Source organism: Glutamicibacter sp. 363 (assembly GCF_052379505.1).
In the GTDB taxonomy this organism is placed as follows: domain Bacteria; phylum Actinomycetota; class Actinomycetes; order Actinomycetales; family Micrococcaceae; genus Glutamicibacter.
The window spans coordinates 1-57,671 of sequence record NZ_JBQSYR010000022.1; the positions used below are offsets into that span (position 1 = coordinate 1).

Genomic DNA, 57,671 nt, shown 5'->3' on the forward strand with positions numbered 1-57,671 from the left:
CGATGGGTTATCTGTCGATAAGTTAGCATTCATCTGACGTATACGGTGCGGTTCCCCAAAGCGGGAACCGCACCGAAATACTTTAACCCGTAATTAAGTCAGAATCCTGCGATCGTGTCATCGGCGTTCACGGCCACGAGGTGGAAGCCTTCCGCCAGCTCATCGGAAGGCATATTCGCGCGTACGCCATTCGCTCGGCACTGCTCGAGCACAAATTTCTCCATCGCCCCGACGTCGGGGTGCTGGGTGAAATGGGCTCGCAAAGCATCCATCTTCTGCGCAAAGAACTCGGTGATGTTCACAAAGCCGTTTTCGCGTTCCTTGGGGGCTCCATATAACCAAAGCCAAGGTAGTTTGTAGGCTTCCAGTCCTTCTTCCGCGAGCAGCTCCGGGTAGGCGAACGGGTTTTCGACTGCCGGGTAGATAGCCCGGGTTACCGCTTCGCCGCAGGCAAGGTGGTCCGGGTGTGAGCGCTGAATGCGGTCCCAGTTTCGTTCGGTGTGCATGGCCATAACTATTTGCGGGCGCACCTGGCGGATCAGTCGAACCACCTGACGCATGACGTCGTGGCTTGGCTCTAGATAGCCGTCACGCTCTCCCATGAAATGCACGGTGCTGACACCAACTCGGGCTGCCGCAACGCGTTGCTCTTCGTGGCGCAAGCGAACCGTCTCGGCAGGATCACGGTCGTCAAAACCTCCAGCGTCGCCATCGGTCATGATGCAGTATTGCACCTCTATCCCCGCGGCGGTCATTGCGGCTACGGTTCCGGCTGCGCCGAAATCCAAATCGTCGGGGTGCGCTGCAAAAGCCAGCACCCGCTGGGTAGCTGAGTTAATGAATTTGTTCGGATCAATCATGCTTAGCATCGTCAAATCTCTGTGGCTGCCGAGGGCAGGGTATTGGCAAGGCGTTTCGTGGCCCTATAGTTTTCGGTTGGAAAAAAGGTCTTAGACCGCGGGCTGAAGTGTTGTTCTCTATCGTATCGAGATCCTCGGCGTACCTCGATTTTTGGGCCAAAACCAATAGTGACGTGCCGCAGGTTCCTGCGGCACGTCACTTTTCTTGGATCTATTTGGCCTATTCCAGAGACCCAACCGTCACTGAGACTTTGTTTTCGGCACCGTTCCGCGTGTAGGTGATGTCGGCTTTGCCGCCAGCTGGCACCTCTCGAATTGCGGCAGTCAAGGTCTGGGAATCCTGGATTGCGCGTCCGTTGACGCCCGTGATGATGTCTCCGGATTTCAAGCCGGCTTCCTCGGCCGCCGAATTCGGTGAGATCTCCCGGATCGCTGCACCGACACTGAACTGCGAAGCGTTCGATCCAGTCGAAGCGCCCTGCGCTTGTACCGTTGCGCCCAGCAGACCGTGGGTGGCTTTACCATTGGCGATCAGTTCCTGAGCGATACGCTGAGCGTAATCCACAGGAATCGCGAACCCGACGCCAATCGAACCCGAATCTTCACCGCCGGCTCCGCCAGAAGCAATGGCGACGTTCACGCCGATAATTTCGCCCTTGTTGTTTACCAGCGCACCACCGGAGTTTCCATGGTTAATCGCTGCGTCGGTCTGCATCACGTTGATGTAGATCGAGCCTTGCCCGGACTGGTCCTGCCCTTCGGGCATGCCTGGGAATTGGAAGTTGAACTGGCTTCCGCCGTCCTCACCCTCATCCTGCGCGTTTTGTTCCGGCACTGCGGAGGATGCCACCGAAATAGTGCGGTTGAGCGTGGAGACAATTCCATCGGTCACGGTTCCGCTCAGGCCCAATGGCGCGCCAATTGCTACCGCGGTGTCACCAACGTTTAGCTCGGAGGATTTCCCCAAGGTCGCGGGCACGAGGTTCGGCACATCAACCTTAATGACCGCAAGATCTGAGAGCGGATCGGTGCCAACGAGCGTTGCCTGATGCACCTTGCCATCGCTCAAGCGAACGGTAAGCGTTGGGTCGCCGGTTTCTCCTCCCAAAGTGACCACGTGCGTGTTGGTCAATATATGACCTTCGGTATCCAGAATGATTCCAGAGCCCGAACCGCTAGACCCGCTACCGGAAGCTTCGATGGTGACCACGCTAGGCGATGCTTTCGCTGCCGCAGCGGTAACCTCTGTGACGGACTTTGGATTGTTGATCACCACACCGTTTTGTGGGGTCTGCACCGAGGAACCGCCCAAATCATTCCCGCCGGCCATGAAGTATGTGGTGCCGGCAGCGGTCACACCACCGATAAGTGCCGCAGCGACCATGCCCGCGATCAGCGTGCTGCCGGCGAACTTCTTTTTCGGTGCACGTTCTGGCGGAACTGGGTAGTTTGAATGTTGCTGTTCAGCATGGCCATATGCTCCGGCGGCATAGGACGGTCCGGACTGCGAAGCGTGCTCGGTGGATCCTTGACCGTAGACCCCGGTGGCCGGCTGTTGCTCGGTGGGGTAGTGGGCACGTGAATAAACGTCGGTCTGCTGCTCTTCCGGGCTGGACGCGGGGCTTACCTGGTTATAGCTACGTGTCTCGCCGGCATCCGACGACGACTGCGGCTCCGGGAGATTCACGCGAGGTTCCTCCGCATGCTCCGGAGTCTGGGCGATATCCTTCGGCTGTTCGGGTTCGCCCATATTTTTATTTCGTGGTTCATCCGGTGTCTGGCTCATCTTCATGCCTCTTTCGAATATCGGATCTCTTGAGTCTTATTATTCAGGGTCGAACTGTGGCAGTTGCGAGGGATGACTTTGCGCAAGCTGTGAGTTAACTATTCTGGCAGCGGAATAGCATGGACGCTGTGTTGCCGTGCAAATAGAATCAAATTGAGCTGTGAAAGTAGTCGCAGGTAAACGTGGTCGGACGAGTGGTCAAATTACTAGTTCGATTCGGTAATTCAGGTGAGGACGACAATGATTTCCAAAGCGCGGCGAGTCACTGCTGCAGCATTAACGGTGGCGGCATTATCGCTGGGAGCGTCGGCACCAGCATTTGCAGAGCCCCCTGTCACCATTCCACCTGGCGACTTCGTTGTCGACAACGCGCAGGTGCTCGGTGGCGATGAAAGCAATCTCGAAAACGATATTAAAGAACTTCGGGACGAGACTGGAATCAGTCTCTTTGTTGTCTACGTCGATGAATTCACCAATCCCTCGGATCCTAGCCAATGGATGCAAGAAGTTGCGAGTACGAAAAATATGGGCAGCTCGGATGCGATTTTGGTCGTAGCCACAGATCAGCAGCAAGCGCGGTTTGCCGGCGATCAAAATGGGCCGCTGAATGCCTCGGCTCAAGAGATCTACTCAGAACATATCTCTCCGGCTCTCGGCCAACTAGATTGGGCAGGAGCCGCTGAAGGCGCTATTGAGGGCATCGCAAATGTATCCGAGGGGGGCAGCGCTAGCGGCTCGTCCGGCTCCGGTGGCGGCATCTTCTGGGTTCTGTTGCTTGTTGGCGGCGTGGCAGTGGGCGCCTACGTGATGCTATCGCGGCGCAGCAAGACGAAGACCAACCAGCTACCGCAGAACCACGGCAATCTCAACGGTCATCAGCCCCAGCAGCTTGAGTCGCTGGATAAGCTACGTTTGCAGGCTGACCAGTTGCTGGTCGCGGCAGACGATTCCATACGATCTTCTGAGCAAGAACTCGGTTTCGCTGAAGCTCAGTACGGCCCAGATGCCATCAAGGTCTTTTCTACGGACCTCATCGAGGCCAAGACCCATCTGGTTGAGTCCTTCCGACTGCAGCAACAGCTCGATGATCACATCCCCGACACCGAAGAAGAGCAACGTTCATGGCTCGGTGAAATTATCAATCGGTGCGGACAAGTCAATGACACGTTGCAAGAGCACGCCGCCGAATTCAAAAATCTTCGCCAGTTGGAACAGAACGCAGAGTCCCGAATCAATGAGGTTGCTGCGGAAAAGGAACCGCTAGCCCAGCGGCTTTCCCAACGGGTGTCCGAGCTTGAGGGACTGACTTCGAAATACGATGACAGCGCCGTCTCGCAGATTACCGATAACGCCGAGCAAGCTTCGGAACGACTAACGTTCGCAGCCTCAGTGCTGAAGCAAGCGCGCGAGAAGCTCGATACGGATCGCTCCGGCGCGGCACTTCTCATCCAGAATGCTGAAGAAGCTCATGACCAAGCCGAAGTACTGCTCGAAGCTATCACCAAATCGGCGGCCTCGCTGCGCCAAGCAGATGCCGATTTGGAGTCAGCTGTCGCCATGGCCGCCAGGGATCTGGCGCAGGCTAAGGCGCTAGTTGCCAACGGCACTCAGCCGAACCTTGCAGGTCCCATCGCCGGGGTAGAAAGCACCCTAGGCAACATCCAGCAGGCATTGCGCGGTGGCAAGCACAACCCATTGGCCTTGATCTCGGCCCTCGACGAATCGACTAAACCGCTAGCCACCGCCTTGGGCACGCTACGCGACCGAGCCGAGCAGGACCGGGTGGCGCGCGATCAGCTTCAGTCACTGTTGAATACGGCGGCATCGCGCATTCAGGGAACGGAAGACTACATTCGTGCCCGCCGTGGCGGCGTACGTTCTTCGGCCCGTACTCGTCTGGCCGAAGCGCAGCGCTCCCATGATCAGGCACTAAGCCAAGCGGCACAGCGCCCCACCGAAGCGGTGGCTGCCGCGCAGCGGGCAGTGCAGCTGGCAGACCAGGCAGCACGCATGGCTGAGCAGGATGTCAACGGCTTCGGCGGCGATGGTGGTTTGGGCGGCTTCGGCGGCGGAAACCGTGGTCGTGGCGGTATGTTTGACGGGATCGGCGGAGCCGTTCTCGGCGGCATCTTGATTGACTCGCTACTCGGCGGCGGTAACCGCGGCGGAGGCAATCACGGCGGTGACGACGGATTCTTCGGCGGCGGAGGCTTCGGCGGTTTTGGCGGCGGTGGCGGAGGCTTCGGCGGCGGGTTCGGCGGCGGCGGAGGTGGTGGAGGCTTCGGAGGCGGAGCCGGCGGTAGTTTCTAGAGATACGCGGTTTATCCCAAGTAGTACGCAAATTTCAGCAGCACTATTTCGTATAGAAAGGTCCAACCATGACCAAGCAATCACTTTTCGGACGCGTTGCCCAGCTGGCAAAAGCCAACATCAACGCCATCCTAGATTCAGCCGAAGATCCTGAGAAGATGATGGACCAGATGGTCCGCGACTACACCGACAACATTGCCGAAGCCGAGCAGGCTGTGGCGCAGACCATTGGCAACCTGCGAATGTTGGAAGATGACTACCGCGAGGACGAACAGGCGGTCACTGAGTGGGGCACCAAAGCACTCGCCGCTTCCAATAAGGCTGATGAATTCCGCGCAGCTGCTGACTCAGCCAACGCCGCCAAATTTGATAATTTGGCCAAGGTAGCGATCCAGCGTCAGATGCAGTCCGAAAGCGAGATGAAATCCGCCAACCCGACCATCAACTCGCAGCGTGAAATCGTTGAGAAGCTGAAGACCGGCTTGAACCAGATGAAGGAAAAGCGCATTGAACTTGTCAGCAAGCGCGACGAGTTGATCGCTCGTTCCAAAGCTGCCCATGCACAGAACCAGGTCAACGAAGCCGTCAAGTCCGTGAACCTCATGGATCCGACCAGCGAGATCAGCCGGTTCGAGGAAAAGATTCGCCGTGAAGAGGCAAAGGTGATCGGTGCTTCCGAACTCGCCTCGTCGAGTCTGGACGCTCAGTTTGAGTCCTTGGAGGATCTTGGTGAACAGACTGAGGTTGAGGCTCGCCTGGCGGCTCTGAAGGCCAACCAGACCGGAGCCTTGGAGAGCTAAGCTCATCGAAATGAATAGTGGCGCCGGGTCAGAATGATATTTCCGTTCCGGCGCCTTTCTTTTCGTTCAGTTCCATGAGTTAAAACAAAAGTGGAGATCCATTCGGATCTCCACTTTTTCTCTGTGGCGGGGATAGGATTTGAACCTATGACCTCCGGGTTATGAGCCCGGCGAGCTACCGAACTGCTCCACCCCGCGTCGGTAAATACAACATTACCAACTAGTAAACCGTATGGCGAATCGAGGGGCCATGTCGTACATCACAGTGGTGCTATGTCGGCCTAAGCGGCGAAAATCAACGGTTCTCAATGCATGGATCGGAGATCGATTATGGTGCCTAAAAATTGATCTGAACGCGGACTTCCTGGGGCGGATCACCTGCTAAATGGAATTCATTGAATGAGAGCTAATCCGAGTAGCCAAGCCCAACACTTTTCTTGACGTTAAATTCAGGCTTCAAGAAATAGCGCTAGACCGGCGCAGCCCAACGTCCTATGATTCCAGAACGCAGGACAGATCAATTGACCCTGCAGCCACTACCCCCAACTGAGATTGTTTTCCTCAGTTCATCGCATCGCGCCGGCAGGTGAGCCCTTAGCCGGCAAATAGCGTGTAGTTTTCTCCGAATCCTAAGCTAGTCGAATAAGACTTGAGGCTCGCCGGCGAAGCCGAGGGCCCCGGCCACCACATGCGCCCTCGGGCAAAAGCATGTCGGCATAGAACTATCCGTAGGAGCGAAGAATCTACCCACAGTCAGGCGAGTTCGGGGTTTCTGGACCTCACGCAGCTTGCTTTCGAAGTCCGGCTCATGCCCGTTTCGAAGTCGTGAACGCTGGTCGGCGCGTTATGGCCCCCTGGCTTGGAGGAATTACTCCCCGGTAACGATGCCGGATCACCAGCTCATGGCTTAAAGCAAAAGTGGAGATCCATTCGGATCTCCACTTTTTCTCTGTGGCGGGGATAGGATTTGAACCTATGACCTCCGGGTTATGAGCCCGGCGAGCTACCGAACTGCTCCACCCCGCGTCGGTAAATACAACATTACCAACTCATAAACCTCATGCCTAATTGAGCTGACATGTCCTTAGTCACAAGGCGAATCTACGTCCGGGAGGTTGCACTAAAAGCTTCTGCTTCTTGCTCGTAGTTACCGCTGATCGTCCGAACCGCATTTGGTCGTGCAATAGGCACATTACGGAAAACGTTGTTGCCGACTGGTCGCTTCGGAGAGTCAATCCGTTGAAGTCGAAGGCCTATAGCGTGGCACAGCTAGCATCTGGATTCCTACCTGCCCTAGGGCTCAACTTCAACCAATGAACCGAATCGATGTGGCCACGAACCGCCAAGGGCCAGTGCGGCCTATCAGAGGTGCTACCTTAGTCGCGTGCATACTGCGTCACCGCACCGCTGTGCGGCAGTGAGCATGGCGCCGAACCCCGCTTAGCCTCGCTGGGCGCCCGGCTACTCAAATTCATCATTCGGGCGCGTACGAAGCGTTTACAAGACGATCCTTATTTAAGCCGCTGAAAAGCAAAATCCCCCAGTCCGCAGACTGGGGGATTTCGCTTGGTCATCGCCGAATCATTCTCGACTTGTCCCATAAGTGGCGGGGATAGGATTTGAACCTATGACCTCCGGGTTATGAGCCCGGCGAGCTACCGAACTGCTCCACCCCGCGATGACTAGACTATTCTTCATCATCGCGGAGCGAAATGCAAATCGGGGCTCAGCCTACGGAGATAGCTATCCGTTATTGGCGTCGTTAGGCTCAGCGGACTCGCTCGGAGCTTCCGGGGCTTCGGAGCTAGTCTGGACTTCACCTTCCGGGGCAGCTTCGCCGTTGATGGCAGCGTCAGCTTCCAATGCACGGCTCAGCGCATCCTGAAGTTCCTTCTGCGCTTCGCCGTAGGCTGCGAAGTCGCCAGCCTTCAAAGCGTCATCAGACTTCTGGATCGCTGCATTGGCAGCATCCAGAGCATCCGTTAGCTTCTGGGTTTCAGACTGCGAAGGCTGTTCGCTCTCCCCCGGCTGTTCTTCCGGTGTCGCACCATCGCCGTTCTCACCGGTGACGGCACCCGAATCGCCGCCAAAGACCTCGTCGAGAGCTTCTGAGAGCGTATCCGCGAAGCCAACCTGGTCGCCGAAGGCAACTAGCACCTTACGCAAGGTTGGATAACTGGTCTGGCCCGAGGACTGAACATATACCGGCTGAACGTAGAGGATGCCGCCACCCACTGGCAGCGAGAGCAGGTTACCGCTCTTCACCTCGGACGCGCCCTGGCGCAACAGGTTCAGCTCTGTGGTCACACGCGGATTGGTATCGAAGTTCTGCTGCGCCTGGCCTGGGCCAGGTACTGCCGTATCGCGAGGCAGCTCCAACAAGCGAAGCTTGCCGTACTCGTCAGCCTTCACGCCATCTTCACTGCCCGCGTCTGCGTTCGCAGATAGGAAGCCGAACAACACGTTACGCTGCTGCCCGTTGGCTGCTGCCTGTGGAATGAAGGTGGAAGTCAGCGAGAATGATGCCGCATCTTGAGTTGGCATCTTCAACGACAGGAAGTACGGAGGCTGCTTCACACCCTGAGTTGAAGAGGTCGGATCATCTGGCACCGCCCACGCGTCATTGGACTCGTAGAACGCGTCGGGATCATCAACGTGGTAAGTCGTGAGGACTTCGCGCTGAACCTTGAACATATCTTCCGGGTAACGCACGTGCTCCATCAGATCCCCGGAAATGTTATCCAACGGCTGGACGGCAGTAGGGAAGACCTTTTGCCAAGCCTGCAAGATTGGATCTTCGGTATCCCACGCGTACAGATCAACCTTGCCGTCATAGGCGTCAACGGTAGCCTTGACCGAGTTACGCATATAGTTCACGCGACCCGATAACCGATCGAAATCTGAAGCGTTAGTCAGCGAGTCGGAAACAGCCGATTCGATCTGCTGTTGCTGTGCATAGGGGAAATCATTTGAGGTGGTGTAACCATCGACGATCCATTTGACTCGTCCATCGATAATTGCCGGGTAGGCACTCGAATCGAGCGTCAGGTACGGGGCAACCTTGCTCACGCGATCGCGCGGGTTACGGTCGTACAGAATCTGTGATTCATCGTTGACCGCGTTGGAGAGCAACAGGTCCGTAGAAGCGAACTTCAACGCGAACACAACACGGTTGAACAGGTTGCCTACGTTAGGGCCGCCCTCTCCCTGGAAAGTGTAGCGGGTGTCTTCACCCTCGCCACCAGCGCTTGGACGGTCAAGCTCCTGATCGGTCCAGCCTTCCGGGCCGCCAACTACCGAATACTCAGGTGAGCTCTCACCGAAGTAAATGCGCGGCTCGTAATCCTCTTCGGTGATCAAATCACCGGTGGACGGAATGCCTCCGAGCATAAAGTCGGGGCGGCCACCGGCAGCTACGCGGTTACCGTAAGCAGCAACCAGCCCGTAACCGTGGGTGTAGGTAATGTGCTGGTTCACCCAGGTGTCATTGGGGTTGACGTTGACTTCACGTGCGGCGATAACCGTATCTTCGACTTTTCCGTCAATTTCGTAGCGGTCAACATTCAAAGTTTCAGGGAAGGTGTAGTACCCACGGAACTGTTGCAGCTGCGCAAATGCGGCAGAAACCAAGTTAGGGTCCAACAAGCGAATATTCGCCGTTGTTTCCGTTTCCTTAGCCAACGCGTTCTTCTCGGTGCTGACCTTGGCGTCGTACGGAGTGACTTCGACATCGTCCAAGCCAAAGGCCTCACGCGTCATCTGGATATTTCGATCAATATATTCGCGTTCCAACGTACGCTGCGAAGGAACCACTTGGTACTGCTGTATCAGGAATGGGTAAACGCCGCCGGCGACAATCATCGTCACCACGAGCATTGCGGTACCAATCAGTGGCAAGCGCCAGCGACCGTTGAACGCCGCAATCACGAAGGTAACTGCGATCAGAATTGCGACAATTGCCAGAATCATCCGTGCAGGGATAACCGCGTGAACGTCTTTGTACAGTGCACCGGCTACGCGCCCGGACTGATTGTTAAGCGTCTCGTACTGAGAGATCCAGAAATTGACAGCCTGGAGTAGCAAGAACACTGCCACGACCACTGCGGTATGCACGCGGGCAGCCTTGCCCACCGTGATGCCGCCACGTTCTTCAACGCGAATGCCACCGTAGAGATAATGCGTTAGCAATCCTGCAACTCCGCCGAGCAGAACTACAGAAATCAAGAATCCGGTGATCAATCCGATGAATGGCAGGGTGAAGATAAAGAATCCCAGGTCCATATTGAACTGCGGATCGGTGGATCCGAATGGAACCCGGTTGAGGAACAACATAATGGTCTGCCATTGTCCGGCTACCGCGATGGCTGAGAACAAACCCACCACTGCAGGAATGCCGATCATGAGGAAACGGCGAACCGGTTCGAGCTGCGCTTGGTAGCGGGACATGGAGTCTGGACGACTCGTCTCCGGTGCGTAGACAGGGCGATGCTTGTACGCGCTGCGCATAGAGAACCACATCGGCACGGCCATCAAGACCAACGCGATGAAGAAGATGATGAGTTTGGCGATGCGCTCGGTCCAATAGACTTCCGAGAATCCCAGCTGATTGAACCAGAGGATATCTGCGTAGAAGTTCGAGAGGAAGACAAACACGGCCACCAAGATGACCACCGCAAATACCGTCAGCGTCAGTGGAGACGCCTTTTTATTTGCGGGCTTAGAAGGTTGTTGCGGCCCTTGGGGTCTCGGTGGACCCCCGAACGGACTATCCGATCCGTATGACACTATTCATTCCTTACCTAAATGTCCCGCACGCCTTTGCTAGCGCCAGAACTCGTATATCTATCACTGTACTTACTAAGCTTCAGACACCAAGTTGTATGAACGGTGTCGAGTGGATCTATGAGCAGGATTCCAACGTGGTGGGGTCGGCTCCTTGCTCAATTTTTGTCAGCGCCTGCCGTGCTTCATGCAGCGTGCCCACCTTGACGACATGCAGCCCGTTCGGCACTCGTCCTTGTACATCCGAGCAGTTCTCTGACGGCGCTAGGAAGACCGTCGCACCATCTGCCTTCGCGGCGACCATCTTCTGGGCAATCCCTCCGATAGGCCCGACTTTGCCCTCGGCGGTAATCTCTCCGGTCCCGGCGATGTGATTCTCTCCGGCCAGCGATCCTTCGGTCAACCGATCAATGATCGCCAAGGCGAACATCATGCCGGCGCTCGGGCCTCCGACCTCTTCCACGCCAAATTTCACGTCGATGGGAAAATCAAAGGCGGTGCTCAAGTAGACCCCAAGCTGGCGAGAGCCTTCTGCATTGGCTGACGTGGTGACGCTGACCTCAGTCTCCTTCGGCTCACCCTCACCGGAGGCCCTGCGAACCGTCATCGTGCTTGGCTGATCTCCACGCTCATTGAGGTCTGCCTTCAAGTCTTCCAAGTTGGATACTGGTTTCCCTTCGAACCCCAGCAACCTATCTCCTGGCTTTAATGAATCCCTATTGGTATCCGTGGAGAAATCCGCGACTTCCAACCAAGTGGAATATTCGTGCCCCAGCTCATTCATGGCTGCTGCAATCGACAATTCTTGTGAAGAAACCATCATCGAATCGTTGGCCGCGCCACGTTCTTCGCTAGTAACTCCACGCGGAATCATGGTCTCTTCCGGGACGATATCTTTGTTCGGATTAAATAGCGCTTCGAGAATCACCGGGGTTGACACCCGATTCTGCCCACCGCCTTGAACGTAAATGGTCGTCATGTCCAAAATGCTGTTGGACTGAAAGCTCTTGGCACCGTCGATGGTGATGAGCTCCTTGCCCTCGTACTCCCCCAGCGTGTTCAGCACTGGTCCAGGTGTGCGCACGACAAAGTTGGTGGGTAAGAAGAGGATCAGACCAACCAACAGCAGGGCTAGTGTCCCTGCGATCGTGGTTTTCACGGGCTTGGAACCAGGAACTTGCGTACCCAAATTCGGGCTCGCGCCCTTCGTGGATGATGGTTCCTGTTCGTGCACTGACCTTGCTCCCGCCGCTCAAAAATATTTCAGGGGCGCTTTCACAAACGCCACCCCCTCTAGCCTACTGAAAGCCCATGCAGAACTTCATCAGCTATAAGGAGTATTCGATGTGCCGAAAGCGAACTCAGGCTTGCATCGATGTGAACTCTCAGGCGTAGGGGGTACTTTTAATGACATGGCACAGAACCCTCCGAATAACCGACCCGACGGTGACGACGACGAAAACAATCCGCAGGATCCAATGTCAGCGATGTTCTCACAGCTCTTCGGTGGCAGTTTCGACCCAAACGATCTCCCGCCTCAGCTTCGCGAAGCGATGGGTTCACAGGATCCCGCCGCTATGCAGCAAATGATGCAGCAGGCACAAGCAATGATGTCGGCAATGATGCAGAACAATGCCTCTGAAGGGCCGGTGAATTGGAAGCTTGCTTCGGATACCGCGCTTCAGTCCTATGCCGGTGAAGACCCCGAAGTTTCTGACTCGCGCAAAAGCGCCATTGTCGACGCTTCCTATCTGGCCGATCTGTGGCTCAATAACGCCACGGCTTTTGAGTCCAAGGGCGAAGCTACCGAAGTCTGGACTCGCAAACGCTGGTACGACAAAACTTTGGGTGTTTGGAAGAAGGTCACCGAACCGGTGGCCGAATCCGTGACCCGTGCAATCACCAGCGCAATGAAGGACCAAATCCCAGAAGAGATGAAGGGCATGCTCGGCAACTCCGATGCGATGTTCCGAAATCTTGGTTCCAGCATGTTTGGAATGCAGCTGGGAACTGCCCTAGGCGGCTTAGCCAAGGATGTGCTTGGAGGCACCGATATCGGGTTGCCCCTGGCAGGAACGACACCCGGCCTGGTCGCCGCCAACGTCGCCAACTTTGGCGAGGGGTTGGAAATCCCTGAGCAGGAAGTGCTGCTCTACGTGATTCTGCGCGAGCACGCTCATGCGCGACTATTCAATCGGGTTCCATGGCTTTCTTCGAAACTCATCGGAGCGGTCGAGTCTTACTCACGTGGCATTCATATCGATATGTCACGTGTCGAAGAAGCAGTTCGCGGCATCGATCCGTCAAATCCGGAGAACCTGCAGGAACTGCTCGGCGAAGGGCTGTTTACGCCAGAGCGCACAGGCCAGCAGGAAAAGGCACTTGAAAATCTCGAACTGACGCTGGCACTGATCGAAGGTTGGGTCGACCACGTTGTGTCGCTCGCGGCCGCCAACTTGCCATTCGCGGCTCACCTTCGAGAAACCATGCGCCGTCGCCGTGCCTCTGGTGGTCCTGCTGAATCAGCATTTGCTTCGCTGGTCGGCTTGGAACTGCGTCCGCGCAAGCTTCGTGAGGCTGCCGCCCTCTGGGAACACCTCCATGAGGAACGTGGTACCGAAGGCCGAGATGCTATTTGGGACCACCCCGATTTGATGCCTACGGCCGAAGATCTCAGCGAGCCGGCGGGCTTTACCAAGCGCCGAGAGTCGGCTGCATCTGAATATGACGAGTTTGACGCCGCGCTAGGCAAGCTACTCGATGGCGGATTCGATAAGCCGGAACCTGAAGTCGAAAACCCTGAGGATTCTAATCCAGACGATCCGAAGAACTAACTAAGAGCTCTGATGTAAGTAAGGGGTCCAAGCAGCTCAAGCTGCTTGGACCCCCTACTTTTCGTTGGAGCGGACCTCAAAATCGCAGGTCACTCGTCGTCGAGATCGTCAAACCCGCCAGTTTCGGTATCGGTCTGTCCGTTTTCTTTGGCATGTGCGCGGAAACCTGCGCTGAATCCGGCGAGATACTGGTCCGCTTCGGCTCTTCTTTCGAACCGGTCCAGCAGATCCTGGAACCTTTTTCCGTGCCCTTGGCCCGGCGTTGCCAAATGGACTAGCTCATGGACCAAAACATAGTCTTGCACCCAATTCGGGGCATACTTCAGTTTGGCGGAAAGTCGGATGGTCCGCTGGATTGGGGTGGCAGAGCCCCACCGTTTATTTTGATTATTGACCCAACGCACCGATACCGGATTAGCCAGCCCATCAAGATACCTTAGGTCCAAATATGTGGCCCGTTCCATCAACGAGTCCTCGGTGACGGCCGCCGATTGTCGGCTCTTACGCTGGCGGTATTTCTTGAGCATTTCGTCCACGAATGCGCGCTCCGTGCTTTCATTCAGCGCCGCGGGCACCTGAACGACCAACCGGTCCTCGCGCCATTGCGAGGAGATGGTCTTCTTTCGTTTGCTCGAACGTACGATACGGACCGGGATGTCATCCGCGGCGATAAAATCAACGGTCTGAGGGTATGCCGGCATCGGGTGCCTCCACTTCTATCCTTCACAGGTTTGCGATGGTTTGTCGCTTATGAGCTCACCATAGGTCCACGTAGGTGAACCGATTTTTCATTCCCTGCGAGCTGTCGATAACTAGCCTTGGTATTCGGCCAAAACCGCCAGTACCGCTTCACCGTAGCGTTCAAGTTTGCTGCGCCCCACTCCTGAGATTTTGCCCAGCCCTTGGACCGAATTCGGTCGATGCTCCGAGATTGCCATGAGCGTCGCATCGGTGAAAATCACAAATGCGGGAATCGAATTGCTCTGGGCCACCGAGGCTCGCCAGCTACGCAGCTGCTCAAAGAGCGCTTCGTCGTACGCGGCGGGGCAAGAGGAACATCGTTTGAGTTTCCGTTCCTTCGCAGTGGTCAAAAATGATCCGCAACCGGCGCAAACAGATGGCGTGAGTTTCTGCTGCTTGCGGCGAACCGGTGCTTGCTGCCGGCTGCTGGCCTGCCGCACAGATTTAATCCCGTCCAGGAATCTCGACGGATATCGATGCGCCCGGCCACCCGGGGTCCGGGCTAAGGACCACGACAGGTAGAGCCGTATGCGCGCACGAGTAATTCCTACGTAGAGCAGCCTACGTTCTTCATCGTAGCCAGCCTGGTCCTTCGCATAGGTGATCGGTACGAGTCCCTCGCTGAGGCCTGCCAAGAAAACAACGTCCCATTCAAGGCCCTTCGCCGCGTGGAAGGACGCGAGCGTGACGCCGTCCAAGGTCGGCGCATGTTGAGTCGCGGCGCGTTCTTCAAGTTCGCGGACCACATCGCGCAAGGTCACTTCGTGCCCCTGGTCGCCTTTGCCGGCAACCAGGTCGTCGGCCAGTCGCACGAGGGCGGATAACGATTCCCACCGTTGGCGTACCGCACCGGTGCTGCCGGTGGGAGCTTCCGGAGCATACCCGTGCGAGGAGAGCACATCGCGCACCAGCTGAGGCACCGACAAGTCTCCTGCAACATTTAATGCGGCGCGGAGTGCAAGCATTCCCTCTTTGACTTCACGCCTCGAGAAAAACCGCTCGGCGCCACGCATGACGTAGGAAATTCCGTGCGCCGTGAGCGCTTGTTCAAAGGCTTGAGACTGACCGTTGGTGCGGTATAGCACCGAGATTTCAGAGACGTCTTGCCCGTCTTTGACTAGCGCCTTGATGCGTTGTGCAACCTCATCCGCTTCCTGTTCATCGTCGGCAGCCTCGAAAAATTCAGGACTGGGTCCATGCTCGCGCTGGGCAATGAGTTCCAAGGGTTCTGGCCAAATGACGGTCGGATCAGGCATCGAAGTTTCTATCCGGCGCATGGACAACACCTTATTCGCCAGATTCACCACCTCGGGTGTCGAACGGTAGTCACGCACGAGCTTGACGACGGTTGCTTCGGGGAATCGGGTGCCGAAGTTCAACAGGTAATCAGGTCGGGCACCGGTGAACGAATAGATCGTCTGGGAGGCATCGCCCACCACACACAGTTCGTCGCGCCCACCGAGCCACAGGTCGAGCAGCCGCTGTTGCAGCGGCGAAACATCCTGGTACTCATCCACCACGAAATGTCGATACTGGGACCTGACGTTGGCAGCGACTTTCTCGTCTTCTTCAAGAATTGCGCTGGTAAGCAGCAAAACATCTTCAAAGTCGATCACGCTACGGTCGTCTTTGAGTTCCTCATAGGTTTGGAAGATGCGTGCCATGCTCACCGGTTCCAAGCCGTTGGGCAGATCTCTGCTGGCAGCGACCTTGGCGTAGCTTTCGGGAGAATGCATCGATACCTTGGCCCATTCGATTTCGGAGGCAAGGTCGCGCACCATGGCGCGGTCGCTAGAAATTCGAAGTCGGCGCGCGGATTCAGCGATGAGCGGCGCCTTGTGCTCCACCAAGTTTGGCAACGTCCCACCGACCGACTGCGGCCAGAAGTACTGCAGCTGCCGAAGCGCAGCGGCGTGGAATGTCCGGGTCTGGACGCCCGGCGCCCCCAGCAAGCGAAGCCGTGTGCGCATCTCGGATGCGGCACGGGTCGTGAAGGTCAGGGCCAGCACGCTGGTCGGGTTGTAGACCCCGGTATGCACACCGTGCGCTATGCGGTGTGTGATGGCGCGGGTTTTGCCGGTCCCGGCACCGGCAAGGATGCATATTGGGCCGCTCAGGGTCTCGGCCGCGAGCCGCTGTTCGGCGTCAAGCCCTGCCAAAAGATCGGGGGCCGTTATATTTTCTTGCTCGGTCACTTGCTTGGGGCCTCCGGGAGGGCTTCTCCGTACCAGTTACGGATCAGTGCGTGTGCGATGGAAATACCGCGCGGAATTTGCAGGGTGCCGGCGCTCAATTCGGAGCCGAGTTGTTCGCGGGTGAACCAGCGAAGGTCGAGTATCTCGGCACCGTCAGGTACCAGCTGCGTGCTCAGTGCCTCGCCGGTGAAACCCAGCATGAGTGAGCGCGGCATTGGCCATGGCTGGGACCCACGGTAGGCAACATCGCCTACGTGTACCCCTGATTCCTCAAAGATCTCTCGACGCACCGCAGACTCAAGTGATTCTCCTGCTTCGACAAAACCAGCTAGGACCGAGTACATCTTGGATTTGAACATGCTGTTGGCACCGAGCAGCAAACGATCTTCGGAATCGACGATGGCGGCGATCACCGCCGGGTCGGTGCGAGGGAACAGCTCGTGGCCATTGTCCACGCAGCGTTGCACCCAACCGGAGGTAGAGGACCGAAGTTCGGAACCGCACCGGGGACAGAACACTTCGTTGCGTCTCCAGTTGGCTATTGCCTGGGCCTCAACAAACAACTCGGCCTGAGCCGCATCGAGAACATTAAATGCGTCTCGCAGCGTGGTCCATGATGACTCGGTCCGTTCATCAAGCACCGAGGAGTCGACAATAGCTAAAACAAATAAGTGCTGCTTGTCACGGCCAAGGTAGACGAATTTTTCCTGCCCGGACGCCTGATAGTCCGGGCCTGGGATCAAAAACAACGATTCGCCGTTTAGCGCAGCACCAAGCTCGGAAAGCAGCATCACTCGACTCTGCGGGTCGGCCATGACCTGTGGTAGCAGGTCAGGCTGGTCATGCTCGGTCACCGGACGCTCATACACGGATCGTGCGAAGCTCAATGAGGTGAGTGGTAATCGATATTTTTCTGCCAACGCCATACTCCTAACCTAGTGCAATTCGCTGAGCACTGGCTTGGTTTGGCTTCACGGTGAAAACAATTGCGAATGATCTGAATCGCATCTGCCGTCATGTGCGTTGAAACTAGCCATCTTCCGTGCGTCATTAACGAATGAAACGCCGGATCTCGCATACGGTGGAGGATGTGAAACGCTCTGCCATGGAACTCGCCGCTATTGCCACCGCCGCCGTGCCGGGATTGACCCCGGTAAGGTTCGCCGCGTTGTCCGATGATGCAGAAGACTTCGATTCGGCACTCATCGTAGATTCCCAAAAACACCGCTGGCGCGTACGCTCGCCGCGCCACGACGAAGCGAGTATGCGCCTGGAAGCGGAGCTTTCCGCCTTGCGCGCTTTTTCGGCCAAGGTCAGGGCCGCGCTTCCGTTCGCCCTGCCCTCTGTCGCCGGAACTGTGCGTCAGGGCCCCTTGCGAACCTTCGTATATAAAGATCTTCCCGGCCGGGTTCCCACCCTCGACGAACTTGTCGAGGAGGGAAGCAAGCTTGCGGTGGCCTTGGGTCAGTGCATGGCGGCGATCCACCAGATTCCCGATGATTCGGTCGAAGTTGCCGGATTGCCGACCTACACCGCCGATGAAGTTCGCCAGCGCAAGCTCAACGAGCTGGACACCGCCGCCGCGACGGGCCGAGTGCCTAGCCGCCTGCTGCGGCGTTGGGAGCACGCCATGGAAGATGTGTCGCTGTGGCGCTTTAACGCCACGGTGGTCCATGGCGACTTCGATGAAGAGCAGCTGCAGGTTTCACACTCAATCATTACCGCCGTCAAGGGCTGGACCGACTTGCATGTGGGCGACCCCGCCGACGACTTCGCCTGGCTCTCCGCCATTGATGACCAGAGCTTCAGCGAACGAGTATTCGCCGCCTATGTGGAGGCTCGCGGCAACTCAGCAGATCCGCACATCATGCGCCGTGCTGCGCTGGCTGCGGAATTCGCGCTCGCCCAGTGGTTGGTCAAGTCCCTGGACAGCAAAGACACCGAGCGCATTGCCGATGCCGACGAAATGCTGCAGGAACTGGATACGAATATAGCCGAGTACGGCGGTGAGCCGCTGTCCGTCGTTGAGGCTCCGCGCCCGCTGGCCGCTCCGGCATCCGCTTCGGTTGAGAAACCTGAAGTAGCGCCGAAGCCGAGCGCTCCGGCAATCAACTCTTCAAAGGTTACACAGCTACCCGTCGAGGATGAGGTAGAAACCGACGCCCCACCGGAGGACAGCACGCCCAAGCCTCCAGCGGTCTCCGCCGTCCCCGTTGAAGCTGGCGTGCAGTCCCCCGCGGCACAGCACACAGACGACGCAGCGGCCGCAGACAGCACTTCGCCGGAGGATGCCGCGAAGGCCGATTCGGGAAATAACCCTGCACCGGATGCGAAGCCAAGCGAGTCGGTGCCCGTGGAAGGCACCGACTCCAAGGAAGAAACTACTTCGTAACTTCCGTTTCGACCTGCTCCGTCAGGTTTTCGAAGGCCCCGGCGATCATGGATTCAAGTTCTTCTTCGGATGCCAGATATTCGGCGTGAATCGTGATGCCGGCGCCAACGTAGTAGAACGCGGCCTGAATCTGTTCCAGCGGGATCCCGTGCAGGCGTGACCAGCCAAGACGGTAGACCGCCAGCTGCACCAATTTGCTCTTCAGGTCCTTGCCGCTGGGCACCCTTCCGGTTTTCCAGTCGAGCATCAGCCAGGTGCCATCTTCAAGCTGGAAGACCGCATCGATGCGCCCGCGTACCGCAACCGGGCCCACACGTGTTTCCAGCGGCACCTCAACATATGCCGGTTGGCGTTCGGCCCATTCGCTGGCTAGGAACGCTTCCTTCATCGAGGCAAGATCCAGCACGTCGTCAATATATCGATCCGCTGGCTCCACGATCTCGCCTAGGTCGAGCATCTGGGTTTGTTCGTAGTATTCCTCGATCCAGGCGTGGAATGCGGTGCCTCGCCGGGCAGCCAGGCCGGGGCGGCGCGGAACGGGGCGGCGCAGGTTCTCCAGCACCTCCACAGGGTCTTCGGCAAGTTCAACGAACAATGAGGCCCGCACATGCTCGGGCGCAGCGATGACGCGTTCGCGGTTGTTCAGGAACTCGCGTTGCGCCAGCAACCTCTCCGCCTCGTCCTTCCAATGCTCACCGAAGCCGGTCAGCATCTGGCTCTTCGCCTTGGCGGCAACAACGTCTTCGGCAAGCGCACTGAGCACCTCGCGACGAGAATAGGGGTGCGGCGACTTTTGCACGGTGCCGGTAATCACCGGCCCGTCAAGCGGGTCGTACGGCCAGCGCGCCTCCATCGGTTGGGAGCGTACCGGATTTTCCTCGGGCCCCTGATCGTTTTGGACCCACACTCCAATTTCGGCGCGGGGTTCCTCCCCTTCGGCCAGTGGCAGCAGTGCGTCCATGAAGACCGAAGGTTCACAGGGCTTGGAGCGCGATCCCGACCAAATGCTGCTTGAACAGATCAGCAATGACTTAGCCCTGGTGACTGCCACGTAGGCGAGGCGGCGTTCTTCGGCAATATGATGGTCGTCCACCCGATCTTTGAAGATCGATTCGGCCTCGATCAGTTCCTTCAGCGCCGGCTGGTCGGTATCCCACTGCGGCAAATCGCCGGCATCTCCGCGCAACGGCCAAGGCAGCGCCTTATCGCCGCTGGTCCAACGATCGGATTTGGCTCCCGGGAAGACCCCCTCGTTCAAAGACATCACCGCGACGATGTCCCATTCGAGCCCCTTCGAGGCATGAATAGTCAATAACTGTACCGCCAGCGGATCAGCATCTTCGGAGGGCAGCGGGAGCCCCTTTTCCTTTTCGGCGGCCTGTTCAAGCCACATGAGGAAACCCGCCAACTCCACGCGCGGGGCATTGCGGCAATATTCGCGCACCACATCGGCGAAGGCATCCAGGTTCACCCGATATTTGTCCGCGGCAATCCACGGTCTGGCAGCCACCTCGATGTCCAGGTTCATGGCGCGTTCGACTTCTCGAATCAACGCTTCCAAATCATCGTTGGCGATCAAACGCAATTGCCGCAGTTCGGATCGCAGCGCTTCGAGCCGTTCATAGCCGGTATTCGACAACCGCCGGCCGTCGGAGCTCGTCCAACCAGCCGGAGGAAGGTAATCCAGCGCCTCGATCAGGCTTGCAGCGTCGTTGAGCTCCGCGCGGGCCGCCTCCTCCGTGCTTTGATTCTGGGTGATCGGTTCGGCGGAGTCCAGTTCGGGATTCAGCCCGCGCTCCCGGCGCCGGGCCAGCGAACGCGACCAATCGGCGAATGCTGCGAGGTCGGCGGCGCCCAAACGCCATCTGGCGCCTGCGAGCAAGCGCATCAGCTTGTCCGAGCGCAACGGATCCACCAGCACATGCAAACAGGACACGAGGTCGGTGAGCTCAGGGGTGCTGAGCAGCCCGGACAGCCCCACCAGCTGATAGGCAATGCCCCGTTCGCCAAGCACCTCGCCCATCACCGAGAGATTCGCCCGGTTGCGGCTGAGCACCGCGCTGGTCTTGTGCTCGGCACCGACGCCCTGGCGATTTTCTGCCACGATGAGGTCCGCGATCCGTTCGGCCTCCTCGCGGACGCTCGCGCAGCGATTGAGCACTACTCGGCCGGGCTGCGCAAAAGCCGAGGGTTCAAGCGGCTTGACGGAGACCGGTCCAATGGCCGGCTGCTGACCGCCAGCGGTAATGTGGTTTGCCGCGTCCAAGACGTTCACGGTATTCCGCCATGCCACCGTGAGGTGCTTGACATGTGCGAGGTCTCTGCTCGATTCGCGCACTATGGGGAATTCCTGGGGGAAGCGGAATAGCTGGCCGGCGCTGGCACCGCGGAATCCGTAGATGGATTGGTTGGGGTCCCCCACCGCGGTCACCGGGTGGCCATCGCCATAAAGTTGCGAGAACAGCACCATCTGGGCATGCGAGGTGTCTTGGAATTCATCGAGCAGCACCACCTTGTGGCTGGTGCGCTCGGCAAGCGCCGCGGCCGGAACTTCCTGCGCAATATGCGCCGCGTGGGAGACCAGATCGCCGTAGTCCATCACCCCGAGTTTCGCCTTGGACAGGGCGTATTCCTGGGCCAGCTCGGCGATGGTCGCGCGGGAGGCGAGCCGGTCGATCATGTTCTGCGCCGCAACGGTCCGCTTCTTTTCCTTGTCCGCCTGCATCGGGAACAGGGAGACTTCGGCAATGAGGTTGTCGAGCCATTGCTGGGCCTGCGGCGGGGAGACCAGATGCTCGGAGGACTCGGAGCTGAATGAGACGATTGCGTCGATCAGCGTGCTGGTCGCCGAGCCGAGATGCTCGTAGTTTCCGGTATAGCTCTCCAACACCTGATGGGCCAGCTGCCAGGATTGCGCCGCACCGAGCAATACCGTGTCTTCTTCGATCCCCAGGCGAAGTCCGTAGTCCTGCACCAAGGTATTGGCATAGGAATGGTAGGTGGATACCGCCGGGTCCAGGAAGTCTCTGGTTTCCTCTTCACCGAGCAGCCCCGTGGCCACTAGCTGCGCGATCTTGGCTCGGATACGTGCGGAAAGTTCGCCGGCTGCCTTGCGCGTGAACGTCACGCCGAGGATTTCTTCCGGGCGAACCAGCCCGTTGGCGACGAGCCAAACCACCTTGTCCGCCATGGTCTTCGTCTTGCCGGAACCCGCGCCGGCGATGACCAGCATGGGTTCCAAGGGGGCACAGATGATCTCGGCCTGCTGCGCGGTTGGCGGGAACTGCTCCCCTAGGGCTTCGGAAAGTTCCTGCGGGGTGAATCGAATATTGCTCATGGTTCGGTGACCTGTCGTCCTTGCTCGCACAATGGGCAGATTTCGGGCAGCGTGCACGATCCGCGCAGGCCCTCGGAGCCAATGGTGTGCCGGGTGGTGAATTCGCTCTCGCCCATCAGCTCGGCCGCTTCGAGAATCAGCTCCCGCGCCCAGGTTTCTGTTCCAAGGGCCGGCTGATCCCGCAGGGTGGCCGACTTCGTCGGGGTACCGACGTAGACCAGCGACGCTCCGGCTGGTTCGGTGGAAAGCGCGGCGGTTTCATCGTGCTGCTGCAATGCACCGAGCTGCACCGCGGTCTGGTAGACGGCCAGCTGCGGGTGGGTTTCGGTGTCTTTGAGCGTTGGCGCTTTGCCGCCGGTTTTCAGATCTACCACCGTGGCCTTGCCCTGAGCGTCGGCTTCCACCCGGTCGATGACTCCGCGCAGCTGGATATGCTTGCCTTCCTGCGGAACGTCAACCTGGAAGGACAGTTCTCTCGCTCGTAGTTCACGCCCGGAGGTGCGCATGGCGATGCTGTATTGCGCGAGTTTTTTGAGCATTTCTTCGGCTCTGTCAAAGTCGCGCTGCCCCTCCCAATTCGGGAGCTTTTCCAGCTCCGGCCACCGCTGCTCGAGGATGTTCGAGTATTCGCTCCCGCTGGCCTCCGGGTGCTCTTCGGCGATGGAGTGAATCAAGGTGCCCAGGGAGGCGGCGAAGTCATGCGCCGCTTCTCCCCCGGCGCTTTGCACAAACCAGTTCAGCGGCGACTTCACCAGGGTCTCGACCTTTGAGGGTGACACGCGCAGCGGTTGATCGGCGGGAACCACCGGGGCGCTGGTGCTCAGTGGCTTCAATCCCCACCAACCCTTTGGGTGAGCGCCACGCACCGGGTATTCGCTGTCGGCCAATTGCCCTAGCACCGTGATGGCGTCGTGGTAGATCTCGTCGGCCGAAACGTGCTCGGGAGCGGGGACCGCACCGAGTTGCGCGGCCTTGGCGCGTTCGGCCATCGAACGCAGTTCAGCCACCAGCGTGGGCAGGGCCCTGATTCGTGGGACCGCGGTGAGTTCTCGTTGCGCGCCGCCGTTTGGGTCAACCAAGTCCAAGAACGATGAGGGTTGCGAGTCCTCGTTATCCACCGCCGTGCAAATCAACAATCGCGAGGCGCGCGAAACGGCGTTGCTGAAGCTTCGCATTTCATCATTGCGGATTCCGCGCACCAGCTGCGTCGGGGTGCGTGTGCTCAGGAAGGCCAGGCCGTGTTCTACCGCGTCGGCCAGGGCGTTGGAACCCAGCAGCTCACCGCGCAGCCGCAGGTTCGGCCAGCTGCCTTCCTGCAGGCCCGGAATGAATACGACGGGCCAGTGCTTGCCTGCGGCCGCCGCGGTGGTCAGCACCGTGACCGTTTTCGTCCCGGTGGCTCGCGAGGCCAGCGAGTCCATCGGCAGTTCCTGATGCAAAATGTGATCGATGAAAAGTTCCACGCTGGCACCGGGCAGCTGATCCACAAACCGTTCGGCTGCCTGGAATAGCGAAAGGACCGCGTCCAGGTCGTGATCGGCACGACGGGCGGTATTTCCGGTGCCCAGCGCTTCCTTGCGCCAGGCGTTGGCCCGGCCCGAGGCTTCCCACAACGCCCACAGCGCCGTTTCCGGGGTTGCCTGCCCGCTGGCAAGTTCGGTGCGCAAGGCACTGAACATGCTCAGCAGGCGTTCCAAGCCAAAGGCTACGGGCCCCAAGTCACGGCTCAGTTCCGGTTCATGAAGGCTCGCTTCGAGAAGCTCTTGGCTGGATCGCCGTCCGCCCACCGAGCTTTCGCGTTGGCGCAGCAGCTGCCTCAGGCGTCGAATTTCCAAGGCGGTGCTCATTCCGTAGCGCGAGAGCAGCAAGTTCTGCATCAGCAGCGGATCGTCGCTTACGCCGCCGGCCAGGGCCAGCTGGACCAGGTCGAGCAAGGGCCGTACCGCGCCCTCATCCTTCAAGGGGATTTCGGCCGGTGGAACCTGGACCGCGATCCCTTGGCCTTCGAGGAACCGACTGAAGGACCGTACCTGTGAACCGTTGCGGACCACGATGGCCATGTCGGAGAGCGGGAAGCCCTCGTAGAGATCCATCTGGACTATGCGTTGGGCTATGTAGCGTTCTTCCAAGGTGGAGTTTTCAAAGCACAGAGCTTGAACCTGCCCGGTTTCGGTTTCCGCTGGCGCTTCCAGTTTTCGTCCGCGCAGGCCGGCCGCTAGCGGGATTCGCCGCACGACGCGCTTCCAAGCATCCATAATGGCCGGTGCCATGCGCAAGCTGGTATCCAATTCGAAGAGTTGAGCCTCATCGTTGCTGCTGTAATTTTGCGAGAAACGGTTCAGCTCATCGGGGCGTGCACCACGAAATCCTTGGACCACATTATCTGGCGCCGCAAAGGCAACGAGCCGGCGATCACGCGCGATCAGCCGCAGCAGCCGATGCTGCGACAAGGTCGCCTCTTGCAGGTCATCGACGAGGATCAGCTGCAGTTTTTCGTGCTCTTCGGCCAGGAACTCTGGATGCTGTTCGAACAATTGGGCGGCACGGGTCATCAGACCCGCCGGGTCAAAAGCTTCGGCACTGCCTAGGTCCAGCAGGTCGCGGTATTCCTGATAGAAGCGTGCCGCGGCCACCCACTCTGCGCGCTTGGCCTGTTCCCCAAGCTGCGCAATATCTACCGGTTCAAGTCCAAGCTCAGAAACCCGGTCAAAGAATTCACGCAGTTCTTTCCTGAACCCGCGTGTTTCGACCGCTAAGTTCAAGTCCTCGGGCCACCCCGGGCCCGCGGTCAATCCCTGCTGGTGGCCTTCGAGGAGGTTGCCGATGAGCGTATCCTGTTCAGGTCCCGAAAGGAGCCGAGGAGCCCGTTCCAAATTCGGCAGCAGGCCTTCCAAGCGTGCCCTTCGGATGAGATCAAAGGCATATGCGGACCAGGTCCGCACCACCGGCTCGGTAAAAGTTTGATCCGCTCGGCGGCTGAGGTCGTCTCGAATGCCGGCAGCGGTCAGACGAGTTGGCGCAATAATCAACAGCTGCAGCGGATCCAAACCAGCGTCCAGATGCGCCACGGCTGTGTCCAGCAGAGCCGTGGTTTTCCCGGTCCCCGGGGCCCCGGTCACGAGGGTAGGTTTGGCTACCGTTGCCAGCCTTTCAAGCAGCGAAGACGTATCCAGTTGTGCCGGGTCGGTCATATCTTCCATGTTCATAGTTGATCATCCGCTTCGGACAAGTAGCCCGGTTGCAACGCCGCTTTGAGCGAATCAATTTGCGCCCATTGGGCATCGTTCGGTTTCCAGCGTGCTTGGGCCATATTCACGCGCCTACCCCGGCGGGGAGTGTTCTCCCGCGTCCACTCGGCCTCTCCGCGTTCGCCGAGTGCCAGAGTCAGGGTGCCGTCGGCCCGAAGAATGCGCCACCAGGGTGTCCCCTCCGGTGAACTTCCCATCGCTTTGCCAGCCTGCCGAGCGCCGCCGACCCCCAGGAGCTCTGCTACGTCGCCATAGCTGAGTACGGCCCCCGGCGGGACAAGTGCCGCCAGCCGATGGACGGCCTCGGCATAATCGAGGGGCAAGTGGCTTGATTCGGAGCTCATGTCCCTATTGTGCCAACTTGGACATCCTCATCCACAACCGGAGCGTCAGCCCAATGGTTGACCGAGTGAGCGGGTAGCGTTGATTTCATGAATGAATGGCATAAGGGCCTTGCAGTTGGCTTTGACTTGGAAACCACTGGCGTCGACACCACTACGGCGCGCATCGTCACTGCGTCGGTGGTTCTGCTTGATGCCCAAGGTCAGGTTGTGAACCAACGGGAGTGGCTGATTGATCCCGGCGTTGAAATTCCCGAGGCTGCTGCCGCGGTGCACGGCGTGTCCACCGAAAAAGCTCGTGCGGAAGGCATTCCTGCCGCTCAGGGCGTTGCCGAGATCCTCAACCTGCTCCAGTTCGCCGCCCAGCAGTCCCCGGTGGTCGCGTTCAACGCCGCCTATGACTTCTCCGTCCTGCATGCCGAGGCCTTGCGCTACGACCTGGTGCCGTTCATCCCCGGAAACGTGATTGACCCGTTCATCATCGACAAGCAGGTCGACAAGTTCCGCAAGGGAAAGCGCACGCTGGCAGCTGCCTGCGAACACTACGGCGTCGTCCTGGAAAATGCCCACACCTCCTTCGCCGATTCGGTGGCATGCGTGGCGGTAGCGCGAGCCATCGCCGAGAAGTACCCGCAGCTACAAGTTGATCCGCAGGATTTGCACGGCTGGCAGATCGGGTGGGCTCGCGAACAAGCCGCGAGCTTCCAGGAATACCTGCGCAAGCGCGATCCCCAGGCCCTCGTCGATGGCGCTTGGCCGATAAAAGACAGCTAAACCATGCATTTCCAGTGAATGTTAGGCACTTCACATCCCAAAAACTGGCTCCCGCGAGATTCCGGGTAAGTCATTAGTTCATCTTCAGTCACAAATCTGCGAATCATCTTCGATTCGTCCCCGATTTTGGCCGCATATGAAGAATAGTGAATGCGTTTTGCGGGCGGTTCGGGCGATATTGTTCGATAGTGATTCAATGGAGGGTACTCTCTATACCCCTTGAGAATTGAAGGAACGCGCCTAGTGATCACAGTTAGTGACCTGCGTAAGGTTTATCGTCAAGGCAGCAATGACGTTGTTGCACTGGATGGTGTGAGCCTTGAAGTCCCGACCGGGAAAATTCATGGCATCGTTGGACATTCCGGAGCTGGCAAATCAACACTTGTCCGCTGCCTGACATTGCTTGACCAGCCTACGTCCGGCTCCGTTGCGGTTAACGGCAAGGAACTGACGAATGTCGACTCCGACGCGTTGCGCAACGCGCGTCGCCGTATCGGCATGGTCTTCCAGCATGCCAATCTGTTCGATTCACGAACCACCGAACAGAATGTTGCCTACCCACTGGAATTGGTGGGCACACCGAAGAAGGAAATCGCCGAGAAAGTTGCGCAGCTTTTGGAACTCGTCGGGCTGACGAAGTTCGCCAAGGGCTACCCATCGCAGCTTTCTGGTGGTCAGCGACAGCGCGTGGGTATCGCCCGCGCGTTAGCGACGGATCCTGATGTGCTGCTCTGCGACGAGCCAACCAGTGCTTTGGACCCGGCCACCACCGATGAAATTCTTGAGCTGGTAAAAAAGCTTCGCGACCGGTTGAACATCACGGTGCTGATCATCACCCATGAAATGCACGTCGTCAAGCATGCCTGCGATTCGGTTTCGCTGCTCGAAGCCGGCAAGATCGTGGAGCATGGCGACATCGAAGCGGTCATCACCAACCCTTCGGGACGTTTGGCTTCTACGCTGCTTCCACTGCCGGGAGAAGCCCCGCAGGTAGAAGGTGCAGGTCGCGTACTTGATCTTCTCTACACGGGCGAACAAGCCACCGAGCCGGTCATCTCCGGCATCGCGCGAAAGTTCAACACCGACGTCAATGTCTTGGCCGGCTCCGTAGAGCATCTGGGTGATCAGCAGTTCGCGCACCTGCGAGTGCAGTTCGCCCCAGACGCGGACATCGCGGCAATTATCGAACATCTGAAGTCCACCGGTATTGCAGTGACCGTGAAGGAGGCCAAGTAAGTTATGGATTTCTTCGCTGAACTCTTAAACAATCCAGGTATCACCAAGGCCATGTGGCCTGCCACCGTGGAAACCCTGCAAATGACTTTGATTGCAACGGTTTTCACCATCGTCATTGGTTTGCCGTTAGGTATTTTGCTGCACAACACCGGCAAGGGCGGGTTGCTGCCAGTGCGTTGGCTCAATGTGGTGCTCTCCGGGATCATTGTCAACATCACCCGTTCGATTCCCTTCGCAATTCTGATGGTTGCCTTGATTCCACTAGCCAAGGCAATTACGGGTGTCTCACTCGGACCGGTGGCCGCTTCCGTCTCGCTGACCATCGGCACGGTTCCGTTCTTCGCACGTCTAGTTGAGACCGCCCTGCGCGATGTCTCATCGGGCAAGGTTGATGCGGCGCTGGTAATGGGATCGACGAAATTGCAGGTCATTCGCAAGGTGCTCGTTCCCGAAGCGATGCCCGGGCTCATTGCCGCGTTGACCACAACCGTGGTCACGCTCATTGGTTATTCGGCGATGGCCGGTTTGGTTGGCGGTGGCGGTCTTGGCCGGCTGGCCTACAACTACGGTTTCCAGCGTTATGACATGGGAATCATGCTGGTAACCATAGTCATTATTCTTATCATGGTGCAGTTCGTTCAGATCGTCGGCGACCTGGTCGCGCGAAAGATCGATCATCGTTAGCTCAAAAACTTCCGCCGGAATTCCGGCGGGCCTGGTCGGCACGCATGTCGTACCAAAACTCCCCTTAGTTACCGGAAACGGTTCATACTCAAAGGAAATACTCACAATGCGTAAAAAGCTTGCACTCGCAATCACCGGTGTCGCAACCCTCTTTGCGGTGACCGCCTGCGGTAGCACCGGATCCACCGAGCCAACCGCTGCGGCCACGCTTGACCCAGCAAACCCAACCATCGTCAAAGTTGGCGCAAGCCCGATCCCGCACTCCCAGATTCTTGAATTCATCGATGAGAATTTGGCCAAGGATGCTGGCATCGATCTCGAGATTCAGGAAATCGACGACTACCAGACCCCGAACATCGCTTTGGCAGACGGCACCATCGATGCAAACTACTTCCAGACCGAGGCTTACTTGGCCCAGCAGGTTGCGGACAAGGGCTACGAGTTCGAGCACGGCAAGGGCATCCATCTGGAGCCATTGACCGTTTTCTCCAAGAATTTCGATAAGCCAGAAGACGTCACCGAAGGCGCACTGGTTCTGCTGAACAATGACCCGGTGAATCAGCTTCGTGGACTGCGTGTGCTGGAAAGCGCAGGACTGCTTTCGGGGCTAACCGACGAAGATTCGGCCCTCACCATTGAAGATGACGAAGCCAAAAACCCCAAGAAACTGACGTTCCGGGAAGTCAACTCGGAGCAGGTGCCGCAGTACTACACCCAGGACGACAACATTGGCCTCGCCGTGATCAACGGTAACTACATTGTTCAGGCAGAGCTCAACCTGGAGGAAGTTCTCGTTCAGGAATCCCCCGAGAACAACCCGAACTCCAACTTCCTGACCTGGCGTGCAGGCGAAAGCACCCCAGCTATCGAGAAGCTCGACGAACTGTTGCACTCCGACGAGGTAGCCAAGTACATCGAAGAGACCTGGACCGACGGAAACGTCATCCCAGCCTCCTAGCGCCAGGCAGCATCGCAGTGGTGTCCTTGTCCCGGGAATTCGGGGACAAGGACACCACTGCGTTAACCGCCCCTATCGCGCTTAAGCTAGGCAACCCCAGCTCGGGAAAGCCCCAGCAGCCGTGCCCCGTTCTCCCAGAGCACCGCTCGCATCCAGGATTTTCCGTGCCCCAACCGGGCCAGTGCCTGCAGCTGATGCGCATAGGGATAAGGGATATTCGGGTAATCCGAGCCGAGAATGACTTTGTCCTGGAGTGAAGCCAAACGGGAAACATAGCTTTGCGGCATCGGCGCGAATTCGTTGGTGAAGTCGGTACCCACCATGGTCGTATCCAGATAAACGCCTGAAAACGCCTCGGCAAGATCGGCAAATTCGTGATACTCGGGCATCCCCATATGCGCTATGACCAGCACGAGGTCCGGATACTTCTCCAGCAGGATTCGAACGTTCTGCGGCCCGGTGTAGCTGCCGCTCAACGGTGCCGACCCGGCATGGATGACCACCGGTATCCTGCTTTGCTCGAGGACTTCCCATGCTTCGTCGAGCAGCGCATCGTGGGGCGCGAACCCGCCGACTTGGATGTGGATCTTGAATAGTTGTGCCCCGGCATCGATGGCCTGCCGAACGTAGCTGCCTACCCCGGGTTCCGGGTAAAAGGTTGCGCAATGCAGTGCCCCGTCGACGCGTTCGGCGAAGCGCGCCGCCCAATCATTGAGCCAACTGGCCATGCCCGCCTTATGCGCGTACGAAAGCGCAGGGATAGCCGCCAACCCGATCTCACGGAGCCGTTGGATTCGGGCGTCCTCAGCCATGCGATAGGTAATCGGCCAGCAGCGACCATAACGTTGCTCCGCCTCATCGAAGTACGCCCAGACCTTTTCCAGCATCGGCTCGGGCAGAAAGTGCACATGGATATCGGCCAACCCGGGTATGCCCAGATAGTCCAACAAATCCGGAATCTGCTCGTCGGTCAGGGGAATCATGTGCTCGGCGATCGTCTCGGTCATCTGGCGCTCCTCTGGTTTTCACTGCCGTTGCTGATGCTGTGGGCCAAGCTATCAGGGACCGCCGGCGGCTGCCCAGTTCCCGGCCCAGGAAAGCAAAGTGGCCACGGTAGCCGCTGCCCGGATGGGGCGAGCGGCTACCGTGGCCTCTTGGTGCTGGTGGCTACTATGCGGTGGCCGCAGCGGCGGCCCGAGCGGCCGCTGGCAGTGCCGCGAAGATCTTCTCCATGGCTGCGTCGTCGTGTGCCGCGGAGAGGAACCAAGCCTCGAACACGCTTGGCGGCAGGTAGATGCCAGAGTCGAGCATCGAGTGGAAGAACGGCGCGTAGCGGAATGCTTCCTGCCCCTGCGCGTCGGCGTAGTTGTGCACGCCCTTGGCCGAGGTGCCGAAGGCCACCGAGAACAACGAACCGACGCGCTGGATCGAGTGGTCCACCCCGGCGGTGTCAAAGGCCTCGCGCAGCGCGCCTTCCAGCGCGGTGGACGCCTTGAGGATGTGTGCGTAGACCTCCTCGGTGGCGTGGGTCAGCTGTGCGATGCCGGCCGCCATGGCGACCGGGTTACCCGAGAGGGTTCCCGCCTGGTAGACCGGGCCCAAGGGAGCCAGGTAATCCATCACCTCGGCGCGGCCGCCCAGGGCCGCGGTCGGCAAGCCGCCGCCGATGACCTTGCCGAAGGTGTACAGATCCGCGTTCCAGCCTTCTTCCTTGCCGGTCAAGCCCCAGTACCCGGAGGACGAGGCGCGGAAGCCGGTCAGTACCTCGTCGAGGATCAGCAGCGCGCCATGCTTGGCGGTGGTGTCCTTCAAGAACTTGTTGAACCCCTCCTCCGGTACCACCACGCCCATATTGCAGGGTGCCGATTCGGTGATCACGGCCGCGATATTCGCCCCATGCGCGGCGAAGGCCGCGTCGATGGCGGCACGGTCGTTATACGGCAGGACCAGGGTCTCGGCGGCGGTGGCCGCGGTGACCCCGGCGGAACCCGGCAGCGCCAAGGTGGCGACGCCCGAGCCGGCATCCGCAAGCAAGCTGTCGAGGTGGCCGTGGTAGCAGCCGGAGAACTTGATGATCAATTCGCGGCCGGTGAAGCCGCGGGCCAGGCGCACGGCGGTCATGGTGGCCTCGGTGCCGGTGGAAACCATGCGCACCCGGTCCACGCCGCCCATGCGATCCTTGATCAGCCGGCCGAGCTTTGCCTCATCCGGGGTGGAGGCGCCGAAGGACAACCCGCGGTCGACCGCGGCGTGCACCGCCGACTGGATCTCCGGGTGGGCATGCCCCAGCAGGGCCGGACCCCAGGAACACACCAGGTCAACGTATTCCTTGCCATCGGCATCGGTGAGGTAAGCGCCCTTGGCGCCGACCATGAACGGCGGCACGCCGCCGACGGAGCCGAAGGCGCGCACCGGCGAGTTCACGCCACCGGGCATGACGTCACGGGCCTCGGTGAAAAGCTTCTCGGAATTCGACATTTATTTTTTTCCTTCGTTCAACCAGCCGGCGACTTCGGCTGCGTAGTAGGTCAAGATTTGCTGGGCGCCGGCCCGGCGAATGGAAAGCAGGGATTCGAGCACCGCGGCGCGGCGGTCGATCCAGCCGTTGGCCGACGCGGCTTCGATCATCGCGTATTCTCCGGAGATCTGATAGGCGGAGACCGGCACCGGGGATAGCTGCGCGATATCCGAGACGATGTCCAGGTAGCTCATGGCGGGTTTGACCATGACCATATCCGCGCCTTCGGCCAGGTCCAGTTCGACCTCCAGCAGCGCCTCGCGGCGGTTCGAGGCGTCCATTTGATAGCTGCGGCGATCCCCCTGCAGCTGCGAGTCGACGGCCTCGCGGAATGGGCCGTAGAAGGCGCTGGCGTATTTCGCCGCATAGGCGAGCACCGCCACTTCCTGCTGTCCGGCCTGGTCCAGGGCCTCGCGGATCACCGCGATCTGCCCGTCCATCATGCCCGAAGGGCCCAGGATGTGCGCCCCCGCCTCGGCCTGGACTACCGCCATCTCGGCATAGATTTCCAGGGTCCGGTCGTTGTCCACCCGGCCCTGGGCATCAAGCACGCCGCAGTGGCCATGAGAGGTGAACTCGTCCAGGCACACGTCGGACATGATGACCAGCTCGTCGCCGACCTCTTCGCGAACGGCCGCGATGCCCCGGTTCAAGATGCCGTTCGGGTCGATTCCGGCGCTGCCGTTTTCGTCCCGGTCCTCCGGGATGCCAAAGAGCATGATGCCGCCCAGGCCCCGCTCGGCGGCATCCGCCGCGGCGGCCTTGAGCGAATCCATGGTGTGCTGCACGACCCCGGGCATGGAGCTGATCGGGTTCGGCTCGCCGATGCCCTCGCGGACGAAGGCGGGCAGGATCAACTGACGCGAGGACAGCTCGAACTCCGCGACGAGTCGGCGAACTGCAGGATTCTGCCGGAGCCGGCGAGGTCGGTGCTGAGGGAAAGCCATGTCACTTCTTTCTAGAATTGATGATTCGCATTGTGCAAAAGTTCTTGGGCCGCGCGAGCTAAACCGGCGGGCGTCGGTTCCGCGGCGATGGCGTCAACGCGCAACCCGGCCGCGCGCAAGGCCGCGGCCGTAGGCTGGCCGATGGCAACGGTTTTCACCCGCTCGGGCAACCGGTCACCGGCTAGCTGCACGAATCGGCGCACGATGCTTGGTGCGCTAAACACCAGCAGATCCAGCCGATCCAGCTGCCGGGTTATCTCTTCCGGGGCGAGCACGCGAATTCCCGGTGGCGCCGGCACCGCCGTAAGCGGTGCTCCCCCGCTGCCGGCGGCAACCGTGCGGTAAGCCAGGACCTCGTGGACTTCATGGGCGCCGAGCCCGGCCGAGAGCGTCGAGCTGGCCAGGTCCCCATGCGGATAGAAGATCTTCTGCCCCGGTTCCAGCTGCCACTGGGCCACCATTCCGGCCGCGGACTGCTCCGTCGGCACAAAATCCGCATCGACGCCCAACTGCGCGCGGGCGGCCTTGGCGGTCTTCGTGCCCACCGCCGCCACGCGCAGCCGCGGCGGAAGCGGGCGTCCGGCCAGCAAGGTGGCGATCACCTCCACGGTATTCACCGAGGTGAGCACCAGCCACTGGTAGGAGCCCGCCGCCAGTGCCGCGACGCCGCGGGACAGCTCGCTGCGATCCGCGGGCCAGACGGTGTCGATCAGCCGGGCACAGCAAGATTCGATGCCCAGCTGCTCAAATTCCCGCACGGTAGCCGCGGCTCGCGCCGCGTCGCGCAGGATCAACGCCTGATAGCTCATGGTCGCAATTAGGCCAAACCTGCGACTACCGCCGCGCCGTCGGCGATCATCGATTCGGCCAGGCTGCGCCCAAGCTCGCGTGCCTCCGCTACGGTGGCCGCGCTTGCCCGGGCACTGCGGCGCATGGTTTCGGAGCCGTCCGGGTTGCAGGCGACCGCCTCCAAGACGAGCGTGCCGCCCTGAACCCGGGCCAGGGCGCCGATCGGCGCCGCGCAGCCGGCTTCCAAAGCCGCCAGCAGCGCACGTTCGGCCTCGACCTGCAGGCGCGTTGGCAGGTGGTCCAGTTCGGCCAGCGCCCGATCCAGGGCCGGGTGATCCGAACCGGCGGCGCGCACCTCCAAGGCCAGCGCCCCCTGCCCGGGGGCCGGCAGCATGATGGCCGGATCCAGGTACTCGGTGATGTGCGCTTCCAGGCCGAGCCGGCGCATGCCGGCGGCGGCGAGGATGACGGCGTCCAGGTCACCCTGCACGCTGCGCCCCACGCTTCCGTCGTCATGGGTGGCGCCGGTGCCTTTCACCCGGCCGAGCCGGGTGGGCACGTTGCCGCGGATGTCGACGATCTGCAGATCCTGGCGGAAGGCCAGCAGCTGCGCGGCGCGGCGCGGCGAACCGGTGCCGATCTTCGCCCCTTCGGGCAGTTCGGCGAGTGTCAGCCCGTCGCGAGCGCACAGGGCGTCGCGCATGTCTTCACGTTCCGGGATGGCGGCCAGCACCAGGCCCTCGGGCTGCGTGGTGGGCAGATCCTTCAGCGAGTGCACCGCCAGATCGCAGCCCGAATCCAGCAACCGCTGGCGCAGGGCGGCGGCGAAGACCCCGGTGCCGCCAAGCTGCGAGAGCGGCCCGGTGATCACATCTCCCTCGGTCTTGACCAGAATCGTCTCCACCTGAAGCCCGGAGGCTTCGGCCAAGCGCGTGGCGGCCCACCCGGTCTGCGTGGTCGCCAGCGCGCTGCCGCGCGTACCTACACGAAAGCTCTCGCTCATGCCTGGGGCACCCCCACTTCGGAATCGACCGCAGCGATGGTCGGACGCAAGGAGCCGTCCAACGCGCGCTTTTCACAACAATTCGGGCGGCACACGTCAAACCATGGTCCACCGGCAACGGCGCTCATCCGGCCTGCGCGCAGCGCTTGGCCGTTGGCATCTGCCAGGCGCTCTTCGAGCAGATCGACCAGGCCCGAGACGAAAGCCCGGTGCGTTCCCGGAGTTGCGACCCGGCTAAAGGCCAACCCCAGTTCGGCGCAGCTGTCCTTGGCCTCGGTGTCCAGATCCCACAAGACCTCCATGTGGTCGGAGATGAACCCGATGGGCACCACCACGACCCCGGCCACCCCGGCGGCGGCGTCCTCGGCCAGCGCGTCGTTGATATCCGGTTCCAGCCACGGAACGTGCGGGGCCCCGGAACGCGACTGGTAGACCAGGCTGTGTTCCAGGCCCTGGGCCTCGGGAACGTTGGCCAGAATATGCTCGGCGACCGCACGGTGCTGGGCGGTATAGAGATTCTCGCTCGCCTGCGCGCGCAGCTGAGCAGGTCCCGCGGCGTCCGCGTCGGCCTGCGGAATCGAGTGCGTCACGAAGACGATCTTGATCTTGTCCGCGGCATTGTCCTTCGCCGCAAGTTGTTCGCGCACCTCGGCCAGCGAGGCGCCCAGCCCCTCGATGAAGGGCTGCACGAAGGCCGGAGTGTCGAAGAACTGGCGCAGCTTGTCAACTTCCAGCACACCCTCCAGCCCGGTATCGCGCAGTCCCATGCCGAGGTCTTCGCGGTACTGGCGGCAGGCCGAGTAGCCGGTGTACGCGCCGGTGCCCAGCAGCAGCACCTTGCGGTGCCCGTCCTCGGCGATCTGCTTCAGCGTGTCGTTGACGAACGGGTGCCAGTTGCGGTTGCCCCAGTACACCGGCACCTCGATGGAACGCGCGGTCAGTTCGGCCTGCAGGGCGGCAAGCAGCGCGCGGTTCTGCGCGTTGATCGGCGAGACGCCGCCGTTCTTGCGGTAGTGCACCGCCACCTCTTCGAGGCGTTCGTCGGGGATCCCCCGGCCTGCGGTGACATTGCGCAGGAACGGGATCACGTCCTCCTGGCCTTCGGGACCGCCGAAGGAGGAGAGCAGAATCGCGTCGTAGGCTTTCGGCGCCATCTTGCCGTTGGCGTCATAGCCGGTGCGTGGATCGAAATCCTGGGTCACTTCAAAACCTCGATGACCTCGGCGGCCGAGATGCGCCGTCCGGTGTAGAACGGCGTCTCTTCGCGCACGTGGTGGCGGGCTTCGGTGTAGCGCAGGTGGCGCATCATGTCGACCAGGTCGATCATGTCGTCGGCTTCGAGGCAGATCTGCCATTCGAAGTCGCTGAAGGCGAAGGCGGCAACGGTATTTGCCAGCACGTTCGGGAATTCGCGGCCGAGCATGCCGTGATCGCGCAGCATCTTGCCGCGGTCCGCCGGGTCCATGGTGTACCAGTCGGTGGTGCGCACGAAGGGGTAGACGGTCATCCATTCCTTGGCATCCAGGCCGCGGGCGAAGGCCGGCGAGTGGTCCTTGGCGAATTCGGCTTCGCGGTGCACGGCCATCGTGGAGTACACGATCTCGGTGCCGGCGAGCAGCGAGCTGCGGCGCAGCTGGCGCATCGAGGCCTGCAGCAGCTCGGCGGCCGGTCCGTGCATCCAGAGCATCACGTCGGCCTCTTCGCGCATCATCGACACGTCGTAGATACCGCGCACGGCCACACCGGATGCGGCAAGTTCGGCGACCAGCGAGTCGAAGGCCGCAACATCCGCCGCGCCTAGTTCCACGTTGGCGGAGCGCTTGAACACGGTCCACAAGGTGTAGAACATGGTCGGGTTTTCACCAGCGGCGTCGCGGTCTCGCATGACCGGTGAATTGTGCTGTACTTCGTAGCTCACTTAGTGCTCTCCTTGATCAACTGATCTATCTCATGCTTTAAAACTAGTTAGCGGGCGCTGATGGCAACTGTCCGCCGGGTGTGTCCGATGACTCGGGCCAACCCGGTGCCGGCAAGCCACGCGCCCACGAGGTCCAAACCGTCAAACTTCTCCACCGCCGAGTTCACCTGCGCCCGGCGTGCACTGGCGGCCTCGCCCTGCAGCGGCACCATGTCGTTGAAGCGCGACACGGCGCTTCCCACGACATCGTCCTGATGCAATTCAACACCGAGAATCTTTGAAGCATCTTTGACTGCCTGCGCAAGCAGCGCCTGCTCGTCTCCGGACTCGACCAGCGGCTCATGCTGCCCGATCCGGCCGAAGGACAGCCGCAGCACGTGGGTGCCCGGACCGGATTGCTCTGCCAGCCACGGCCATTTCGCGCTGGCATGGGTCATGGCCTTGGCCACCAAGGGCGCTTCCTTGGCCACGAGCGCCCCGGAACCGCGCGGCGCATCGTCGAGTTCTGGCTTATCGACCACGAGCACCACCAGGGCGATGGAATTAGCCTCGGCCTCGGCGCTGATGCGCTGCTGTTCTTCAAGCAGCGGGTTGAGCAGCTTGAGCGCGGCCTGGGCCTCGGTGGCAATGACTACCCGGTCCGCGCCGAGCTCCTGGCCCAGGGTCTGCACGGTGTACGGCTGCGCGGCCTCGTCGTGATGGCGGATCTCGGTTACCGGCGAATTGCGCACCAGCGCCACCGAGGATTCCTGCAGCTGCTCGGTCAGCGTCGTCACCAGCGTGTACATGCCGCCGTCCAGGCCGGCGACTCGCGAACCTGCCGGGGCATCGCCCTGCAGCTGGGCCACGGCCTTGGCCAGGGATCCGGTTCGCTGCATTGCTTCGCGCAGCCCCGGGGCTGCGGCGTCGATGTCGATCCGTGCCGGGTCGGTGGAGTACACCCCGTTGACTACCGGGGCGACCAAAGCGTCAAGCACGCTCTGCCCCATGCGGTGGCGCACCACCTCGGCGAGCGAAAGCTTTTCCGTGGCCCACTTCTTGGGCATCGGCGTGACCAGATCGGCCGCGGCACGCACGGTGGCGGCCCGGCCAATGATTCGGCGCACCTCATCGGTGCGGATATTCGAGGGGATCCCCAGCAAGGAGCTCGGCGGCAGCGGATTAGCCTCGACGTTTTCGGCGTCCCCCTGGATCAGCCAGGCGCCGACCCCGGAGGTCTGGGCGATTTTTTCGCTCAGATCCAGCTCATCGAGGTATGCGCTGACGGTGCCGCCGCGCAACGCGAAAGACTCGGCTCCGGCGTCGAGGGCCAGGCCGGCGACCTCAACCCGGCGCAGGCAGCCACCGAAATTGTCCGAGGCTTCAAGGACCGTAACCCGGTATCCGGTCTGGCTCATTTCACGCGCGGCCACCAATCCGGCGATACCGCCGCCGACAACTATCGCGTGCGGTGCGGCATCGTGCGGTGCGCTGTCTTTCGAGGCCCGGGTTTCCGCGGCCGCGCGGACCTTTTCCAGCAGGCGCAGGGCATGTGCTGCCGTGTCTCCGGCGAGATCACGGCGGATTTTTGCCGCCGGACGTGCACCTTGTTTGTCTGCCGCCGGGGCGTTGCGCTGATTCTTGGTCATGGGCGCTGCACCTTCCACCTTCAACTCGATGTTCCCCGCCGAACGGGACGTGCCGGGATTGCCGGCGCGTCCCGGAAGCGGAGATCTGTCTTTGAAACCTAGCCTAGCCCTGTGTGCCTAGAGCGAGTGGATGAGTTCAACCACTCGGGTGAGCACCGTCGGATCCGTGGTTGGCGGCACGCCGTGCCCCAGGTTCAGCACATGCCCGCGGGCCTTGGCGCCGCTGGCTACGACCTGGCGGACGTGGGCTTCGAGCACTTCCCAGGGGGCCGTGAGCAGGGCCGGGTCAATATTTCCCTGCACCGACACGCTCTGGCCCAGCCGCTCGATCGCGGTTTCCAGCGGGATGCGGTAATCCACGCCCACGGTGTCCACGCCGGAGTCGCGCATGGCGGTCAGCAATTCGCCGGTGCCGGTGCCAAAGTGGATTAGCGGCACGCCGGTATCGCGGACGAAGTCCAGCGCACGCGAAGAATACGGGGCGACGAACCGCTGATAATCCGGAAGGGACAGCGAACCGGCCCAGGAGTCGAACAGCTGCGCGGCGGAGGCGCCGGCCTCCACCTGGGCGCGCAGGAACTTGCCCGAAGCGTCGGCGGCCCAGCTCATCAGCTTGTCCCAGACCTCGGGGTCCGAATGCATCATGGTGCGTGGGCCCAGGTGGTCGCGGCTCGGCTTGCCCTCAACCATGTAGGCGGCCACGGTGAACGGTGCCCCGGCGAAACCGATCAACGGGGTGCTGCCCAGCTCCGCGACGGTCAGCGCCACCGCTTCGCGGATCGGGTCCAGGGATTCATCGGTGAGCTCGGGCAGATTGGCCACGTCTTCTGCGGTGCGGATCGGCTTGTCCAAGACCGGGCCGACACCGGGGACGATGTCCACGCCGATGCCCGCCAGCCGCAGGGGGATCACAATATCGGAGAAGAAGATGCCGGCGTCGACCTTGTGCCGGCGCACCGGCTGCAAGGTGATTTCGCTGGCCATCGCAGGGTCCAGGCACGAGTCAAGCATGCTCACGCCTTCGCGGAGCTTGAGGTATTCGGGCAGCGAGCGCCCTGCCTGGCGCATGAACCACACCGGGTGGTGGCTCGGTGTGCGACCGGTCAGGGCCTGGATCAATGCGGAATCGGAGGTACGTCCATCAACGAAGGGATGGTTCTGCGACAGAGTCATGATTCAATGATGCCAACTCTTGCAGGTAAAAGCCCATTTGTGCCGTTCACCCTCAGGGGAAGGTGAGCAACATTACGGGCCAAAACCCCCATCAGTTAGGTTCGCCTGCGTTGTTTAGCTGCCCTAATTCGGCCTATTCTTGGAACATTGTGGTTTTCTTATCTCTTGTCGCATCGCATTCACAGCTCGACCTGGAGACCGTGGCGCAACTGAGCGCTTCGGCCAGCGGGCTAGCCGCCGCTTCCATCAATGGTTCGGCGGCTATCAACGGTGCCGTGGTGCTGGCCACCTGCAACCGGTTCGAAGTCTATGCGGATGTGGAAAACGTCGAAGATGCCACCGAGCATCTGGTCAATGAACTTTCCGCGCACACCGAGCTGTCCGCGGACTTCCTCGCCCGCCGGCTGACCACCCTGGAAGGGGAACCGGTAATCGACCACCTCTTCTCCGTGGGCGCCGGCCTGGACAGCGCCGTAGTGGGCGAACGTGAAATTGCCGGTCAGGTCCGTCGCGCATTGACCCAGGCCCAGCAGGAGAAAACAGCCACGAGCAGCCTCACCCGGCTCTTCCAAAACGCCACGCGCGCCGCGAAGGATGTCGGAAGCAGCACCGATCTGGGCTCCCAAGGAAAATCCGTCGTTTCGGTGGCCTTGGATCTCGCCGAAGAGCTGATGGATGGCAGCCGCAGCTGGCAAGACCAGGACATCGTGCTATTCGGGACCGGATCCTATGCGGGCGCCACCATGGCGCTGCTGAAGGAACGCGGCGTCAAGCGCATCAGCGTGTACTCCCACTCGGGCCGGGCAACAGATTTCACCGATAAGCGCGGCGGCTTCCCGCTGAGCGAGCAGCACCTGACCCAAGCCCTGCGCGAAGCCGACGTCATCGTCGGCTGTTCCGGCGGTGGAAACCGTTTGGAAAGCCATACCTTGGAGGAACTGCGCGTTAAGGGCCAGCCGCTGATAGCCATCGATATGGCGTTGACCCACGATTTTGATCCAACCATTGCGCAGTTGGCCGACGTTGAGCTCATCACCCTCGAATCGGTTCGGATGGCAGCGCCCAACGACCAGGCTCTGGCCGTGCACGACGCCACCAGGATCGTCACCAAGGCCGCCCGCGAATTCTCCGCCGCGCAGCGCGAGCGCGAAGCGGACCACGCCATTGTGGCGCTGCGCGCCCACACCAAGACCGTACTGGACGCCGAAGTAGCGAAGGTCCGCGCGCAGCACGGATGCACCGCCGCGGCCGAAGAAGTGGAACTAGCCATGCGCCGGATGATGCGCCAGCTGCTCCACGTGCCAACCATGCGGGCCCGCGAGTTGGCGGCCGAAGGCCGTACCGACGAATATGTGGCAGCCCTCGAAACCCTCTACGGGCTGGATCTTTCCGGTTCCGCGGCCACCGCGCCGGCCAAGCCGGTGCGTGTCGACGCAGAATCTGCAGATAACGCCGCCTGCCCGGTACTTCCCTTGGAGCAAAGCGCTTAAGCACTTCAGACACCCCGCCGTCGCTGGCGATATTTTCGGCGCGACATGGAATACTACTTGCAAGTAGGTGGTGGTTTTACGGGCGGAGCATTCGCCGGCAACCACCACACGCAGCAGGTTGAAAGGTCTACATCATGGCGGAACTCGGGGAAATCAAGAATCCACGCACCCAGCGGATGCCTCGCGAAGCGCGCCGCCGCCAGCTGCTGCAGGCAGCCCACCAGGTATTCGTAGCCCACGGCTACCACGGGGCCTCGATGGACGAGATCGCCGAGGTTGCACTCGTCTCCAAACCGGTGCTCTACCAGCATTTCCCCGGCAAGCGAGAACTTTATCTGGCCTTGCTCGATTCGCATCTGGCCGATTTCACCAAGCTGCTGGATGACGCAATCTCCTCGACAAACGAAAACCGCCAACGCGTCTTCGAAACGATCAACACCTATTACCAGTACATCAAACGTGAGTCGCAGGCCTATCGGCTGATCTTCGAATCGGATGTGCTCTCCGATCCGCTGGTCGCCGCACGCATTGAAGAATTCAACAATGCGCTGGCAACTTCGATTTCGAAGGTTGTTGTCAAAGACACCGACCTCGACGAGGACGAAGGATTGCTTGTGGGGCGCGCCTTGGCGGGCCTGTCCCAGGTTTCGGCACGATATTGGGCCACCAGCGGCGAGCCGGTGGACCAGGAAACCGCAGTCGACCTGATCTCGCGTTTAGCTTGGCGCGGAATTTCACGGTTCCCGAAGGAAAACTAGCTAGATTTGTTTCAGAGGCCCCTGACGGGACTCGTAATTCTTTCGAGAGGATCATTGACAATCATGGAAATCCGGATTGGCATTCAGAATGTAGCCCGCGAAGTCGTGCTCGAGTCCGAGCTGAGCAACGCCGAAGTGAACGAGCTGTTATCCAAGGCGATCTCCGAGGGTACGATGCTATCGCTGAAGGATCCCAAGGGCCGCGAAGTGCTGGTCCCAGCGGCCGGTATCGCCTATGTTGAGGTTGGTCCCGAAGAGGCCCGCCGCGTGGGCTTCGCCCAGTAAGGCAAACTTTCCTGCGCTAGCGTGGCCGCCCCCCGGCATTTGGGGGCGGCCACGCTGCGTTAATCGTGGTTTGAATCACTCTTCTGTGATAATCCTAGGTGTGTGACCAATCCACGAATCCACAGCCCCCGCAAACATGCCGCAGCGAATCTGGACGAGCTGCTGCTCGCCTTGGAAAGCGAATTGGGGGTCCCCGCGCCCTTCGATGAGCAAACCCTCAAAGCGGCTCAAGAGGCGGTCGAGAACCTGCGGGCACCGGAACACGACGACACCGCGCTACCGTTTTTCACGATCGACCCCGAGGGTGCCACGGATCTCGACCAGGCCATGTACCTGGAACGAAAAGACGACGGCTACCTGGTGCACTATGCGATCGCCGACGTTCCGTCATTCGTCGCCTTGAACTCAAAACTCGATGAGGTCACCAGGGAACGCGGACAGACCTACTATCTGCCGCAACGCAAGATCAACCTTCACCCGCCGCTGATTTCAGAAGATGCCGGTTCCCTGCTGCCCGGCGCAGTCCGCCCGGTATTCTTGTGGCTTATCACGCTGGATGCCGCGGGGGCCATCACCGACGTGCAGCTGCGCCGCACCACGATCAAATCCCGGGAAATGCTGGACTACGCCTCCGCGCAAGCGAAGCTGGACTCCGGCCACGGCGGGGAGCAGCTGGAGCTGCTGGCACAAATCGGCGCGGTGCGCATCGAGCAGGAACGCCTGCGCGGCGGTGCCTCGCTGAACCTTCCGGATCAAGAGGTCGAGCCCGACAATGGCGGCTACAAACTGGTCAGCCGCCAGCCCTTGCCGCTGGAAGACTATAACGCGCAGATTTCCCTGCTCACCGGCATGGCCGCCGCCCGGATCATGCTCGATCACGGCACCGGAATTCTGCGCACCATGCCGGCCCCGGATGAGAAGGACCTGGCAGAATTCAAGGAGCAGACCAAGCTGCTGGGACACCCCTGGGATGGACAGCTTAACTACGGCCAGTATCTGCGCACCCTAGACGTGAATGATCCGCGCCAGCTGGTCATCATGCATCGGGCCGCCTCGCTGTTCCGCGGCGCAGACTATGACGTGATCAACGGGCAAAACGAAGACGAGATGGAGCAGGCGGCGCTGGCCGCCCCCTATGCGCACACCACCGCACCGTTGCGCCGCCTGGTGGACCGCTTCGTGCTGCTGTGCTGCTTCCTGCAAGCCAATGCCAAGCCCATCCCGGACGAGTTGAGCGAAGCGCTGGAGCAGTTGCCGGGGCTGATGCGGGAAAGTTCAATTTCGGCGAATCAGATCTCCCGGGCGGCCATCAACCTGATCGAGGCCTACGTCTTGCAGCACCGGGTCGGCGAGAGGTTTGAGGCCATCGTGTTGCGCGAGGCCACCGGAACGCACAATGGCGACCCCGCCTCGACCGATGCCAAGGACCGCCCCGGAAACTTGCAATTGGTCACCGAACCGATCACCGGGCAGTTCACCGGAAGCGCGGCACCGGGCACGCTGGTCACCGTCACGCTGCGTTCGGCGGACCCCGCCACACGCAAGATCATGTTCGACATCGTTGGCTAGCGCCCCCGGCCGACGGGATTCCGGCGCGGAGAGGCTATGCTAGGGCTATCACTATTTAGGATGCCCGGTCGCACCGTGCTGAACGAAGAGAACAGTTTCGTGGTGACTTCCCAGCGGTCACCATTGCGACATCCGCCCGCGCGGCGGTTGACGTGTATGACGCGATCGGCTCCGCTGGACCCGCACCGGCAGGTGCCGGCCCCCTGGAAGCTCAGGGCTGGCAGCACCAGTTCCGGTGCCACAAATGAAACGAGAACACACACATCGTGACCGACACGACGCTATCGACCGAACAGGTCGAACTCCCCGAGCCAATTGATACCGCCGACGTAGAGGTTCCCAAGCAGACCTTCGCCGAGCTCAAGGTCCGCGAAGACATCGTCGCTTCGCTGCTCGAAGCAGGTATTGAGTACCCATTCCCCATCCAGTCGCTCACCCTTCCGGTGGCGCTCGGTGGCAACGACATCATCGGCCAGGCGAAGACCGGTACCGGCAAGACCCTGGGCTTCGGCATCCCCGCGCTGCAGCGCGTCATCCGCGAGGGCGACAAGGGCTATGAGAAGCTCGAATTCCCCGGCGCCCCGCAGGCGCTGATCGTGGCTCCGACCCGCGAGCTGGCCATTCAGGTCGGCGCCGACCTGGCGCAGGCTTCGAAGCACTCGAATATCTCGATCACCACCATCTACGGCGGCCGCCCGTACGAGGAGCAGATCAACGCGCTCAAGGCCGGCACCGACGTGATCGTCGGCACCCCGGGACGCCTGATCGACCTGAACCGCCAGCGCGTGCTGAACCTGAAGCAGATCAAGACCGTGGTCCTCGATGAGGCCGACGAAATGCTGGATCTGGGCTTCCTGCCCGACGTGGAGCGCATCCTGGCCGCCCTGCCGCCGCTGCGCCAGGCGATGCTGTTCTCGGCTACCATGCCGGGCGCCGTGATCACCATGGCCCGCCGCTACATGTCCCGCCCGACCCACATTCGCGCCACCGACCCGGGCGACGACGATTCGCTGACCAAGCGCAACATCCGCCAGCTGGTCTACCGCGCGCACAACCTGGACAAGGACGAGATGGTGGCCCGCCTGCTGCAGGCCGAGGGCCGCGGCAAGACCATCATCTTCACCCAGACCAAGCGTTCGGCAGCCAAGCTCACCGACGAACTGATCGACCGTGGATTCAACGCCGGCGCCCTGCACGGGGACCTCGGCCAGGGGGCCCGCGAGCAGTCGCTGAAGGCCTTCCGCGCCGGGAAGGTCGAGATCCTGGTCGCCACCGACGTCGCGGCCCGCGGCATCGACGTGGACGACGTCACCCACGTGGTGAACCTGCAGTGCCCGGACGACGAGAAGACCTACCTGCACCGCGTGGGCCGCACCGGCCGCGCCGGCAACACCGGCATCGCGGTGACCTTCGTGGACTGGGATTCGGTGCCTCGCTGGTCGCTGATCAACAAGGCGCTGGGCCTGAATGTGCCCGAGCCGGTCGAAACCTACTCCTCCTCCCCGCACTTCTTCGCCGACCTGGACATCCCCAAGGGCACCAAGGGCCGCTTGCAGCGTGCAAAGAAGACCGCGCCGGCCGAGGGCGACGGTTCCCCGCGCCGCGACCAAGCCGAGCGCACCGAGCGCACCCCGCGCCGGCGCAGCACCGGTGGCCGCAGCCGTACCCGCACCGTCGAAGGCGAACAGTCCGGCGACCAGGGCGCCAGCCGCCACGGGCATTCCAAGGGCAAGCAGGACCGCCCGGCGCGCGAGGGCGAACGCCACCGCCAAACCCACCAGCACGAGGAACAGCCAGCTGCCCGCACCGACTCCGAACAGGAATCGCGTGCGCGCCGCCGGCCCCGCCGCCGCACCCGCAGCACCGAAGGTGGAACGCAGGACTAATTAGTTCTCCGTTTCCATTCTTCTTCCGAAAGGATTCAGTACCAACGGTGCTCGCTCAACCAGAGGATTCCACCCTGCCCGAAACCGGAGCGCCCGCACTCACCGCGGGCGCTCCGGCGCAGGAAAATACCGTGCTGCACGGTGACAATGTGAAGGCTTTGTCGGAACTGCCCGACGGGAGTTTCACGCTGATCTATGTCGACCCGCCGTTTAACACCGGCCGGAAGCAAACCCGGGCGCAACGCACCATGGTGCGGGCCGCCGAGGGCGAAGGCGATCGGGTGGGCTTCAAGGGTCTTTCCTACAACACCGAGCTGGGAGCCGCGCGCTCCTATCACGACAGCTTCGATGACTATCTCAGCTTCATCGAGCCCCGGTTGCACGAAGCCCACCGGTTGCTTGCCGAAGACGGCACGCTCTATGTGCACCTGGACTACCGCGAGGTGCACTACGTCAAGGTGCTGCTGGACCAGATTTTCGGGCGCGAGAACTTCCTGAACGAATTGATCTGGGCCTACGACTACGGTGCCCGCGCCAAAAGCCGCTGGCCGGCGAAGCACGACACCATCTTGGTATACGTGAAGGACCCGAAGAAGTACCACTTCGATTCGGCCGAGGTGGACCGCGAACCGTATATGGCTCCCGGTCTGGTGACCCCCGAAAAGCGCGCCCTGGGCAAACTGCCCACCGATGTCTGGTGGCATACCATCGTCTCTCCGACCGGCAAGGAGAAGACCGGCTACCCGACGCAGAAGCCCGAAGGTATCCTGCGTCGGATCATCGCCGCCTCATCGCGCGAAGGCGACTGGGTGCTGGATTTCTTCGCCGGCTCCGGGACCACCGGTGCGGTAGCCGCGAAGTTGAATCGGCGCTTCGTGCTGATCGACCAGAACGCCGAGGCCATCGAGGTGATGCGTTCCCGCTTGCCGGAAACCACCGCCTACAAAGAGGCCTGAGCTCCGGTTCCCGCCGCAATAATTCGATCCAGCATGTCCGGCTCGGTGAGATTCTCACCGAGCCGGTTCAGTTTTCCGGCCCCATGGTAATCGGAAGAACCGGTCACGATCAGGTCGTATTGCTTGGCCAGCCGGGCCAGGAAGCGCTTGCCTTCCGCGCTGTTGTCCCGGTGGTGGATCTCCACCCCGGCCAGTCCCACATCGATCATCTCGTGGAAGGTCGCTTCGGGCACGACCCGTCCGCGCAAGGCGGCCGCAGGGTGTGCGAAGACCGGCACTCCCCCGGCTTCCAGGACCAGGCGCACCGCGTCGCGCGGGTCGATGGCCGGGTGCCCCACGTAGTATCGCGAGCGCGCCGAGAGGATGTTGGCGAAGGCCTCATTGCGGCTTTCCACCACCCCCGCGGTAATCAACGCGTCGGCAATATGCGGGCGTCCCACCGTGGCGCCCGGCTGGCAATGCTCGGAGACCAAATCCCAGCTGATCGGAAAATCTTCGGCGAGCCGATCCACGATGCGCTGGGCGCGGATGACCCGGGAATTGCGCGAAAGATCCAATTCATCGAGCAACGGCTGATAGCCGGGGTCCTGCAGATAGCACAGCAGGTGCACGCTGATTCCCTGATGGTCCTGGCAGGTGATTTCCATTCCGGGGACAAAACCCACACCAAGTTTCGCCGCGGCCTGCCGCGCCTGGCCCCACCCGGCGGTCTGATCGTGATCGGTCAGCGCCACCACATCCAATCCGGCGTGCTGCGCGGCCGCGATCAGTTCGGCAGGCGGTTGCGTCCCATCCGAAACATTTGAATGGGTGTGCAGGTCAATTCGCATATCCCTAGATTAGCTGGCCTACTGCTACTTTGCCCGGATAGCCGAATCGGTGACACACTAAGTAGTATGACCAATCAAGTTTCTTCGCCTTCGGGCAACGACCAGCCGCTCGAAGATCGCGTCAACAACCGCTCCCAGCGTCCCACCTCGGAAGCATTCAAGAAGTTCATGGCTTCCTCTTGGGCGCCGGACACCTCCCAGCTTCCCGCAGCAGATCCTGCCGCAAGCTTTGCAGCCACCCGCCGTGCGGCCCTCTCCGCGCACTACCCGGGCGAACGCCTGGTCATTCCGGCCGGCCCGGCAAAGGTCCGCTCGAATGATACGGACTACCGTTTCCGCCCGCATTCGGCCTTCGCGCACCTGACCGGTCTGGGCGTCGACCACGAACCCGATGCGGTCCTGGTGCTGGAGCCAACCGACGACGGGGCCGGGGACCAGGGCGGCAACCACGCGGCCACCTTGTACTTCGCGCCGATGGCGGGCCGGGACAGCTCGGACTTCTACCTCGACTCGCGCGCCGGAGAATTCTGGGTGGGCCCGCGTCCCACGCTGAGCACCATGTCCGCCCGCACCGGCATCTCCACGCAGTCGCTGGATCTGCTGGAAAATGCGCTGACCAAGAACTCGGGACCGCAGGCCCTGGGCGGGATCCGCATCCGCCTGATGCGCGAGATCGACCTGAACGTCGAGGCGCTGGTCGATACCTCGCGGATCAACACCGGACAGGATCTGGAGGCCAGCGATGCGCTGGATAACGAGCTCGCCGAGTTCGTCTCCGAGCTGCGCCTGGTCAAGGACGAGTACGAACTGGCCGAACTGCAGAAGTCCGTGGATGCCACCATCGCAGGCTTCGAAGACGTCGTGCGCAACCTGGATGCCGCCATTGCCCACCAGCGCGGGGAACGCATCGTGGAGGGCACCTTCTTCGCCCGCGCCCGCCTCGAGGGCAACGAACTGGGTTATGACACCATCGCCGCCTCGGGCAACAACGCCACGATCCTGCACTGGATCCGCAACACCGGTGCGGTCAACGAGGGCGAGGTGCTGCTGTTGGACGCCGGAGTGGAAGCCGAGTCGCTCTACACCGCGGACATCACCCGCTCCCTGCCGGTCTCCGGGAAGTACACCGAGCTGCAGCGCAAGGTCTATCAGGCCGTGCTCGACGCCGCCGATGCAACCTACGCGGCGGTCCGCCCGGGGCTGAAGTTCCGCGACCTGCACCTCATCGCCACCACCGTGCTCGCCGAACGCCTGCAGGATTGGGGGCTGCTCCCGGTTTCCCTGGAGGAGGCGCTGTCTCCCGAAGGCCAGCACCACCGCCGCTGGATGCCGCATGGCACCAGCCACCATCTGGGCCTGGATGTGCATGATTGCGCCCAGGCCCGTGCGGATCTGTACCTGGACGCGGAACTCGTCGAGGGCATGGTGTTCACCATCGAACCGGGCCTGTACTTCAAGAATGAGGACCTGGCCATCCCGGAAGAGTACCGCGGGCTGGGCGTGCGCATCGAGGACGACATCCTGGTCACCGCCGATGGTGCGGTGAACCTCTCCGCGGCCCTGCCGCGCAAGCCCGACGAGGTCGAGGCGTGGATGGCAAAGCTGCGCGGCTAGTCCGCCAGCGGTCATTGCACAGTTGCCAGGGGCAGCCGGTTTCCACCTCGGAAGCCCGGCTGCCCCTGGTTTTTTGCGTCGCTGGCTGCCGGGGACCGGCGGGCAAGCAAAAACCCGCCACGCTGCTCCGCTCGGTGCGGAAGACTTCGTGGCGGGTTTGCTGCGCTTGGTTACTGCTGCTTGGTCTCTTTGTCGGATTCCTTGGCTTCGGCCTGTGGCTGGCCGGCCGTCTCCGGGGCGGCTTCGCCGGAGGGCGGCTGCACCGCATCCTGTTTAACCGTCGGCTCGGCCTGCGCCACATCCTGCGCCTCGGGCTGCGCCGGCGCCGCGGGCTTTGGCTCGTCCACGCGCACACCGTAGCGCGGGCGGCCATCTGGCAGGTCGCCGAATTGGCTGGTCGGTGCGGGCGCTGCTTCCGTTGCCGGAGCTGCCGGAGCCTGCGTCGCTGCGGGGGCTGCCGGCGGCTGCGCCACCGGGGCGGCGGGCGGCTGTACCGGCTGCGCTGCCGGCGCGGTGCCCGGTGCCGGCTGCGGACGCATCGGCAGCTGGGCGGCCAGCTGCCGGGCGGTCTGCGAATGCTCGAAGTCCACGACCACGTCGAAGCTGGTCGCCACGAACTTGCTCGAGGAGGCGAAGTCGCGCTTGCCCCGGCGCATCGAGTAGGAAACGACTCCGGCGATCATCCAGATCGCCATGCCCAGCCCGATGGCCGAGAGGATCTGGTACAGGCCGGTTCCGCTGCCGCCGAAGAGCGAGAGCAGCAGGCCCACGAAGAGGCCCATCATGCCGCCCTGCGCCGCGCCGGACAGCGCCACCTTCGGGTAGGAAAGCTTCGCGGTCACCCGTTCCACGGTGCGCACGTCGTTGCCCACGATGCTCACGGCGGAGACCGGGAAGTTGTTATCTGCAAGATAGTCGACCAGTTTCTGGGCATCCAGATAGCTGGTGTAGCGCCCAAGCAGTTCGCCACGGGGCAAACCGTTGGGGCTGATTGAATTTACTCCATGCGGCGAGGTCATACCTATATTGTGCACGCTAATACTGTGAGTGCGCCCAGTTGTACACCCACTATCGCTGAGGGTGAAAGAATCCTGTGCCGCTTCGTGGCCCAGCACACCGCCAACGGCCCCTTTGCACGCTAGGCTAGAACGGTGAGCGCACACGTTTCTAAAATCTTTGTCGCCCGGCTCCTCGGGCTGGACGTCTTCGACCCCTTGGGCGATCGCCTGGGCCGGCTACGCGACGTCGTCGTCGTTTCGCGCGGCCCGCAGCGGGCCCCGGCCTGTGTCGGCGTGGTCGTCGAAGTTCCGGGTAAACGCCGCGTCTTCGTGCCGATGACCCGGATCCAGTCGATGGAATCCACCCAGGTCATCTGCTCCGGACTGGTCAACATGCGCCGCTTCCAGCAGCGCGGGCAGGAAATGCTCGTCGTCGCCGAAATGTTCGACCGCACGGTCACCTTCCTCGATGCCTCCGGGCGCGGTTTGATCGAGGACGTGGGGCTGACCCAGACCCGGCGCGGGGACTGGGAGATCAACGAGTACTTCGTCCAGCGCCTGGAGACGACCAGCACGCTGCTGGGGTTGCGCACCCGCCGCCGCAACAAGGTGCTGGTCTCCTGGGAGGAGATCCGCCAGGGGGCGCAGAGCGAACCGCAGTCCGCGGATAATTTCGTGGCCACCCACGATGAGATGAAGGCCGCCGACTTCGCCGACGCGCTGCATGAGATGACCGGCAAACGCCGGCTGGAAGTCGCCGCGCATCTGCAAGATGACCGGCTGGCCGACGTCTTGCAGGAGCTGCCGGACCGGGAACAGGTCGAAATCCTCTCCGCGCTCAGCCTGGAGCGCGCCGCGGATGTGCTCGAGGAGATGGACCCGGATGACGCGGCCGACCTGCTCGCCGAGGTGGAAGAGGAGACCAAGCACCAGCTGCTGGAGCTGATGAACGAGGAGGAGGCCGAGGACGTGCGCCGCCTGCTGGCCTATCCCGAAGGCACCGCCGGTTCGGTGATGACCCCGGTGCCGGTGATCCTCACCCCGGAATCCACGGTGGCCGAGGCGCTGGCTTCGGTCCGCTTCGAAGAGATCAGCCCGGCGCTGGCCTCCACGGTTTATGTGGTGCGTCCGCCGCTGGAGACCCCCACCGGCCGCTATCTGGGCCAAGTTCACATCCAGGCGCTGTTGCGCGCCGCTCCCCCGGAGCCCTTGGGCGATATTCTTGACAAGGAACTTGAACCGATGTCGGACCTGTCGAGCATCACCGACGTGGTCCGCCATCTGGCCACCTATAACCTCACCTCGGTGGGCGTGGTCAACAACGAGGGGCGGCTCGTCGGCGCCATCACCGTCGACGACGTCCTGGACCACATTCTTCCCGATGACTGGCGCTCGGCGGATTAGGCCGGCAAGCTTCAGCATTCTCGATCAGCAGCAAAGGAGTTCACCGGATGGCCGAACAGCGCAAGAGCAACGGGCTGGATACTCCCCTTTCGGCACGCAGCCGGTTCTGGCCGAAGTTCTCCCCCGATCCGGACCTTTTCGGTTCGGCGACGGAGAAATTCGCCCGCTTCATGGGCACCCCGCAGTTCCTGTTCTACATGACGATCTTCTGCGCCTTCTGGCTCGTCTGGAATACCGTCGCCCCGGCCGCCTGGCGCTTCGATGACGCGGCCATCGGCTTCACCGCGCTGACCCTGATGCTCTCCTTGCAGGCCTCCTATGCGGCCCCGCTGCTGCTGCTCGCGCAGAACCGGCAGGATGACCGCGACCGCGTCTCGCTCACCGAGGACCGCAACCGCGCCGAGCGCAATCTCTACGACACCGAATACCTCACCCGGGAGCTCGCCTCCCTGCGCCTGGCCATGCGCGATGTCGCCACCCGCGACTATGTGCGTTCCGAACTGCGCAATGTGCTCGAAGAACTGCTCGAAACCACCGACGGCGAAGACCTGCATCTGCGCGCCAAGCGCAAGAACAAGCACAGCAATCCGTCCACCGGATTAATTGACACGGTTGATTCCAACCGCTCCCAGCATCGGAAGGCAAACCCAAAGTGACCCAATCCGCGGCCCTGCACCGCGCCCTTGAATCCGTAATCGACCCGGAGCTGCGCCGCCCCATCACCGAACTGGGCATGGTGGCTTCCGCGGAACTGGTCGCGGGCACCGCGCGGGTGCGCATCCTGCTGACCATCGCCGGCTGCCCGATGCGTTCGACCATCGAGGCCGACGTGGCCAAGGCGGTGGGCGCGCTGCCCGAGGTGGCGGCGGTGAACGTCGTGCTGGATGTGATGGACCCGGTCCAGCGCGCCGAGCTGCGCGCGAAGCTGCAAGCCAAGCGCACGGTATTCTCCGACCCGGATTCGCTGACCCGGGTGATCGCGGTGGCCAGCGGCAAGGGCGGGGTGGGCAAGTCCTCGATCACCGCGAATCTGGCGGCCGCCATGGCCGCGGACGGGTTGAAGGTCGGACTGATCGATGCCGACGTGCACGGCTTCTCGATCCCGGCGCTGATGGGCATCACCGGGAAACCGACCCGTGTGGACGAGATGATCCTGCCCCCGGTGGCCCACGGGGTGAAGGTCATTTCCATCGGCATGTTCCTGGACTCGAACCAGCCGGTGATCTGGCGCGGGCCGATGCTGCACCGCGCGCTGGAACAGTTCTTGACCGACGTGTACTTCGGGGACCTGGACGTGCTGCTGCTGGACCTGCCCCCGGGCACCGGGGATATGGCGATCTCGGTTTCGCAGCTGCTGCCCAATAGCGAACTGCTGGTGATCACCACCCCGCAGGCCACGGCGACCGCGGTGGCCGAACGCGCCGGAACCATTGCCTTGCAAACCAAGCAGCAGGTTATCGGCGTGGTGGAGAATATGAGCTACCTGAGCCTGCCCGACGGCGGCAAGATGGAGATCTTCGGAACCGGCGGCGGGCAGCGGCTGAGCGAATCGCTCAGCGAACAGCTCGGATATCCGGTGGAGCTGCTCGCCCAGCTGCCGCTGGAAGAGGCGGTGCGGGTGGGCTCGGATCGAGGGGTCCCGGTGGTGCTGGGCACCCCGGAGTCGCCGGTGGCCGGTTCCCTGCGCCAGCTGGCGCAGAAATTAGGGCAGCGGCCGCGCGGGCTTGCCGGGCGATCGCTGCCAATGTCCTTCTAGAGGTTCTAGGTGGCTTCCGTGTCAAAGGGGGCCAGCTCGTCGGCCGCCAGCGGTTGCTGCTTGGCGGTCTCAACGGCCGTTCGCACCGGGGCCTGCGCGGGGTGCGGCGGCGCCTTGGCCGCGTTCACCGCCTCGTCGAATTCATCGACGAGCGCTTCCTTGATGATCCGCCGCGGATCGTACTGCCGCGGGTCCAGCTTGCGCCAGTCCATGTCTGCGACCTCGTCGCCGACCTCTTCACGCAGCTGCTCCTTGGCGCCATTGGCCATGCGGCGTAGTTCCTTGACCAGGTTAGCCAGTTTTTTGGCGTACTCCGGAAGCTTCTCGGGACCCAAGATCACCACTGCGAGGATGGCGAGAATAATGAATTCTCCGCCATTGATTCCAATTAACTCCACGTATGAAAGATTACCTTGTCGGCTTCGAATGGTCGAAGTCACCGCGCCACGGCGGATGACTTATGCGTCAGCCCTGCTTGGCGGTGCGCAGCCCCAACGGGATGCGCGGCAGGCTCACGGTCAACGGGGCGCGGTTGGCCGGGTTGCGGTGCGCCAACGCGTCGCGCAGCATGGCGCGCCCACGGTGGATGCGCGACCGCACGGTGCCCAGCTTCACATTCAGGATCTGCGAGACTTCCTCATAGGAGAAACCCTCCATATCGCACAAGACGATCGCCGCCCTGAAGTCGGGGGCGAGCGCCTTGAGCGCCTTGGCCACATCGACGTCCAGATTGTTGAATTCGAAGTCCCGCTCGGGGGTGACCGCGTTGCTCGGGAAGCGGTCCTCGGCGCCTTCGGCAAAACGGTCAAAACGGATTTTGGACTTGCGCCGCGCCTGGTCGAGGAACAGGTTGGTGGTGATGCGGTGCAGCCATCCGCCCATGGTGCCGGGCGTGTACTTCTCCAACGCGTTGAACGCCCGCACGAAGGCTTCCTGCGACAGGTCCTCGGCATCCTGGCGGTTACCGGTCAGACGGTACGCCAAACGGAAGACCCGTTCGCCATGGTCGTGCACCATGGAGTCCCATGAGGGGGTCTCGGTTTCGGGGCCGTCCACGGGGGCAATTAGCTGGCTACTTGCAGTGTTCACTCTTCAATTGTGACCCGGAAAGCTGAGCTGAAGCTAAGAATCGCCTGCGCACCTGCCAGCAGTTCGTCCAAGATCGGCCCAACTCGGTAGGTACGATGGTCTCCGGACCACCCGACAGACAACCCCAAGGACCTCACACTCATGCCTTCGATGAATCCAGAACTCCTCGCCAGCTGGGGCTTCAGCCAAAACCAGCTGCCCGAGCGCGATCATGTGCTTGCCGCACGCGAACGGGCCGCGGATCTTGGTGTTCGATGCATCGATCCGGCCGGGCGCTCGATGCTCGCCCTGCTCTGCACCCTGCGCGCCCCGCACAGCATCGTCGAGATCGGCTCCGGAGTGGGTGTCGCCTCCATGGCGATGCTCGAAGCCATGGGCGCCACGGGGACGCTGACGGCCATCGAATCGGATCTGGAGCATGCCAACGCCATGCGCCAGGGCCTGCGCGAAGCCGGAATCCTCTCGGCGCGCGTGCGCATCATCAACGAGCGCGCCGAAAGCGTGCTCTCCCGCTTGGCCGACCACGCCTATGACCTGGTGCTCATCGATGCCAGCGCGGAACTGCTGCTGGACTACGTGGCCGAGGCCAAGCGCCTGGTGGGTCCGGGCGGGGTGATCGTGCTGAATAACGCATTCGATGAGCACCGCCTCGCGCGTCCCGCGGTACGCCGCGCCTCCACCGTCGCCACCCGCGATGCGCTGCGCCTGCTGCGCGAGGACCCGAAGCTGCAGACCCACCTTTTCCCCAGCGAGCAGGGATTGTTCGTGGCCACGGTGCTGCCCGCACCTAAAGCGCGCTAGCGGGGCGTTCGGCGGGTAGAAAAACCGAGGGCCGGCATCTTGCCGGCCCTCGGTTTGCTAAAGAATTATTCGGTGACCCCAACTAGACAGTTACGCAGTTCAGTTGCTTCCGCACTGTTCAGCTCCACCACCAGACGACCTCCGCCGTCGATTGGCAGTCTCAAAATCAGGCTTCGACCCTCTTTGGTGACTTCCATCGGCCCGTCACCGGTACGTGGCTTCATCGCAGCCATATGAGCTGTTCCCTTCGTCCGTGGCTAACGCGCGCAACATTTTTTGCCTTGCGCACAACCCAATGTCTAAGTCCACCTTCTGCGATGATTCGTCGCTGATAAGGGACACTTATCTTCTATTATTGCTAATTTTGCGTCGTGTCGCTAATCACACGCCGGGACTCCATGTCACGAATTGTATTTTCCAGTCGGGTGATCTCGGCAGCCAGCACATCAAGGGTGTCGTCTACTTGATCGCAGCGGTAGCCGCGCAGCCCCAGCGAGAACTTCACGGAGTCAATATCGTTGGCGCGCGGATGCTCCGGCAACAACACCGGCGGCAACGACGCTTCATGCTCCACGAGCCCCACAATTGGCTCGCTCGTGGATTCGAAATGCCGGCCGGCCGGAACCGATTTCCGTTGGCTTGAAATCAGCAACGCCACGCCGCCCACGGCCAGGATTGCCAGTGCTATGAGAAAAAATGGCATGGCTAGCTCCGGCTCGATTGCTTCTTGTCCAGGTCCTCCACCATATTACGCAACACGATGTCCACGGCTTCGTCGGGATCGTCGGTGAGGTGGAAGAGATCCAGGTCCTTTGGTGAAATGGCGCGTTCCTTGGCAACCACATCCGTCAGCCAGTCCACCAGCCCACCCCAATATTCGGTGCCAACCAAGACAATGGGGAATCCTGTGATCTTCTGCGTCTGCACCAAGGTCAATGCCTCGAAAAGCTCGTCCAAGGTGCCAAAACCGCCGGGCAGCACGATGAATCCTTGCGAGTACTTGACGAACATGGTTTTGCGCACGAAGAAATAGCGGAAGTTGATGCCGCGGTTCACCCAGGAATTCAGCCCGGTTTCGAAGGGCAGTTCGATCCCCAGCCCCACCGAGGAGCCTTCCGCATCGCTGGCACCCTTGTTGGCAGCCTCCATCGCGCCCGGGCCGCCACCGGTGATGGTGATTACCCCGGACTGGGCTAGCCGTTGCCCGATGCGATAAGCCTGCTTGTAGTACAGGCTGTCCGGATCGGTGCGCGCCGAACCGAAGACCGACACCGCTGGTCCCAGCCCTGCCAACGAACCGAATCCAGAGACGAATTCCGATTGGATGCGCAGCACGCGCCACACATCGCTATGCGTGACGTCTTCCTGCGGACTCTCCAGCAGATAGCGGTCAAGTTGCTCGGCTGGCTCTTTGTTTGGCCAGCTCGCTTCAACGTGGACCTTGCGCCCTGCATGCGCATTTTCTTCGCTTTTACGCTTATGGACCATGACCTCACTCTATCGGTAACCACCCAGCATCCAGCGCATTGCCCGATGCACGATTACGGAACAGTTTGATAACAACTTTTTGTGACGCATTCGTAGCCTCGCATTATGTGCGTCACATGAAGTAATGTCTAGATTATGAAAAGCGATCAGCAAGCTCAAGCTTCTTCTGACGGCCCCATCGTTGAATTGACTGGGGTCAACAAGCATTATGGGGCACTCCATGTACTGAACGACATCAATCTTCAGGTCACGAAGGGTGAGGTTGTAGTCATTCTCGGACCTTCCGGTTCGGGCAAGTCGACGCTCTGCCGCGCCATTAATCGTCTGGAGACGATTGACGACGGCAAAATCAGCATCGATGGCAAGGTCCTGCCCGAGGAGGGCAAGGCGCTGGCGACGCTTCGCGCCGATGTGGGAATGGTTTTCCAGTCCTTCAACCTCTTCGCGCACAAATCCATCCTGGAGAACGTGACTCTCGGCCCGATCAAGGTCAAGGGTCTGAAGAAGGCCGCGGCGGACAAGCTCGCCATGCAGCTCTTGGAGCGCGTGGGCGTCGCCAACCAGGCCGGCAAATTGCCGGCTCAGCTCTCGGGCGGCCAGCAGCAGCGCGTGGCAATTGCCCGTGCGCTGGCCATGAGGCCGAAGGTCATGTTGTTTGACGAGCCGACCAGTGCGCTGGACCCGGAAATGATCAATGAGGTGCTAGACACCATGGTCGGGTTGGCCAAGGAAGGCATGACCATGCTGGTGGTGACCCACGAGATGGGCTTCGCCCGCAAGGCCGCCGACCGAGTGATTTTCATGGCCGACGGGCAGATCGTCGAGCAGGCCACTCCGCACGAGTTCTTCACCAACCCGCAGAGCGACCGTGCCAAGGACTTCCTGGGCAAGCTCATTACCAACCACTAATTCCATCACCGCATTCTGTATTCAGGAGGAATCATGCGTAAGAATCGTTTAGGCGCTGTCGCTGCAATGGCAGCCGTGGCGGCTTTGGCCCTCACTTCATGTGGCGGCGGGAGCGGCGAAGGCGATGCCGAGAGCATCCGCATCGGCATCAAGTTCGACCAGCCGGGCCTCGGCTTCAAAGACGGCAACAACTACACCGGATTCGACGTAGATGTTGCCAAGTACGTTGCCAACGAGCTGGGCTACGCCGAGGAGAACATCGAATGGGTTTCGGCCCCTTCGGCGAACCGCGAAACCATGCTCCAGAATGACCAGGTCGACATGATCTTCGCAACCTACTCGATCACCGAGGAACGCAATAAGGTTGTCGACTTCGCCGGACCATACTTCGTTGCAGGCCAGGATCTGCTGGTGGCCACCGATTCGGATATCGCCAGCCCCGAAGACCTCAACGGCAAGAACCTGTGCTCGGTCACCGGTTCCACCTCGGCCCAGAAGGTGAAGGACAACTACGCCGAGAACACCAACCTGCAGGAGCTTCCGGGCTACGCAGAATGCGTGACCCAGATGGGCGGCGGCACCAT

Annotated in this window: 47 protein-coding genes and 3 tRNA genes (1 of these 50 running past the window's edge); 21 read left to right on the forward strand and 29 right to left on the reverse strand. The window is 61.3% G+C overall.

Features of this window, described 5'->3' with window-relative positions; all coding sequences use genetic code 11:
* Positions 1 to 98: 98 nt before the first annotated feature.
* Positions 99 to 860 (reverse strand): PIG-L deacetylase family protein, encoded by a 762-nt coding sequence (locus ACT3UA_RS13645; protein WP_096284628.1) that lies wholly within the window; start codon positions 858 to 860, stop codon positions 99 to 101.
* Between the two features lie 220 nt (positions 861 to 1,080).
* Positions 1,081 to 2,646, reverse strand: coding sequence for a trypsin-like peptidase domain-containing protein (locus ACT3UA_RS13650; protein WP_255248376.1), 1,566 nt, complete (start codon positions 2,644 to 2,646; stop codon positions 1,081 to 1,083).
* A 240-nt stretch (positions 2,647 to 2,886) separates the two neighbouring features.
* Here ACT3UA_RS13650 and ACT3UA_RS13655 point away from each other — a divergent pair, with 240 nt between their 5' ends.
* Together ACT3UA_RS13655 and ACT3UA_RS13660 are read left to right on the forward strand one after the other, a co-directional pair.
* Positions 2,887 to 4,956 (forward strand): TPM domain-containing protein, encoded by a 2,070-nt coding sequence (locus ACT3UA_RS13655; protein WP_096284624.1) that lies wholly within the window; start codon positions 2,887 to 2,889, stop codon positions 4,954 to 4,956.
* 68 nt (positions 4,957 to 5,024) lie between these two features.
* Complete coding sequence (locus tag ACT3UA_RS13660) at positions 5,025 to 5,756, forward strand: PspA/IM30 family protein (RefSeq protein WP_096284621.1); 732 nt, start codon at positions 5,025 to 5,027, stop codon at positions 5,754 to 5,756.
* A 124-nt stretch (positions 5,757 to 5,880) separates the two neighbouring features.
* Here the strand turns inward: ACT3UA_RS13660 and ACT3UA_RS13665 are convergent.
* From ACT3UA_RS13665 to ACT3UA_RS13685, 5 genes are all read right to left on the reverse strand, one after another.
* A tRNA-Met gene (locus tag ACT3UA_RS13665) sits at positions 5,881 to 5,954 on the reverse strand.
* Positions 5,955 to 6,708: 754 nt separating this feature from the next.
* Positions 6,709 to 6,782: transfer RNA gene (locus ACT3UA_RS13670), tRNA-Met, on the reverse strand.
* Positions 6,783 to 7,360: 578 nt separating this feature from the next.
* Positions 7,361 to 7,434: transfer RNA gene (locus ACT3UA_RS13675), tRNA-Met, on the reverse strand.
* Positions 7,435 to 7,499: 65 nt separating this feature from the next.
* On the reverse strand, positions 7,500 to 10,541 hold the full coding sequence (locus tag ACT3UA_RS13680; protein WP_096284619.1) for a UPF0182 family membrane protein: 3,042 nt from the start codon (positions 10,539 to 10,541) through the stop codon (positions 7,500 to 7,502).
* A 115-nt stretch (positions 10,542 to 10,656) separates the two neighbouring features.
* Positions 10,657 to 11,697, reverse strand: coding sequence for a YlbL family protein (locus tag ACT3UA_RS13685; RefSeq protein ID WP_096284617.1), 1,041 nt, complete (start codon positions 11,695 to 11,697; stop codon positions 10,657 to 10,659).
* 253 nt (positions 11,698 to 11,950) lie between these two features.
* Between ACT3UA_RS13685 and ACT3UA_RS13690 the strand changes: the two genes are divergently transcribed.
* Positions 11,951 to 13,372 (forward strand): zinc-dependent metalloprotease, encoded by a 1,422-nt coding sequence (locus tag ACT3UA_RS13690; RefSeq protein WP_096284615.1) that lies wholly within the window; start codon positions 11,951 to 11,953, stop codon positions 13,370 to 13,372.
* Positions 13,373 to 13,461: 89 nt separating this feature from the next.
* Here ACT3UA_RS13690 and ACT3UA_RS13695 read toward each other — a convergent pair whose 3' ends face one another.
* From ACT3UA_RS13695 to nudC, 3 genes are all read right to left on the reverse strand, one after another.
* Positions 13,462 to 14,073, reverse strand: a complete 612-nt coding sequence (locus ACT3UA_RS13695; RefSeq protein ID WP_096284612.1) for a M48 metallopeptidase family protein — start codon at positions 14,071 to 14,073, stop codon at positions 13,462 to 13,464.
* 111 nt (positions 14,074 to 14,184) lie between these two features.
* Positions 14,185 to 16,308 carry an ATP-dependent DNA helicase UvrD2 gene (locus tag ACT3UA_RS13700; protein ID WP_096284610.1) on the reverse strand — a complete coding sequence of 708 codons (2,124 nt, stop codon included), beginning with the start codon at positions 16,306 to 16,308 and terminating at the stop codon, positions 14,185 to 14,187.
* Positions 16,305 to 17,195, reverse strand: a complete 891-nt coding sequence (nudC, locus tag ACT3UA_RS13705) for an NAD(+) diphosphatase (RefSeq protein ID WP_176484113.1) — start codon at positions 17,193 to 17,195, stop codon at positions 16,305 to 16,307. Before nudC ends, ACT3UA_RS13700 begins: the two co-directional genes overlap by 4 nt.
* Positions 17,196 to 17,398: 203 nt before the next feature.
* On the opposite strand from nudC, the gene ACT3UA_RS13710 reads away from it, so the two are divergent.
* Positions 17,399 to 18,700, forward strand: coding sequence for a phosphotransferase (locus ACT3UA_RS13710; RefSeq protein ID WP_096284660.1), 1,302 nt, complete (start codon positions 17,399 to 17,401; stop codon positions 18,698 to 18,700).
* On the opposite strand, the gene ACT3UA_RS13715 is transcribed toward ACT3UA_RS13710, so the two are convergent.
* From ACT3UA_RS13715 to ACT3UA_RS13725, 3 genes are read right to left on the reverse strand one after another with little or no spacing between them, the layout of a single operon-like run.
* Positions 18,690 to 22,037: an ATP-dependent helicase gene (locus tag ACT3UA_RS13715; RefSeq protein WP_096284607.1), complete on the reverse strand. Its 3,348-nt coding sequence runs from the start codon at positions 22,035 to 22,037 to the stop codon at positions 18,690 to 18,692. The genes ACT3UA_RS13710 and ACT3UA_RS13715 overlap by 11 nt on opposite strands.
* Positions 22,034 to 25,237 (reverse strand): ATP-dependent helicase, encoded by a 3,204-nt coding sequence (locus ACT3UA_RS13720; protein WP_255248375.1) that lies wholly within the window; start codon positions 25,235 to 25,237, stop codon positions 22,034 to 22,036. Before ACT3UA_RS13720 ends, ACT3UA_RS13715 begins: the two co-directional genes overlap by 4 nt.
* A gap of 2 nt (positions 25,238 to 25,239) precedes the next feature.
* Entirely contained in the window at positions 25,240 to 25,629 is a 390-nt protein-coding gene (locus ACT3UA_RS13725; RefSeq protein WP_096284603.1) for an MGMT family protein, read from the reverse strand.
* 87 nt (positions 25,630 to 25,716) lie between these two features.
* On the opposite strand from ACT3UA_RS13725, the gene ACT3UA_RS13730 reads away from it, so the two are divergent.
* The 4 genes from ACT3UA_RS13730 (at position 25,717) to ACT3UA_RS13745 (ending at position 29,278) form a co-directional block, all read left to right on the forward strand.
* Positions 25,717 to 26,400: a 3'-5' exonuclease gene (locus ACT3UA_RS13730; protein ID WP_096284601.1), complete on the forward strand. Its 684-nt coding sequence runs from the start codon at positions 25,717 to 25,719 to the stop codon at positions 26,398 to 26,400.
* Positions 26,401 to 26,643: 243 nt separating this feature from the next.
* Positions 26,644 to 27,636, forward strand: coding sequence for a methionine ABC transporter ATP-binding protein (locus tag ACT3UA_RS13735; protein WP_096284599.1), 993 nt, complete (start codon positions 26,644 to 26,646; stop codon positions 27,634 to 27,636).
* Positions 27,637 to 27,639: 3 nt separating this feature from the next.
* Positions 27,640 to 28,320 (forward strand): methionine ABC transporter permease, encoded by a 681-nt coding sequence (locus ACT3UA_RS13740; protein WP_096284597.1) that lies wholly within the window; start codon positions 27,640 to 27,642, stop codon positions 28,318 to 28,320.
* Between the two features lie 106 nt (positions 28,321 to 28,426).
* Positions 28,427 to 29,278: a MetQ/NlpA family ABC transporter substrate-binding protein gene (locus ACT3UA_RS13745; protein ID WP_096284595.1), complete on the forward strand. Its 852-nt coding sequence runs from the start codon at positions 28,427 to 28,429 to the stop codon at positions 29,276 to 29,278.
* Between the two features lie 86 nt (positions 29,279 to 29,364).
* Here the strand turns inward: ACT3UA_RS13745 and ACT3UA_RS13750 are convergent, their stop codons facing one another.
* The 9 genes from ACT3UA_RS13750 to hemE all read right to left on the reverse strand — a co-directional run bounded on the left by ACT3UA_RS13750 (position 29,365) and on the right by hemE (position 39,254).
* Entirely contained in the window at positions 29,365 to 30,285 is a 921-nt protein-coding gene (locus ACT3UA_RS13750; protein ID WP_255248374.1) for an amidohydrolase family protein, read from the reverse strand.
* Between the two features lie 163 nt (positions 30,286 to 30,448).
* Positions 30,449 to 31,756: a glutamate-1-semialdehyde 2,1-aminomutase gene (gene hemL / locus ACT3UA_RS13755; protein WP_096284592.1), complete on the reverse strand. Its 1,308-nt coding sequence runs from the start codon at positions 31,754 to 31,756 to the stop codon at positions 30,449 to 30,451.
* The gene (gene hemB / locus ACT3UA_RS13760) at positions 31,757 to 32,743 is read right to left on the reverse strand and encodes a porphobilinogen synthase (protein WP_096284590.1); all 987 of its coding nucleotides are present in this window, start codon (positions 32,741 to 32,743) and stop codon (positions 31,757 to 31,759) included. It lies immediately after the preceding gene.
* A gap of 11 nt (positions 32,744 to 32,754) precedes the next feature.
* Entirely contained in the window at positions 32,755 to 33,552 is a 798-nt protein-coding gene (locus ACT3UA_RS13765; protein WP_096284588.1) for a uroporphyrinogen-III synthase, read from the reverse strand.
* Between the two features lie 8 nt (positions 33,553 to 33,560).
* The gene (gene hemC / locus ACT3UA_RS13770) at positions 33,561 to 34,535 is read right to left on the reverse strand and encodes a hydroxymethylbilane synthase (RefSeq protein ID WP_096284586.1); all 975 of its coding nucleotides are present in this window, start codon (positions 34,533 to 34,535) and stop codon (positions 33,561 to 33,563) included.
* Entirely contained in the window at positions 34,532 to 35,737 is a 1,206-nt protein-coding gene (locus ACT3UA_RS13775; protein WP_255248373.1) for a ferrochelatase, read from the reverse strand. The genes hemC and ACT3UA_RS13775 overlap by 4 nt, the downstream gene beginning before the upstream one ends.
* A complete protein-coding gene (gene hemQ / locus ACT3UA_RS13780; RefSeq protein WP_096284654.1) occupies positions 35,734 to 36,420 on the reverse strand; it encodes a hydrogen peroxide-dependent heme synthase in 687 nt (228 codons plus the stop codon). The genes ACT3UA_RS13775 and hemQ overlap by 4 nt, the downstream gene beginning before the upstream one ends.
* 80 nt (positions 36,421 to 36,500) lie before the next feature.
* Positions 36,501 to 38,081, reverse strand: coding sequence for a protoporphyrinogen oxidase (gene hemG / locus ACT3UA_RS13785; RefSeq protein ID WP_096284584.1), 1,581 nt, complete (start codon positions 38,079 to 38,081; stop codon positions 36,501 to 36,503).
* A gap of 117 nt (positions 38,082 to 38,198) precedes the next feature.
* On the reverse strand, positions 38,199 to 39,254 hold the full coding sequence (gene hemE, locus ACT3UA_RS13790) for a uroporphyrinogen decarboxylase (RefSeq protein WP_096284582.1): 1,056 nt from the start codon (positions 39,252 to 39,254) through the stop codon (positions 38,199 to 38,201).
* A 149-nt stretch (positions 39,255 to 39,403) separates the two neighbouring features.
* Between hemE and ACT3UA_RS13795 the strand changes: the two genes are divergently transcribed.
* The 6 genes from ACT3UA_RS13795 to ACT3UA_RS13820 all read left to right on the forward strand — a co-directional run bounded on the left by ACT3UA_RS13795 (position 39,404) and on the right by ACT3UA_RS13820 (position 46,198).
* The gene (locus tag ACT3UA_RS13795) at positions 39,404 to 40,744 is read left to right on the forward strand and encodes a glutamyl-tRNA reductase (RefSeq protein WP_096284580.1); all 1,341 of its coding nucleotides are present in this window, start codon (positions 39,404 to 39,406) and stop codon (positions 40,742 to 40,744) included.
* Between the two features lie 134 nt (positions 40,745 to 40,878).
* Entirely contained in the window at positions 40,879 to 41,502 is a 624-nt protein-coding gene (locus ACT3UA_RS13800) for a TetR/AcrR family transcriptional regulator (RefSeq protein WP_096284578.1), read from the forward strand.
* A gap of 63 nt (positions 41,503 to 41,565) precedes the next feature.
* The gene (locus tag ACT3UA_RS13805) at positions 41,566 to 41,787 is read left to right on the forward strand and encodes a DUF3107 domain-containing protein (RefSeq protein ID WP_096284576.1); all 222 of its coding nucleotides are present in this window, start codon (positions 41,566 to 41,568) and stop codon (positions 41,785 to 41,787) included.
* Positions 41,788 to 41,889: 102 nt separating this feature from the next.
* Positions 41,890 to 43,356 carry an RNB domain-containing ribonuclease gene (locus ACT3UA_RS13810; protein ID WP_096284574.1) on the forward strand — a complete coding sequence of 489 codons (1,467 nt, stop codon included), beginning with the start codon at positions 41,890 to 41,892 and terminating at the stop codon, positions 43,354 to 43,356.
* Between the two features lie 266 nt (positions 43,357 to 43,622).
* The gene (locus tag ACT3UA_RS13815; protein ID WP_096284572.1) at positions 43,623 to 45,242 is read left to right on the forward strand and encodes a DEAD/DEAH box helicase; all 1,620 of its coding nucleotides are present in this window, start codon (positions 43,623 to 43,625) and stop codon (positions 45,240 to 45,242) included.
* A 74-nt stretch (positions 45,243 to 45,316) separates the two neighbouring features.
* Positions 45,317 to 46,198, forward strand: a complete 882-nt coding sequence (locus ACT3UA_RS13820; RefSeq protein WP_096284652.1) for a DNA-methyltransferase — start codon at positions 45,317 to 45,319, stop codon at positions 46,196 to 46,198.
* Here the strand turns inward: ACT3UA_RS13820 and ACT3UA_RS13825 are convergent.
* Positions 46,183 to 47,028, reverse strand: a complete 846-nt coding sequence (locus ACT3UA_RS13825; protein ID WP_096284570.1) for a PHP domain-containing protein — start codon at positions 47,026 to 47,028, stop codon at positions 46,183 to 46,185. The two genes, ACT3UA_RS13820 and ACT3UA_RS13825, sit on opposite strands and share 16 nt — an antisense overlap.
* Positions 47,029 to 47,094: 66 nt before the next feature.
* Here ACT3UA_RS13825 and ACT3UA_RS13830 point away from each other — a divergent pair, with 66 nt between their 5' ends.
* Entirely contained in the window at positions 47,095 to 48,642 is a 1,548-nt protein-coding gene (locus tag ACT3UA_RS13830) for an aminopeptidase P family protein (protein WP_096284568.1), read from the forward strand.
* Between the two features lie 170 nt (positions 48,643 to 48,812).
* Here the strand turns inward: ACT3UA_RS13830 and ACT3UA_RS13835 are convergent, their stop codons facing one another.
* The gene (locus ACT3UA_RS13835) at positions 48,813 to 49,661 is read right to left on the reverse strand and encodes a general stress protein (RefSeq protein ID WP_176484112.1); all 849 of its coding nucleotides are present in this window, start codon (positions 49,659 to 49,661) and stop codon (positions 48,813 to 48,815) included.
* 132 nt (positions 49,662 to 49,793) lie between these two features.
* On the opposite strand from ACT3UA_RS13835, the gene ACT3UA_RS13840 reads away from it, so the two are divergent.
* The 3 genes from ACT3UA_RS13840 to ACT3UA_RS13850 are packed head-to-tail and all read left to right on the forward strand — an operon-like array spanning position 49,794 to position 52,800.
* Positions 49,794 to 51,044, forward strand: a complete 1,251-nt coding sequence (locus tag ACT3UA_RS13840) for a magnesium transporter MgtE N-terminal domain-containing protein (protein WP_096284566.1) — start codon at positions 49,794 to 49,796, stop codon at positions 51,042 to 51,044.
* 47 nt (positions 51,045 to 51,091) lie between these two features.
* Positions 51,092 to 51,700 carry a DUF1003 domain-containing protein gene (locus ACT3UA_RS13845; RefSeq protein ID WP_096284564.1) on the forward strand — a complete coding sequence of 203 codons (609 nt, stop codon included), beginning with the start codon at positions 51,092 to 51,094 and terminating at the stop codon, positions 51,698 to 51,700.
* The gene (locus ACT3UA_RS13850) at positions 51,697 to 52,800 is read left to right on the forward strand and encodes an Mrp/NBP35 family ATP-binding protein (RefSeq protein ID WP_255248372.1); all 1,104 of its coding nucleotides are present in this window, start codon (positions 51,697 to 51,699) and stop codon (positions 52,798 to 52,800) included. The genes ACT3UA_RS13845 and ACT3UA_RS13850 overlap by 4 nt, the downstream gene beginning before the upstream one ends.
* A 5-nt stretch (positions 52,801 to 52,805) precedes the next feature.
* Here the strand turns inward: ACT3UA_RS13850 and ACT3UA_RS13855 are convergent, their stop codons facing one another.
* Both ACT3UA_RS13855 and sigE read right to left on the reverse strand, forming a co-directional pair.
* Positions 52,806 to 53,198 (reverse strand): sec-independent translocase, encoded by a 393-nt coding sequence (locus ACT3UA_RS13855; RefSeq protein ID WP_096284562.1) that lies wholly within the window; start codon positions 53,196 to 53,198, stop codon positions 52,806 to 52,808.
* A gap of 67 nt (positions 53,199 to 53,265) precedes the next feature.
* Complete coding sequence (sigE, locus tag ACT3UA_RS13860; RefSeq protein ID WP_255248371.1) at positions 53,266 to 53,889, reverse strand: RNA polymerase sigma factor SigE; 624 nt, start codon at positions 53,887 to 53,889, stop codon at positions 53,266 to 53,268.
* Between the two features lie 141 nt (positions 53,890 to 54,030).
* Here sigE and ACT3UA_RS13865 point away from each other — a divergent pair, with 141 nt between their 5' ends.
* Positions 54,031 to 54,690 carry an O-methyltransferase gene (locus ACT3UA_RS13865; RefSeq protein ID WP_096284558.1) on the forward strand — a complete coding sequence of 220 codons (660 nt, stop codon included), beginning with the start codon at positions 54,031 to 54,033 and terminating at the stop codon, positions 54,688 to 54,690.
* Between the two features lie 65 nt (positions 54,691 to 54,755).
* Here ACT3UA_RS13865 and ACT3UA_RS13870 read toward each other — a convergent pair whose 3' ends face one another.
* The 3 genes from ACT3UA_RS13870 to ACT3UA_RS13880 all read right to left on the reverse strand — a co-directional run bounded on the left by ACT3UA_RS13870 (position 54,756) and on the right by ACT3UA_RS13880 (position 56,178).
* A complete protein-coding gene (locus ACT3UA_RS13870) occupies positions 54,756 to 54,923 on the reverse strand; it encodes a DUF3117 domain-containing protein (protein WP_096284556.1) in 168 nt (55 codons plus the stop codon).
* A 125-nt stretch (positions 54,924 to 55,048) separates the two neighbouring features.
* Positions 55,049 to 55,393, reverse strand: coding sequence for a DivIVA domain-containing protein (locus tag ACT3UA_RS13875; protein WP_096284554.1), 345 nt, complete (start codon positions 55,391 to 55,393; stop codon positions 55,049 to 55,051).
* A 2-nt stretch (positions 55,394 to 55,395) separates the two neighbouring features.
* Positions 55,396 to 56,178 (reverse strand): LOG family protein, encoded by a 783-nt coding sequence (locus ACT3UA_RS13880; RefSeq protein ID WP_096284552.1) that lies wholly within the window; start codon positions 56,176 to 56,178, stop codon positions 55,396 to 55,398.
* Between the two features lie 177 nt (positions 56,179 to 56,355).
* Between ACT3UA_RS13880 and ACT3UA_RS13885 the strand changes: the two genes are divergently transcribed.
* Both ACT3UA_RS13885 and ACT3UA_RS13890 read left to right on the forward strand, forming a co-directional pair.
* Positions 56,356 to 57,087, forward strand: coding sequence for an amino acid ABC transporter ATP-binding protein (locus tag ACT3UA_RS13885; protein ID WP_217990352.1), 732 nt, complete (start codon positions 56,356 to 56,358; stop codon positions 57,085 to 57,087).
* 33 nt (positions 57,088 to 57,120) lie between these two features.
* A protein-coding gene (locus ACT3UA_RS13890; RefSeq protein ID WP_096284548.1) for a glutamate ABC transporter substrate-binding protein crosses the window boundary here: on the forward strand, positions 57,121 to 57,671 show its 5' portion. It continues 277 nt past the right edge of the window; only the first 551 of its 828 coding nucleotides appear in the window; it begins with the start codon at positions 57,121 to 57,123; its stop codon lies off the right edge, out of view.

Coding starts and splice junctions, on each gene's coding strand:
- hemG (WP_096284584.1), bottom strand. CDS start 38,081: ATGACCAAGAATCAGCGCAACGCCCCGGCGGCAGACAAACAAGGTGCA.
- ACT3UA_RS13660 (WP_096284621.1), top strand. CDS start 5,025: ATGACCAAGCAATCACTTTTCGGACGCGTTGCCCAGCTGGCAAAAGCC.
- ACT3UA_RS13655 (WP_096284624.1), top strand. CDS start 2,887: ATGATTTCCAAAGCGCGGCGAGTCACTGCTGCAGCATTAACGGTGGCG.
- ACT3UA_RS13870 (WP_096284556.1), bottom strand. CDS start 54,923: ATGGCTGCGATGAAGCCACGTACCGGTGACGGGCCGATGGAAGTCACC.
- ACT3UA_RS13740 (WP_096284597.1), top strand. CDS start 27,640: ATGGATTTCTTCGCTGAACTCTTAAACAATCCAGGTATCACCAAGGCC.
- ACT3UA_RS13725 (WP_096284603.1), bottom strand. CDS start 25,629: ATGAGCTCCGAATCAAGCCACTTGCCCCTCGATTATGCCGAGGCCGTC.
- hemL (WP_096284592.1), bottom strand. CDS start 31,756: ATGTCGAATTCCGAGAAGCTTTTCACCGAGGCCCGTGACGTCATGCCC.
- ACT3UA_RS13720 (WP_255248375.1), bottom strand. CDS start 25,237: ATGGAAGATATGACCGACCCGGCACAACTGGATACGTCTTCGCTGCTT.
- ACT3UA_RS13750 (WP_255248374.1), bottom strand. CDS start 30,285: ATGACCGAGACGATCGCCGAGCACATGATTCCCCTGACCGACGAGCAG.
- ACT3UA_RS13745 (WP_096284595.1), top strand. CDS start 28,427: ATGCGTAAAAAGCTTGCACTCGCAATCACCGGTGTCGCAACCCTCTTT.
- ACT3UA_RS13865 (WP_096284558.1), top strand. CDS start 54,031: ATGCCTTCGATGAATCCAGAACTCCTCGCCAGCTGGGGCTTCAGCCAA.
- hemC (WP_096284586.1), bottom strand. CDS start 34,535: ATGAGCGAGAGCTTTCGTGTAGGTACGCGCGGCAGCGCGCTGGCGACC.
- ACT3UA_RS13845 (WP_096284564.1), top strand. CDS start 51,092: ATGGCCGAACAGCGCAAGAGCAACGGGCTGGATACTCCCCTTTCGGCA.
- ACT3UA_RS13690 (WP_096284615.1), top strand. CDS start 11,951: ATGGCACAGAACCCTCCGAATAACCGACCCGACGGTGACGACGACGAA.
- hemE (WP_096284582.1), bottom strand. CDS start 39,254: ATGACTCTGTCGCAGAACCATCCCTTCGTTGATGGACGTACCTCCGAT.
- ACT3UA_RS13825 (WP_096284570.1), bottom strand. CDS start 47,028: ATGCGAATTGACCTGCACACCCATTCAAATGTTTCGGATGGGACGCAA.
- ACT3UA_RS13730 (WP_096284601.1), top strand. CDS start 25,717: ATGAATGAATGGCATAAGGGCCTTGCAGTTGGCTTTGACTTGGAAACC.
- ACT3UA_RS13830 (WP_096284568.1), top strand. CDS start 47,095: ATGACCAATCAAGTTTCTTCGCCTTCGGGCAACGACCAGCCGCTCGAA.
- hemB (WP_096284590.1), bottom strand. CDS start 32,743: ATGGCTTTCCCTCAGCACCGACCTCGCCGGCTCCGGCAGAATCCTGCA.
- ACT3UA_RS13695 (WP_096284612.1), bottom strand. CDS start 14,073: ATGCCGGCATACCCTCAGACCGTTGATTTTATCGCCGCGGATGACATC.
- ACT3UA_RS13835 (WP_176484112.1), bottom strand. CDS start 49,661: ATGACCTCGCCGCATGGAGTAAATTCAATCAGCCCCAACGGTTTGCCC.
- ACT3UA_RS13715 (WP_096284607.1), bottom strand. CDS start 22,037: ATGAGCAATATTCGATTCACCCCGCAGGAACTTTCCGAAGCCCTAGGG.
- hemQ (WP_096284654.1), bottom strand. CDS start 36,420: ATGCGAGACCGCGACGCCGCTGGTGAAAACCCGACCATGTTCTACACC.
- ACT3UA_RS13880 (WP_096284552.1), bottom strand. CDS start 56,178: ATGGTCCATAAGCGTAAAAGCGAAGAAAATGCGCATGCAGGGCGCAAG.
- ACT3UA_RS13645 (WP_096284628.1), bottom strand. CDS start 860: ATGATTGATCCGAACAAATTCATTAACTCAGCTACCCAGCGGGTGCTG.
- ACT3UA_RS13650 (WP_255248376.1), bottom strand. CDS start 2,646: ATGAGCCAGACACCGGATGAACCACGAAATAAAAATATGGGCGAACCC.
- ACT3UA_RS13875 (WP_096284554.1), bottom strand. CDS start 55,393: ATGCCATTTTTTCTCATAGCACTGGCAATCCTGGCCGTGGGCGGCGTG.
- ACT3UA_RS13805 (WP_096284576.1), top strand. CDS start 41,566: ATGGAAATCCGGATTGGCATTCAGAATGTAGCCCGCGAAGTCGTGCTC.
- ACT3UA_RS13765 (WP_096284588.1), bottom strand. CDS start 33,552: ATGAGCTATCAGGCGTTGATCCTGCGCGACGCGGCGCGAGCCGCGGCT.
- ACT3UA_RS13800 (WP_096284578.1), top strand. CDS start 40,879: ATGGCGGAACTCGGGGAAATCAAGAATCCACGCACCCAGCGGATGCCT.